Annotated in this window: 62 protein-coding genes (2 of these 62 cut by a window edge); 26 read left to right on the plus strand and 36 right to left on the minus strand. The window is 41.3% G+C overall.

The window, feature by feature from the left end; translation table 11 throughout:
- Positions 1-651, plus strand: the 3' portion of a protein-coding gene (cysM, locus tag ACFSJE_RS02580) for a cysteine synthase CysM (protein WP_379829416.1). The gene continues 234 nt to the left of window position 1, outside the view; only the last 651 of its 885 coding nucleotides appear in the window; its start codon lies beyond the left edge, outside the window; the stop codon is at positions 649-651.
- Positions 652-801: 150 nt separating this feature from the next.
- Entirely contained in the window at positions 802-1284 is a 483-nt protein-coding gene (locus ACFSJE_RS02585) for a hypothetical protein (protein ID WP_379829417.1), read from the plus strand.
- A 2-nt stretch (positions 1285-1286) separates the two neighbouring features.
- Here the strand turns inward: ACFSJE_RS02585 and ACFSJE_RS02590 are convergent, their stop codons facing one another.
- From ACFSJE_RS02590 to ACFSJE_RS02700, 23 genes are all read right to left on the minus strand, one after another.
- Entirely contained in the window at positions 1287-2756 is a 1470-nt protein-coding gene (locus ACFSJE_RS02590) for a MoxR family ATPase (protein WP_379829418.1), read from the minus strand.
- 7 nt (positions 2757-2763) lie between these two features.
- A complete protein-coding gene (locus ACFSJE_RS02595) occupies positions 2764-3927 on the minus strand; it encodes a vWA domain-containing protein (RefSeq protein ID WP_379829419.1) in 1164 nt (387 codons plus the stop codon).
- Positions 3928-3990: 63 nt separating this feature from the next.
- Positions 3991-4587 carry a bifunctional phosphoribosyl-AMP cyclohydrolase/phosphoribosyl-ATP diphosphatase HisIE gene (hisIE, locus tag ACFSJE_RS02600; RefSeq protein ID WP_379829420.1) on the minus strand — a complete coding sequence of 199 codons (597 nt, stop codon included), beginning with the start codon at positions 4585-4587 and terminating at the stop codon, positions 3991-3993.
- A 3-nt stretch (positions 4588-4590) separates the two neighbouring features.
- A complete protein-coding gene (gene hisF / locus ACFSJE_RS02605) occupies positions 4591-5346 on the minus strand; it encodes an imidazole glycerol phosphate synthase subunit HisF (RefSeq protein ID WP_379829421.1) in 756 nt (251 codons plus the stop codon).
- 22 nt (positions 5347-5368) lie between these two features.
- Entirely contained in the window at positions 5369-5884 is a 516-nt protein-coding gene (locus ACFSJE_RS02610) for a DinB family protein (RefSeq protein ID WP_379829422.1), read from the minus strand.
- Positions 5877-6656, minus strand: coding sequence for a 1-(5-phosphoribosyl)-5-[(5-phosphoribosylamino)methylideneamino]imidazole-4-carboxamide isomerase (gene hisA / locus ACFSJE_RS02615; RefSeq protein WP_379829423.1), 780 nt, complete (start codon positions 6654-6656; stop codon positions 5877-5879). Before hisA ends, ACFSJE_RS02610 begins: the two co-directional genes overlap by 8 nt.
- 1 nt (position 6657) lies before the next feature.
- Positions 6658-7074, minus strand: coding sequence for a GNAT family N-acetyltransferase (locus ACFSJE_RS02620; RefSeq protein WP_379829424.1), 417 nt, complete (start codon positions 7072-7074; stop codon positions 6658-6660).
- A 1-nt stretch (position 7075) separates the two neighbouring features.
- The gene (hisH, locus tag ACFSJE_RS02625; protein WP_379829425.1) at positions 7076-7660 is read right to left on the minus strand and encodes an imidazole glycerol phosphate synthase subunit HisH; all 585 of its coding nucleotides are present in this window, start codon (positions 7658-7660) and stop codon (positions 7076-7078) included.
- Positions 7661-7742: 82 nt separating this feature from the next.
- Positions 7743-8879: a bifunctional histidinol-phosphatase/imidazoleglycerol-phosphate dehydratase HisB gene (gene hisB, locus ACFSJE_RS02630; protein WP_379829426.1), complete on the minus strand. Its 1137-nt coding sequence runs from the start codon at positions 8877-8879 to the stop codon at positions 7743-7745.
- The gene (gene hisC / locus ACFSJE_RS02635) at positions 8879-9928 is read right to left on the minus strand and encodes a histidinol-phosphate transaminase (RefSeq protein ID WP_379829427.1); all 1050 of its coding nucleotides are present in this window, start codon (positions 9926-9928) and stop codon (positions 8879-8881) included. The genes hisB and hisC overlap by 1 nt, the downstream gene beginning before the upstream one ends.
- 34 nt (positions 9929-9962) lie before the next feature.
- Positions 9963-11252, minus strand: a complete 1290-nt coding sequence (gene hisD / locus ACFSJE_RS02640; protein WP_379829428.1) for a histidinol dehydrogenase — start codon at positions 11250-11252, stop codon at positions 9963-9965.
- The gene (locus tag ACFSJE_RS02645) at positions 11245-11685 is read right to left on the minus strand and encodes a GNAT family N-acetyltransferase (RefSeq protein WP_379829429.1); all 441 of its coding nucleotides are present in this window, start codon (positions 11683-11685) and stop codon (positions 11245-11247) included. The genes hisD and ACFSJE_RS02645 overlap by 8 nt, the downstream gene beginning before the upstream one ends.
- A gap of 10 nt (positions 11686-11695) precedes the next feature.
- Entirely contained in the window at positions 11696-12553 is an 858-nt protein-coding gene (gene hisG, locus ACFSJE_RS02650; protein WP_379829430.1) for an ATP phosphoribosyltransferase, read from the minus strand.
- 206 nt (positions 12554-12759) lie between these two features.
- Positions 12760-13575 (minus strand): prohibitin family protein, encoded by an 816-nt coding sequence (locus ACFSJE_RS02655; protein ID WP_379829431.1) that lies wholly within the window; start codon positions 13573-13575, stop codon positions 12760-12762.
- A gap of 9 nt (positions 13576-13584) precedes the next feature.
- Positions 13585-15618: a vWA domain-containing protein gene (locus ACFSJE_RS02660; protein WP_379829432.1), complete on the minus strand. Its 2034-nt coding sequence runs from the start codon at positions 15616-15618 to the stop codon at positions 13585-13587.
- A gap of 6 nt (positions 15619-15624) precedes the next feature.
- A complete protein-coding gene (fabG, locus tag ACFSJE_RS02665; protein ID WP_379829433.1) occupies positions 15625-16374 on the minus strand; it encodes a 3-oxoacyl-[acyl-carrier-protein] reductase in 750 nt (249 codons plus the stop codon).
- 105 nt (positions 16375-16479) lie between these two features.
- Entirely contained in the window at positions 16480-17352 is an 873-nt protein-coding gene (sucD, locus tag ACFSJE_RS02670) for a succinate--CoA ligase subunit alpha (protein ID WP_379829434.1), read from the minus strand.
- A gap of 59 nt (positions 17353-17411) precedes the next feature.
- Positions 17412-18347: a UDP-3-O-(3-hydroxymyristoyl)glucosamine N-acyltransferase gene (locus tag ACFSJE_RS02675; RefSeq protein ID WP_379829435.1), complete on the minus strand. Its 936-nt coding sequence runs from the start codon at positions 18345-18347 to the stop codon at positions 17412-17414.
- A 6-nt stretch (positions 18348-18353) separates the two neighbouring features.
- Positions 18354-18920 (minus strand): elongation factor P, encoded by a 567-nt coding sequence (efp, locus tag ACFSJE_RS02680; RefSeq protein ID WP_379829436.1) that lies wholly within the window; start codon positions 18918-18920, stop codon positions 18354-18356.
- Positions 18921-18924: 4 nt separating this feature from the next.
- The gene (gene lpxA / locus ACFSJE_RS02685) at positions 18925-19710 is read right to left on the minus strand and encodes an acyl-ACP--UDP-N-acetylglucosamine O-acyltransferase (protein WP_379829437.1); all 786 of its coding nucleotides are present in this window, start codon (positions 19708-19710) and stop codon (positions 18925-18927) included.
- Positions 19711-21123, minus strand: coding sequence for a bifunctional UDP-3-O-[3-hydroxymyristoyl] N-acetylglucosamine deacetylase/3-hydroxyacyl-ACP dehydratase (locus ACFSJE_RS02690; RefSeq protein ID WP_379829438.1), 1413 nt, complete (start codon positions 21121-21123; stop codon positions 19711-19713).
- Complete coding sequence (lpxD, locus tag ACFSJE_RS02695; RefSeq protein ID WP_379829439.1) at positions 21110-22141, minus strand: UDP-3-O-(3-hydroxymyristoyl)glucosamine N-acyltransferase; 1032 nt, start codon at positions 22139-22141, stop codon at positions 21110-21112. Before lpxD ends, ACFSJE_RS02690 begins: the two co-directional genes overlap by 14 nt.
- Positions 22142-22164: 23 nt before the next feature.
- A complete protein-coding gene (locus tag ACFSJE_RS02700) occupies positions 22165-23391 on the minus strand; it encodes an HD domain-containing protein (RefSeq protein WP_379829440.1) in 1227 nt (408 codons plus the stop codon).
- Between the two features lie 36 nt (positions 23392-23427).
- On the opposite strand from ACFSJE_RS02700, the gene porX reads away from it, so the two are divergent.
- The 6 genes from porX (at position 23428) to ACFSJE_RS02730 (ending at position 27955) form a co-directional block, all read left to right on the plus strand.
- The gene (gene porX / locus ACFSJE_RS02705; RefSeq protein WP_379829441.1) at positions 23428-24972 is read left to right on the plus strand and encodes a T9SS response regulator signal transducer PorX; all 1545 of its coding nucleotides are present in this window, start codon (positions 23428-23430) and stop codon (positions 24970-24972) included.
- A 6-nt stretch (positions 24973-24978) separates the two neighbouring features.
- Positions 24979-25395 (plus strand): tRNA (adenosine(37)-N6)-threonylcarbamoyltransferase complex ATPase subunit type 1 TsaE, encoded by a 417-nt coding sequence (gene tsaE / locus ACFSJE_RS02710; protein WP_379829442.1) that lies wholly within the window; start codon positions 24979-24981, stop codon positions 25393-25395.
- 175 nt (positions 25396-25570) lie between these two features.
- Positions 25571-25705 carry a hypothetical protein gene (locus ACFSJE_RS02715; RefSeq protein ID WP_379829443.1) on the plus strand — a complete coding sequence of 45 codons (135 nt, stop codon included), beginning with the start codon at positions 25571-25573 and terminating at the stop codon, positions 25703-25705.
- An 83-nt stretch (positions 25706-25788) separates the two neighbouring features.
- Entirely contained in the window at positions 25789-26331 is a 543-nt protein-coding gene (locus tag ACFSJE_RS02720; protein WP_379829444.1) for a hypothetical protein, read from the plus strand.
- A 47-nt stretch (positions 26332-26378) separates the two neighbouring features.
- The gene (locus ACFSJE_RS02725) at positions 26379-27578 is read left to right on the plus strand and encodes an alanine dehydrogenase (RefSeq protein WP_379829445.1); all 1200 of its coding nucleotides are present in this window, start codon (positions 26379-26381) and stop codon (positions 27576-27578) included.
- A 77-nt stretch (positions 27579-27655) separates the two neighbouring features.
- The gene (locus tag ACFSJE_RS02730; RefSeq protein ID WP_379829446.1) at positions 27656-27955 is read left to right on the plus strand and encodes a DUF4258 domain-containing protein; all 300 of its coding nucleotides are present in this window, start codon (positions 27656-27658) and stop codon (positions 27953-27955) included.
- Here the strand turns inward: ACFSJE_RS02730 and ACFSJE_RS02735 are convergent.
- Positions 27952-29124 carry a proline dehydrogenase family protein gene (locus ACFSJE_RS02735; protein WP_379829447.1) on the minus strand — a complete coding sequence of 391 codons (1173 nt, stop codon included), beginning with the start codon at positions 29122-29124 and terminating at the stop codon, positions 27952-27954. The two genes, ACFSJE_RS02730 and ACFSJE_RS02735, sit on opposite strands and share 4 nt — an antisense overlap.
- A 91-nt stretch (positions 29125-29215) precedes the next feature.
- Here ACFSJE_RS02735 and aroB point away from each other — a divergent pair, with 91 nt between their 5' ends.
- Together aroB and ACFSJE_RS02745 are read left to right on the plus strand one after the other, a co-directional pair.
- The gene (gene aroB, locus ACFSJE_RS02740) at positions 29216-30277 is read left to right on the plus strand and encodes a 3-dehydroquinate synthase (protein WP_379829448.1); all 1062 of its coding nucleotides are present in this window, start codon (positions 29216-29218) and stop codon (positions 30275-30277) included.
- 92 nt (positions 30278-30369) lie between these two features.
- Entirely contained in the window at positions 30370-30714 is a 345-nt protein-coding gene (locus tag ACFSJE_RS02745) for a hypothetical protein (protein WP_379829449.1), read from the plus strand.
- Between the two features lie 8 nt (positions 30715-30722).
- Here the strand turns inward: ACFSJE_RS02745 and ACFSJE_RS02750 are convergent, their stop codons facing one another.
- The 3 genes from ACFSJE_RS02750 to ACFSJE_RS02760 form a co-directional block, all read right to left on the minus strand.
- On the minus strand, positions 30723-31238 hold the full coding sequence (locus ACFSJE_RS02750) for a DinB family protein (RefSeq protein WP_379829450.1): 516 nt from the start codon (positions 31236-31238) through the stop codon (positions 30723-30725).
- A gap of 19 nt (positions 31239-31257) precedes the next feature.
- On the minus strand, positions 31258-31737 hold the full coding sequence (locus tag ACFSJE_RS02755) for an Lrp/AsnC family transcriptional regulator (RefSeq protein ID WP_036384670.1): 480 nt from the start codon (positions 31735-31737) through the stop codon (positions 31258-31260).
- 100 nt (positions 31738-31837) lie between these two features.
- Positions 31838-32944, minus strand: a complete 1107-nt coding sequence (locus tag ACFSJE_RS02760; protein WP_379829451.1) for a M14 family metallopeptidase — start codon at positions 32942-32944, stop codon at positions 31838-31840.
- Between the two features lie 285 nt (positions 32945-33229).
- Between ACFSJE_RS02760 and ACFSJE_RS02765 the strand changes: the two genes are divergently transcribed.
- From ACFSJE_RS02765 to ACFSJE_RS02775, 3 genes are read left to right on the plus strand one after another with little or no spacing between them, the layout of a single operon-like run.
- Complete coding sequence (locus ACFSJE_RS02765; protein ID WP_379829452.1) at positions 33230-33637, plus strand: helix-turn-helix domain-containing protein; 408 nt, start codon at positions 33230-33232, stop codon at positions 33635-33637.
- Positions 33638-33669: 32 nt separating this feature from the next.
- Positions 33670-34047 (plus strand): DNA topoisomerase IV, encoded by a 378-nt coding sequence (locus ACFSJE_RS02770; protein WP_379829453.1) that lies wholly within the window; start codon positions 33670-33672, stop codon positions 34045-34047.
- A 2-nt stretch (positions 34048-34049) separates the two neighbouring features.
- Entirely contained in the window at positions 34050-34868 is an 819-nt protein-coding gene (locus tag ACFSJE_RS02775; protein WP_379829454.1) for a TerC family protein, read from the plus strand.
- A 7-nt stretch (positions 34869-34875) separates the two neighbouring features.
- On the opposite strand, the gene ACFSJE_RS02780 is transcribed toward ACFSJE_RS02775, so the two are convergent.
- From ACFSJE_RS02780 to ACFSJE_RS02805, 6 genes are all read right to left on the minus strand, one after another.
- Positions 34876-35832, minus strand: coding sequence for a sterol desaturase family protein (locus tag ACFSJE_RS02780; RefSeq protein ID WP_379829455.1), 957 nt, complete (start codon positions 35830-35832; stop codon positions 34876-34878).
- A 69-nt stretch (positions 35833-35901) separates the two neighbouring features.
- Positions 35902-38529 (minus strand): DNA gyrase/topoisomerase IV subunit A, encoded by a 2628-nt coding sequence (locus tag ACFSJE_RS02785; RefSeq protein WP_379829456.1) that lies wholly within the window; start codon positions 38527-38529, stop codon positions 35902-35904.
- Between the two features lie 25 nt (positions 38530-38554).
- A complete protein-coding gene (locus ACFSJE_RS02790) occupies positions 38555-40414 on the minus strand; it encodes a DNA topoisomerase IV subunit B (protein WP_379829457.1) in 1860 nt (619 codons plus the stop codon).
- Between the two features lie 103 nt (positions 40415-40517).
- The gene (locus ACFSJE_RS02795; protein ID WP_379829458.1) at positions 40518-41420 is read right to left on the minus strand and encodes a DMT family transporter; all 903 of its coding nucleotides are present in this window, start codon (positions 41418-41420) and stop codon (positions 40518-40520) included.
- A 67-nt stretch (positions 41421-41487) separates the two neighbouring features.
- On the minus strand, positions 41488-42582 hold the full coding sequence (ychF, locus tag ACFSJE_RS02800; protein WP_379829459.1) for a redox-regulated ATPase YchF: 1095 nt from the start codon (positions 42580-42582) through the stop codon (positions 41488-41490).
- A gap of 252 nt (positions 42583-42834) precedes the next feature.
- A complete protein-coding gene (locus ACFSJE_RS02805) occupies positions 42835-43188 on the minus strand; it encodes a 4Fe-4S dicluster domain-containing protein (RefSeq protein WP_379829460.1) in 354 nt (117 codons plus the stop codon).
- A gap of 88 nt (positions 43189-43276) precedes the next feature.
- Between ACFSJE_RS02805 and ACFSJE_RS02810 the strand changes: the two genes are divergently transcribed.
- The 9 genes from ACFSJE_RS02810 to ACFSJE_RS02850 all read left to right on the plus strand — a co-directional run bounded on the left by ACFSJE_RS02810 (position 43277) and on the right by ACFSJE_RS02850 (position 51260).
- A complete protein-coding gene (locus ACFSJE_RS02810; RefSeq protein ID WP_379830034.1) occupies positions 43277-44320 on the plus strand; it encodes an acyl-CoA reductase in 1044 nt (347 codons plus the stop codon).
- A gap of 73 nt (positions 44321-44393) precedes the next feature.
- On the plus strand, positions 44394-45458 hold the full coding sequence (gene serC, locus ACFSJE_RS02815) for a 3-phosphoserine/phosphohydroxythreonine transaminase (protein WP_379829461.1): 1065 nt from the start codon (positions 44394-44396) through the stop codon (positions 45456-45458).
- A 29-nt stretch (positions 45459-45487) separates the two neighbouring features.
- Entirely contained in the window at positions 45488-45823 is a 336-nt protein-coding gene (locus ACFSJE_RS02820) for a four helix bundle protein (protein WP_379829462.1), read from the plus strand.
- A gap of 25 nt (positions 45824-45848) precedes the next feature.
- A complete protein-coding gene (locus ACFSJE_RS02825; RefSeq protein ID WP_379829463.1) occupies positions 45849-46799 on the plus strand; it encodes a D-2-hydroxyacid dehydrogenase in 951 nt (316 codons plus the stop codon).
- Between the two features lie 66 nt (positions 46800-46865).
- A complete protein-coding gene (locus tag ACFSJE_RS02830; RefSeq protein WP_379829464.1) occupies positions 46866-47507 on the plus strand; it encodes a DUF937 domain-containing protein in 642 nt (213 codons plus the stop codon).
- Between the two features lie 74 nt (positions 47508-47581).
- Complete coding sequence (locus ACFSJE_RS02835) at positions 47582-48028, plus strand: DUF6146 family protein (protein WP_379829465.1); 447 nt, start codon at positions 47582-47584, stop codon at positions 48026-48028.
- A 32-nt stretch (positions 48029-48060) separates the two neighbouring features.
- Positions 48061-48576: a DUF6787 family protein gene (locus ACFSJE_RS02840; protein ID WP_379829466.1), complete on the plus strand. Its 516-nt coding sequence runs from the start codon at positions 48061-48063 to the stop codon at positions 48574-48576.
- A gap of 132 nt (positions 48577-48708) precedes the next feature.
- Positions 48709-48969, plus strand: a complete 261-nt coding sequence (locus ACFSJE_RS02845; RefSeq protein ID WP_379829467.1) for a hypothetical protein — start codon at positions 48709-48711, stop codon at positions 48967-48969.
- Between the two features lie 41 nt (positions 48970-49010).
- Positions 49011-51260 (plus strand): TonB-dependent receptor, encoded by a 2250-nt coding sequence (locus tag ACFSJE_RS02850; protein WP_379829468.1) that lies wholly within the window; start codon positions 49011-49013, stop codon positions 51258-51260.
- A gap of 78 nt (positions 51261-51338) precedes the next feature.
- Here the strand turns inward: ACFSJE_RS02850 and ACFSJE_RS02855 are convergent, their stop codons facing one another.
- From ACFSJE_RS02855 to msrA, 3 genes are read right to left on the minus strand one after another with little or no spacing between them, the layout of a single operon-like run.
- Positions 51339-51635 (minus strand): hypothetical protein, encoded by a 297-nt coding sequence (locus ACFSJE_RS02855; RefSeq protein WP_379829469.1) that lies wholly within the window; start codon positions 51633-51635, stop codon positions 51339-51341.
- Between the two features lie 39 nt (positions 51636-51674).
- Entirely contained in the window at positions 51675-52274 is a 600-nt protein-coding gene (gene folE / locus ACFSJE_RS02860; RefSeq protein WP_379829470.1) for a GTP cyclohydrolase I FolE, read from the minus strand.
- A gap of 2 nt (positions 52275-52276) precedes the next feature.
- Positions 52277-52837 carry a peptide-methionine (S)-S-oxide reductase MsrA gene (msrA, locus tag ACFSJE_RS02865; RefSeq protein WP_379829471.1) on the minus strand — a complete coding sequence of 187 codons (561 nt, stop codon included), beginning with the start codon at positions 52835-52837 and terminating at the stop codon, positions 52277-52279.
- A gap of 155 nt (positions 52838-52992) precedes the next feature.
- On the opposite strand from msrA, the gene ACFSJE_RS02870 reads away from it, so the two are divergent.
- From ACFSJE_RS02870 to ACFSJE_RS02885, 4 genes are all read left to right on the plus strand, one after another.
- Positions 52993-53655 carry an ABC transporter ATP-binding protein gene (locus ACFSJE_RS02870; protein ID WP_379830035.1) on the plus strand — a complete coding sequence of 221 codons (663 nt, stop codon included), beginning with the start codon at positions 52993-52995 and terminating at the stop codon, positions 53653-53655.
- Between the two features lie 5 nt (positions 53656-53660).
- On the plus strand, positions 53661-54425 hold the full coding sequence (locus tag ACFSJE_RS02875) for a TIGR02757 family protein (RefSeq protein ID WP_379829472.1): 765 nt from the start codon (positions 53661-53663) through the stop codon (positions 54423-54425).
- Between the two features lie 123 nt (positions 54426-54548).
- Entirely contained in the window at positions 54549-56348 is a 1800-nt protein-coding gene (locus tag ACFSJE_RS02880) for a serine hydrolase (protein WP_379829473.1), read from the plus strand.
- A gap of 64 nt (positions 56349-56412) precedes the next feature.
- Positions 56413-56559 carry the start of a LytR/AlgR family response regulator transcription factor gene (locus ACFSJE_RS02885; protein ID WP_379829474.1) on the plus strand. Its footprint extends 669 nt past the window's final position, so the window shows 147 of its 816 coding nt (coding positions 1-147); the start codon lies at positions 56413-56415; its stop codon lies off the right edge, out of view.

The raw sequence follows: 56559 nt of genomic DNA on the forward strand, positions 1-56559 counted from the left end.
ATGATTGCTGGGCTCTACGGGCTCGATATTGAATTGGTCATGCCGGAAAACTCCACAAAGGAACGTGTGCAGACCATGCGTGCTTATGGAGCCAAAGTGACCCTGACTCCTTCTGATGTGGGAATCGAGGGAGCACGGGACTATGCCGAGGCCAAAGTGAGGGATGAAGGTTATATTATGCTCAACCAATTTGCCAATGACGACAATTGGATGGCCCATTACAAAAGCACTGGACCTGAAATTTGGAACGATACGGCTGGAGAAGTCACCCATTTTGTCTCAAGCATGGGAACCACAGGAACCATTATGGGGACATCAACCTATTTGAAGGAACAGAATTCTTCCGTGCAAATTGTGGGGGTACAACCAACAGATGAGTCCAAAATTCCCGGGATTCGAAAATGGCCGCAAGAATATCTACCAAAGATTTTCGACCCTAAAAAAGTGGATACGGTCATGGAGGTCAGTCAAGAAGATGCTGAGGATATGGCCCGAAAATTAGCAAAGGAAGAGGGTGTTTTTGCTGGAGTTAGCAGTGGCGGAGCAGCCACGGTGGCCCTTCGCTTGGCAGAATCGCTGGAAAGCGGAACCATTGTATCCATTGTTTGTGACCGTGGTGACCGCTACTTGTCCTCGGACCTATTCGATTAAAACCCCTTTTTCTTGGAGGAATTAGTGCCCGTAACATCAGATTTTTCTGATGACCGTGCTTTACCCACGCTTTATCGATTTGTTTAATTCAAACAAAACAAAATCACGTCCTTTATATTGAATTTTGATCGTCCTAAATCTAAATTTAATATGAATGCACTCACAAAAATCTTCAATTGGAAGAGAACCATCGTAGCCAGTTTAGTGGTTCTACTTATTTTGATTGTTTCGAATTTTTACGGTATTTACACCAATAAATTCTATTTTCTAAAGCCAAGCAATTACATATTCCCGCTATTGACTAGCATACATTTTCTTTATCTATATGTGGTTTGGTTTAAAATCAGTGAAGATGAACTACCTGACCCAAAAATGAGAAATGTGGAGCTTGCACTGTATGGGCTTATAGCCATCTACGCCTTCAAAATATATGGAACAGCAATGATGTTAACCTCCATTTCGGAATATACGGAACATGTTATTCCAGCATCATTCAAGCCCTTTGTCATTTCAACCTTAGTATTGTACAGTGTACTGCCACTTATGACACTTTATCTTTTTTGGTTGAGAAAACGTCTTGTGGGACCCTACAATTTTGAAAACTACAACAATAATTTGAATATTTGGCAATAGCCCTATAACCCTCGGATATAGCTTCCGTACAAATCTTTAAATTGAAAGCCTTTAACAAAACGGTGCTTGCTCAACTTTTTATGGACAACCAATCCCCAAAGTAAAAGTTCTTTCATGAAATAGGAATCTTCTTTGGAAACAGAGGGCTGATATTCCTTGATGAGATTGTTCAGTGGTGGCACGGAATCCAATTTTGTTTTGTAGTCCGCATCGGAATCGTCATCAAGGAGGTCAAACCCTTCTCCTTCAAAAAACCAGTGGACCAATTCATCGTATTCAGTTTCAGCTTCTTTGCGCTGAAGCTTATCTATTTTAGGGAAATAACTGGGAAAAAGAGATTTGATAGCATCCTCAATCAAAGTTTCAGCCACAAAACCGGCGCCCTCCTGTTCTCCTTCATAAACCAATTCAATTTTTCCAGTGATGGAGGGAATAACCCCCATAAAATCACTTAAACGTACCGACGTTTTTTTGTCTCCCGAATGAACTGCTCTGCGCTCTGCGGTACTCAAAAGATTTTCAAAGGCGGTGATGCTCATACGGGCGCTCACGCCACTTTTGGCATCCACATATTCGCTGTTACGGGCCTCAAAACTGATTTGCTCCAAAACATCCATGGCAATTTCTGGCACATATACATTATCAGACTGCCTTTGGTCCAGTTGCGCTTCTTGCTTGGTGATTTTTTTGGCAATTTCAATACTTTCTGGGTAGTGGGTCAAAATTTGGGAACCGATTCTATCCTTTAATGGTGTTACAATGCTTCCTCGATTGGTATAATCCTCAGGGTTGGCTGTAAATACAAATTGAAGGTCCAACGGAAGCCTTAATTTAAACCCACGGATTTGGATATCTCCTTCCTGAAGAATGTTGAACAAGGCCACTTGAATACGAGCTTGAAGGTCGGGCAACTCATTGATGACAAAAATACAACGGTTCGCTCTTGGAATCATCCCAAAGTGAATCACTCGGTCATCCGCATACGATAGTTTCAGATTAGCAGCTTTGATAGGGTCAACGTCTCCAATCAAATCGGCAACCGTAACATCTGGTGTGGCTAATTTTTCATAAAACCGTTCGCTCCTGTGAATCCAGTCTATGGGCGTTTTATCGCCTTTTTCTTTAATAAGTTCCGTTGCAAATCGAGAAATCGGTTTCATTGGGTCATCATGCACTTCGGAACCTTCCACAATAGGCATCCATTCGTCCAATAGTTGCACCATCAATCGCGCTAAACGGGTCTTGGCTTGCCCTCGAAGACCTAGAAGATTGATGTTATGCCGGGAGAGAATTGCCCGTTCCAACTCAGGAATCACTGAGTTTTCATAACCCCAAACCCCCTCAAATACTTCCTCTCCTTTTGAGATTTTGCTCAAAAGATTTTCGCGTAGCTCATCTTTAATGCTTTTGGTTTGAAATCCGGCAGCTTTTAGCTCCCCCAATGTTTTTATTTTGGTATGATCCAATTTCATAAAATTGTTATCCTTTAATTCTTCTTTTTCTGTTTTGCTCGTAATCTTCAAAAATCATTTCACCCAGTCCTTTAAGTCCTGTATAAAAAGCCTTGCCTTTGTTGGCTTGGGTAAATTCACGCACAAACTGCATCAAATAGGGGTCTTGGGCGATCATAAAAGTGGTGATGGGAATATGAAGTTTCCGCGCTTGTTGGGCCATAGCGTAGCATTTTTCTACGATGTACTCATCCAAGCCCACACTGTTTTTGTAATAATCGCCGTTGGGCAATCGCAGACAAGAAGGTTTTCCATCGGTAATCATGAAGATTTGCTTGTTGGTGTTTCGTTTTCTGCGTAGCATATCCATAGCCAATTGTAATCCAGCCACTGTGTTCGTATGGTACGGGCCTACTTTCAAATACGGTAAATCTTTTATGGGAATGGGCCATGCATCGTTTCCGAACACCAAAATTTCCAACGTATCTTTTGGGTAGCGCGTGGTGATTAATTCCGCCAATGCCATAGCCACCTTTTTCGCAGGAGTGATTCGGTCTTCGCCGTACAGAATCATACTGTGACTGATATCAATCATTAGCACCGTACTCATCTGAGCCTTGTAATGGGTATCTTCAACCACCAAATCGTCTTCGTTCAAGGAAAAACTGTCCAGACCATGATTGACTTGGGCATTACGCAAACTTTCGGTCATAGAAATGCTTTCCAAGGAATCGCCAAAACGGTATTCCCTAAAATCCCCGGTATGCTCATCTCCCCTACCGGATTTCCCAGTCCGGTGGTTACCAGCGCCACTTCGTTTTAATTTTCCAAAGATTTGGTCCAAAGCACGTTGCCGGAGCATGCGTTCCAGTTTAGCGGTAATGGAGAGATTTCCCGGACCGCTCCCTTCTTCGCCCTCTTCACCTTCACCAGCTTCACGATCATCCATATCAAATTCTTCGCGGATGTAGCCTTTAGCTTTAAGGTCTTCTATAAAATCATCGATAGTGTAATCCTCATCGGTGAGTTCGTATTCCTTGTCCAGCTCACGGAGCCAATCCAAAGCTTCCTCAACATCGCCAGAGGTGTGTGTGATCAATTCTTGAAAAATCTCAAAGAGTTTTTCAAACGGGGTTTGTTCCGGGGCTTCGTAAGTAGTAAAACGAAACCCTTTTCTTGTATTCATAGCCATTACATAAAATTACGGTATTTCCGTGTAACGACTAGGGCTTTAAAAAAAACTTAACGCTCTTGTTCAATGGCGTTTTTGGAGCACCTGGGCAATGTCATTCAATTTGTAACCCTTGGCCTGTAGCAGAATAAGGTAGTGAAAGAGTAAATCGGCACTTTCATTTAAGAAGAGTTCCTCGTTATCATCTTTGGCCTCAATAACAGTCTCAACGGCTTCTTCCCCTACTTTTTGCGCAATTTTGTTAATGCCTTTTCGGAACAGCGAAGCGACATAACTACCTGGATTTTCAGGATCATTTTTTCTGGAAGTGATGATGTCCTCTAAATCGGAAAGAAAGCCATAGACTTGAACATTTTCCTCAGCCCAGCAGGTATCGGTTCCTTTGTGGCAGGTGGGTCCAACAGGGTTTACGGTAACTAAAAGCGTATCGTTGTCGCAATCTACTTTGATATCAACCAAGTTCAAAAAATTACCGCTTTCCTCCCCTTTGGTCCATAAGCGTTCTTTGGTCCGACTGTAAAACGTGACTTTTTGGGTCTTTTGGGTCACCTCCAACGCCTCTTGGTTCATATAGCCCAGCATCAAAACATTTTTGGTATTGGCATCTTGAATGATAGCCGGCACCAATCCGTCTGGGTTTTTGTTGAAATCTATTTCCATATCCTAAATTCTAACAGGAATTCCTTTTTCCTTCAGTTCGTTCTTTAAATCCTTTATTTCAATCTCCTTAAAATGAAAAACGCTGGCCGCAAGAGCGGCATCCGCTTTTCCATTTTTAAATGTATCGGTAAAATGCGAAATAGTCCCGGCCCCACCTGATGCAATCACGGGAATGTTCACTAATTCGGATAATTCTGCCAAGGCCTCATCCGCAAAGCCGTTTTTGGTGCCGTCATGGTCCATGGAAGTGAACAAAATCTCACCTGCTCCCCGTTCTTCCACTTCTTTGGCCCATTGAAACAACTCAACTTCGGTTAGAACCTTACCGCCTACCAAGTGTACCTTCCAAATACCGTCGACCTGTTTGGCATCAATGGCCACCACAATACATTGGGAACCAAATTTAGCCACCAATTCGTTGATGAGTTCGGGTCGCTTTACCGCGGAAGAATTGATGGAAACTTTATCCGCTCCATTTTTTAGGAGGATATCCACATCTTCCACTGAGGATATGCCACCACCGACCGTAAATGGAATATTAATGGTTTCCGCTACATGATAGACCAATTCTGCCAAGGTCTTTCGCTTTTCTTCGGTGGCCGAAATATCAAGAAACACAAGCTCGTCCGCTCCTTCCTGTGCATAAATAGCGGCAAGTTCCACAGGGTCACCCGCATCTCTCAGGTCAACAAAGTTCACTCCTTTTACGGTTCTTCCGTCTTTGATGTCCAAACAAGGTATGATTCGTTTTGTAAGCATGGTTTACTCTCTCTGACGTGGTTTATTCGTTCTTTACATTCAAATCAAAACCATCATAAAAGCCTAGGTCTTGATTGTTCAATAGTTTTGTCCACAGTGCAATCTGACCTGTGTGATACGACAGGTGTTCGGTAACATGAATCATATTCCCAACCCCCGAAAAATTAAACCCTTGTACATTTCTCTTGCGAAGTAGTTCCGCCAATGGTGCTTCATAGAATGCTCTTTTGGCCTCATCAATCGTATCGCTGAGTTTTTGAATCAATTCTTCTTTGGAATATCCAGAGGTGGTAGAGAATTCCTCATCGCGCTTTCGATTGTCCTCCAAGTTTTGAATGGAAGCAATTCCATATTGAGTGATGTTGCCACACAAGTGCAATATCAAATTCCCAATACTGTTCGCTGATTCATTGGGCTTTTGCCAGATGGCTTTCTCAGGGAGCTGTTCCAAGCAGATTTTTATCATGCGGAGACTTTCGTTCATACGATAACCTGCATTCCAAACCAGTTCTTCCTGTAGTTCTTTTTCTTTATCCATTTGCTAGGATGTATTGTTCCAATTGTTTTAAACTGATTCTGTTTTCATAAATGGCCTTGCCAATTATGGTGCCTTCACAACCTATTTCAGCGAGCTTGGGGAGCTCATCAAAAGTAGAAATCCCTCCACTAGCAATCAAATTAATACCAATGCTCTCAACATCCTCCACCCCACTACCCGTGACCAAAGTTTCATGCTTCATGGTTTTGGAAAGGATTTTTTTATAAAGTTCAAACGAAGGCCCTTCCAACATACCATCTTTGCTGATATCGGTGCAAATTACATATTGGATTCCTTTCTTTTGGTAGGATTGAATGAAAGGAACCAGTTCTTGATTTGATTCTTCCTGCCAACCCGATACGGCCACTTTTTCATTTTGTGCATCGGCACCCAGAATGATTTTATCGGAACCATAGGTTTCCAACCATCCCAAAAAGGTTTCCTTTTCCTTCACCGCTATACTTCCTCCGGTTATCTGGTTGGCACCACTTTCAAAAGCAATATGCAGGTCTTCGTCCGATTTTAATCCTCCGCCAAAGTCTATTTTTAAGCTGGTCTGGGATGCAATAGTTTCCAAAACTTTATGATTGACAATGTGTTTGGATTTGGCGCCATCTAAATCCACAACATGCAAATATTGGATACCATGCGCTTCAAATTCCTTGGCGACCTCCAACGGGTTTTCATTATATATCTTTTTGGTACCATAATCCCCTTTGGAAAGTCGAACGCATTTCCCTTCAATAATATCTATGGCTGGAATCAATCTCATTTTAATCGTATTTAGCTTTATCCATGGCCATCCACATATCAGAATTCCCAACTTTTGAAAAACCTAATGGGGCATACAGTCCATGGGCATCTTTGGTTTTCAGGGCAACCGTAAAGACGTTTTTAATATCTGGATGTTCCAAAATGTGTTTTACCAGTGTTTTCCCCAATCCTTTACCTTTAAAATGTTCAAAAATCAATACATCCATGAGGTAAGCAAATACAACCTTATCCGTTAAAACCCTAGCGAAACCAATCTGCTCATCTTCTTGGGTATACAATCCAAAGCACAAACAACTTTCAATGGTTGTCGTGGTCAATTCCAAAGTACGATATCCACCCCAATAGGTACTCTTCACCTGCTGATGGATTTTAGGGATGTCCAATTTATCCTTATCGGTTGAAATGTAATATTCCATATTAACTAAGACTTAGAAAGTTCTTCAAAATCTCACTGCCAACATCGCTGCTTTTTTCAGGATGAAACTGCACTCCGTAGAAATTATCCTTTTGTAAAGCGGCACTGTAGGACAATCCATACTCTGATGTTGCAATTGTCTCAGCATCCAACGGAGCATAGAAACTGTGCACCAAATAAATATAGGATTTGTCTGGGATTCCTTTGAATAAATCGGTTTTTAGGTCGGTGATTTGGTTCCATCCTATTTGGGGTACTTTCACCGTTTTTGGAAACTTTACCACATCCAAATCAAAAATGCTCAAACCTTTTGTATTTCCTTCTTCTGACGATTTACACATTAATTGCATCCCCAAACAAATACCTAAAACCGGCTGTTTTAACTGGGGAATAATGTTGTCCAAACCACTGGCCCGTAATTTGGCCATGGCCGAACTCGCTTCTCCAACCCCTGGGAAAATAACCTTATCGGCATTTTGGATTTCCGCTACATCATGACTCAAAACAGCCTCATAGCCCAACCGTTTGATGGCAAACTTGATGCTTTGGATATTTCCGGCGCCGTAATCTATAATGACTAATTTCATTTTCTTCTAATTCGATTGTCTTTTCGAGCAAAGCGAGAAATCTAGATTTCTTAGTCACAAGCTCCTTCGAAATGACTTTATCTTATAACATACCCTTAGTAGATGGAAGAACCATTTTATCCGCATCCCGTTTTACCGCCATTTTAATGGATTTTGCAAAGGCTTTGAATATAGCCTCGATTTTATGGTGTTCATTGGAGCCTTCGGCTTTAATGTTCAAATTGGCTTTGGCACCATCGGTAAAGGACTTGAAGAAATGCAAAAACATCTCCGTAGGCATCTCCCCTATTTTTTCACGTTTAAAATCGGCATCCCAAACAAGCCAGTTCCTCCCACCAAAATCAATGGCTACTTGGGCCAAACAATCGTCCATGGGCAAGCAAAAACCGTAGCGCTCAATTCCAAGCTTGTTTCCTAACACTTTTGAGAAAACTTCACCCAAAGCTATCGCCGTATCCTCAATGGTGTGGTGTTCATCCACTTCCAAATCGCCATCCACTTTTATGGTTAAATCCATTTGACCATGACGTGCCAATTGGTCCAACATGTGATCAAAGAAAGCCAGACCAGTTTGTATGTTGCTTTTCCCGGTTCCATCCAAATTCAACTTGATTTGGATATCCGTCTCATTGGTCTTTCTGGAAATTTCAGCGATTCGATTCTCAAGCTTCAGAAACTCATAAATTTTTTCCCAGTCGTTGCTCTCCAAAGCGATGTATGCGTCCAACTCTTCTCGTTTTACTGTAATTTCCCCGGTGCCCAAGTGAGTTTCATCATTGATGAAAATGCCTTTTGCACCTAAATTTTTTGCCAATTCCACATCCGTAAGACGGTCGCCGATTACAAAGGAATTTTTCAAATCATATTCCTCCGAAAAATAAGAAGTAAGCATTCCTGTACCCGGTTTTCGGGTATTGGCATTGTCCTTCGCAAAAGTTTTGTCAATAAAAACTTGGTCAAATACAACCCCTTCATTTTCAAAGGATTTCAAGATGAAGTTATGTACAGGCCAAAAGGTTTCCTCTGGAAAAATGTCGGTCCCCAAACCATCTTGATTGGTAATCATCACCAACTCATAATCCAATTCTTTCGCGATTTTACCCAAATAGGTAAATGCTTTTGGATAGAAAATCATTTTCTCAAACGAATCTATCTGCTCATCTACTGTTTCCTTGATGATGGTGCCATCGCGGTCAATAAAAAGTACTTTTTTGCCCATTATCCCAATTGTTTTAAAATGGCTATCAATTTTTTGTTTTCTTCTGGAGTTCCCACCGTGAACCGAAGGGTGTTTTCACACAGTGGTTGTGTACTTCGGTTTCGAACCACAACGTGTTGCTCCAATAATTGTTGGTATCTTTTGTTGGCATCATCCACTTTGGCCAAAACAAAATTGGCATCGGTGGGATAAATTTCTTGTACAAATCCTACTTTCTCTAATGCATCAATCAAGTCATCCCGTTCCTGTAAAATCTGTTTTACTTCGTTATCAACGGCATCTTGGTTAATGACCCGTTTCAAGGCCTGTTGTTGCGTAAGCTGATTCACATTGTAGGGAGGCTTTATTTTATTCAGGATGGTAATTATTTCTTCGGACGTATAACAAATTCCCAATCGGATTCCCGCCATTCCATAAGCTTTGGACAAGGTTTGGGTTACTATCAGATTCGGATATTTCTTCAAACCAGAAAGCCAACTTTCTTGTTCCGAAAAATCAATATAAGCCTCATCAATGACCACCAATCCGTTGAAACTCTCCAATAATGCTTGCACCTTTTCCCTAGAAAAAGCATTCCCGGTGGGATTATTGGGGGAACAAATGAAAAGCAACTTGGTATTTTCATCAACGGTGTTCAAAATTTCTGGAACATTTGGCTCAAAATCTGAGGTCAACAATACTTCCTTGTTTTCCACCGCATTGATTCCAGATAAAACCTTGTACATGCCATAGGTAGGCGGTAGCGTAATGATGTTGTCTTGATTGGGTTCACAGAACGCCCTAAAAATAAGGTCAAGGACTTCATCACTCCCATTGCCGAGGAGCATATTCACTTCGGAAACGCCTTTTTGTTCAGCCAAAACTGATTTTAAACTCCTTTGATACGGGTCTGGATAGCGGTTGACCCCATTCTCAAACGGGTTTTCATTGGCATCCAAAAAAATCATTTCAGAACCATCTGAAACGTATTCATCACGTGCGGAGGAATACGGACTCAATTTTTTGACACTTTCCCTTGTTAAGGTTTCTATGTTGAAAATCTTATTCATTTTTTGAGGTCTCGACTGCGCTCGACCTGACATTTTAATTCTGTTCTAAATAGTTTAATCGAAGGGTTACCGCATTTTTGTGTGCCTGCAATCCTTCGGCCTCAGCCATTAATTCAATGGCGTTTCCAATTTTTTTCATTCCCGATTCGGAAATCTTCTGAAAAGTCATGCTCTTCATAAAACTATCCAAATTCACTCCACTGTACTGCTTAGCATAGCCGTTTGTTGGCAAGGTGTGGTTGGTTCCGGAAGCATAATCACCGGCACTTTCTGGGGTATAATTTCCAATAAACACCGACCCCGCATTTTGGATTTTATCGAGATAGAAATTCTCATTCGCCACACAAACAATAAAATGTTCTGGGCCATATTCATTGATTAGGTCAATGGCTGTTTCATCATCCTCCACCAATATCAATTTGCTATTGGCGATGGATTTCTCCGCGATTTCCTTTCGAGGCAAAACTTTAAGTTGGGATTCAATTTGATTTTCAACAGCATTTATCAAATTTTCCGATGTGGAAACCAAAATTACCTGACTATCGGTGCCGTGCTCTGCTTGACTCAACAAATCCGAAGCCACGAAGGCAGGTTTTGCCATATCATCCGCTACTACCAATAGCTCACTGGGCCCTGCAGGCATGTCAATGGCCACATTGTGCTTGGTTGCCAATTGTTTGGCCACGGTTACATACTGATTCCCTGGGCCAAAAATTTTATATACTTGCGGAATCGACTCAGTGCCAAAGGTCATCGCTGCAATAGCCTGAATACCCCCAACCTTAAAAACTTGCGTTACGCCGCACAAGCTAGCAGCATACAAAATAGTGGGATTCACTTCTCCATCTTTGTTGGGAGGGGTACACAATACAATTTCTTGACACCCTGCAATCCTTGCGGGTACGGCCAGCATCAAAATCGTTGAAAATAGAGGGGCGGTTCCCCCAGGAATATACAATCCCACTTTTTGAATGGGTCTTTTTTCCTGCCAGCACTGCACTCCAGGCATCGTCTCCACTTCAACTCGGCTTGTTTTTTGCGCAGCATGGAATGTTTCAATATTGGCTTTCGCCAAGGCAATAGCCTGTTTCAATTCCTCGGAAACTGATTTAGATGCTTTTAGGATTTCATCTTCAGTGACCAAAAGTGAGCTCAGCTTGGCTTTATCGAATTGCTCTGTATATTGTTGAACAACAGCATCCCCACCGTGTTTAACTTCTTCAAAAATGGTATTCACGGTCTGCTCAATATCCGACACACTTTGTGTGGGCCGCTTTAGCAGCTCTTGCCAATTTTTTTTATCTGGATTTATTATTTTATTCATCTCGCAATCGTTTAATCAGGTGAATCCCCAACGGTTCGTACCCGTGGCTTTCCCAAAATTTCTTCCCTCTGGTATTCTTGGCATAACAATTTACCTCTGTCCCCACACAACCAATTTCTAAAGCGTACTTGAACAGAAAATCCATCATCAATTTTCCTATTCCTTTTCCCTGATAGTTGGGGTCAATAATCACATTGTCAGGTTCCACATGCTTTCCAGCGTAAAGCTTATTCAATGTCCAAACCCCACAAATGCCAATCAACTGCTCACCATCATACACCCCAATGCATTTGTATCCCATGGGAATCATCTCGGTCAATCGGTTTTCTAAAACCTCCATTGAAATTCGGTTTCCATTCAGCATATACGCCAAGGGAAGAATAGTTTTTAGTTTTTCAACGGGAATCCATGTTATGGTAAATTGCGTTTCCATACCGCATTGTTTACATGACCATTTTTTCGATGGGACATACCAAAATACCTTCAGCACCGGCCTGTTTCAACGCATGGATGACCTCCCAAAAGGTGTCTCGTTTAATCACGGAATGAACCGAACTCCAACCTTCCTCAGCCAACGGCAATACCGTAGGGCTTCGCATTCCAGGCAAAATGGAGATGATTTCCTCCAATTTCTCGTTCGGGGCATTCAACAAGATATATTTGTTCTGTCTGGCCTGAAGAACGGATTGTATCCTGAACTGCATTTTTTTCAGGATTTCCTTTCGTTCTTCCGAAATCAATGGAGAAACTGCCAATACGGCTTCACTCTTTAGAATGACTTCCACCTCTTTCAAATTGTTTTTAAAGAGTGTGCTTCCGCTGGAAACAATATCGCAGATGCCATCGGCCAAACCAATATTGGGGGCTATTTCCACAGAACCATTAATAATGTGCAAATCTGCCGTAACACCTTTGGATTTAAGGTATTCAATTACCGTATTGGGATACGAAGTGGCAATTTTTTTACCTTCAAAATCCTTAACGGAGCTATACTTTACGTTTTTTGGGATGGCTAAGGACACCTTACACTTTGAGAAATTCAATTTCTCCACAATGGAAATATCCTGACCTTTCTCAATCAGCACATTTTCTCCAATAATGGCAATGTCCACTACCCCATCTCTTAAATATTGAGGGATGTCGCCATTACGTAAATAGAATACTTCCAAAGGAAAGTTCATTGAAGTGGCCTTAAGTTGGTCTTTGCCATTGTCGATACTAATGCCACAATCTTGTAAAATTTTGAGCGAATCTTCGTTTAATCGCCCACTTTTTTGAACCGCAATCCGAATCTTTGTCATGCTTTTTTAAAAATTTAGTCCAGAAACCAAAACGGACTTAAAAACAAAACCCGTTTGATTTCTCAAACGGGTTAGAATATATCTTGATATACAACAATACATTTCTATCTCGCTTGAGAGCAAGTATAAAAATGGTGATGATGTACGTTTTTGTTTCTCATTTCACGCCAAAAGTAGCATATAATTTTTTATCAAAAAAGCCTTATTTAGTTATTTCCCAAAATTAATGGCAATCCGTCATCGCCCGAGCCCACAACGACGATCTTGGCATTGGGGGATTCAGATAACTTTAAGGTAGCATCAATACCCTTGTCTTGAAGAATTTTATCCGTTAGAGAGGCACTAAGAATTCGGTTGGCATCTGCCTTACCTTGCGCTTCAATCCGAACTTTTTCCGCTTCCTTCTCAGCGGTAACCAATCGGAATTCGTACTCCAACGATTCCTGCTCTTGCTTCAATTTACGTTCAATGGCATCTTTAATGGTTGGCGGCAAGGTTACATCCCTTACCAACACTTCATTCAATTGAATGTATTGGTCGTCTACAATTTTCTGGGTCTCCTCAAATATTTCCTGCTGAATCGCATCCCGCTTGCTGGAATACAATTGCTCTGGCGTGTAACGTCCAACCACACTACGTGCGGCAGACCTGATTGCAGGAAGCAACACACGTTCAATGTATTGTTCACTTTTTTCTTGGTGCAACTTTCCTAGCTCTTCATACTTGGGTTGAAACCACACTGAGGCCTCCAATTTAATGTCCAATCCGTTGGATGAGAGCACATTCATTTTTTCCAATCGTTCTTGCTGACGCACTTCATAAATGTAAACACGGTTCCAAGGAGCCACTAAATGGAACCCTTCACCTAAAGGTGGTTCGTCGGTGACCACACCTCCCCCGAAATATTTATAAAGAACGCCCGCTTCTCCTGAACCAATGGTCACAGTAGATCTAGACATAAATATGATGAGTACAATAATTCCCGCAATAGCAGGCAATGCAATTTTTGGTAATCTGTCCATATATATAGTTTATATTAATCCGTTATATTTCCTGATGAACCATTCTAGGGCCAGTGCTAATACAATCAGTCCCAATAAAATACGGAAATCTATTAAAGATACAACATTTTGACTGCTCTTTTGAACGGGAAGATACCGTTGCGATGATGATAGGTCACTTATCAGTTCATCCAACGTGTTTGGATAATAGAGTTTTCCGTTCGTGTTGTCTGCGAGACGTTGTAGCTTGTTGTAATTGGATGAAATCAATTGCAGTTCCGGATTAAAGTCTAAGATTTTGAAAGACCCTGAACGTTTTAGATTTTCACCGCCCACGGTTACCGTAAATTGATATTCCCCTGCTTCCAAATCACTCAAGTCAACTTCATAAAAATTCCCTTTGATCAACATTGGGGATTCACGGGTAAAATCGTTGTTCTTGTTTTGGACTGAGATGGTGATGTTCGCATTTGGGTCAAACTGATAACTTTCGTCAAAATACGTTGCCCGAATTTGAGCAATGCTGGCGTTGTCATAAACCAAATCAAATTCCAACTCCAATCGACTTCTTTGGTCATTGCTTCCCAAGTAGACCATTAGGTTTCCAATGAGTTCATCAAAATTGCCAAACGATTCTGTGTTACGATAGGTCTGTGCACGCCACTTCCAAACATTTTCACCAAACAGTGCCGCTTCACGTTGTTTCCCTTGGTTCAAGACGGCAAGCAAAGGTTGATTCAAATCCACTCCTTTTATCTGCTGATACAGCAATGTCTCCCCATTTTTCAGTAGGTCGATGTTTCCCAAATTCCCACGGAGTGGCGGAAAATCATCCACATTAAAATTCCCAAGACCAAAGATGCCAAAAGTAGTATTGAGAATCGGTAAAATATCTTCAGACTGATTGATATTCTCCTTCGCAAAACTTTGTTGGGTCCGATTTAAAAAATTCCAATCAGTTTTGGAGCCGGTAATCGTAAAAATGCTTTTTCCTGAATTGGCTACGTAATCGTAAACACCCCTGAAATTTCGAGTGGGTTGATACAGAATCAAAATATCGGCCTCCTCTAGGCTACTTGCCGTCGTATTCGGTTTGATAACGCTTACGGAACGTTGTTCATTGGCCTCAATGGACTTTTTTAATGCGCCAATATCAGGGTGGAGAATATCTGAAACAATAACCACATTGGTTTTTTCGTCAATCACTTCAATGGCGGTTTCCTTGCTATTATTGACACGATTTTTCTCGTTTTCCAATGGTTCCACCTCAATTTTTAAGGTCTTTACCCCCACACTTTTGGCTTCGATAAGTGTATTTAGTGTTTGGCTGTTTTTGGATGCATCAAAATTTAGGCGTTGCTGAAACACCCGAGTGCCATCCAAAGAAATGGAAACTGTTTTGGAAACAGGACGTGAACCCCGATACAAAATGGTGGCTTCAACCGGAAATTGATTTCTCAGAAAAGCATAGGTGTTCGTGTTGACCAATCCCACTGAAATATCTTCATACGCTGTGGTATCGCCAACCACCACTGGATTCACAGATAAGTTGGAGCCTAGGTTGATGTACTCATAATCCCGGCCCAATGTCTGATTTCCATCAGAAAATAAGACAACGGTATTGGTTCCGTTTACAAAAATCTCATTAACGGTGGAAAGTGCGCTGGAAATATCGGTGTTTCGCTGGTCAAAATGAAGTGAATCTGCCACCTGTAAATTGGTTCCGAACGCATATTGATGAATGGAAAATCGCTCATTCAATCCTTCATTGGAAGTAAGCTGATTAACCAACTGAGGAACTGGAGTTTCTGCTTGGGCATCTTGCATGGAAGATGAATCATCTACCAAAACAACAAGATTGGCTTTTTCCAGATAATAATCGCGATTGATGAATTTTGGATTTATCAACAACAAAAGCACACAAAACAAAGTGATGAACCGCAAAGCAGCCAACACTATTTTCAGTGAACCTTTTCTTGGATTTCTATAGAAATATTGATAAAAAACAACGGTAAGCGCGGTAATCGCTGCAAGGAAAATAAGGAGTACCGTGCGAAATTCCATCCACTACTATGTTAACATGCCACCGTCCACGTTGAGCACCTGCCCGGTAACATAATCAGATAGGTCCGAAGCCAAATACAAACACGCATTGGCCACATCTTCGGGACTTCCACCTCTTTTCAATGGAATGGCATCTCGCCAACCTTGAACCGTTTTCTCATCCAATTTATCGGTCATTTCAGTTTCAATGAAACCAGGTGCAATGGCATTGCAGCGGATGTTTCGTGATCCCAATTCCAATGCTACTGATTTGGTGAAACCAATCATTCCGGCTTTGGAAGCGGCATAGTTGGTCTGTCCAGCGTTTCCTTTTACACCAACAACACTACTCATATTGATGATGGAACCTTTTCGCTGTTTCAACATGGTACGTTGTACCGCTTTGGTCATATTAAAAACGGATTTCAGGTTGATTTCGATAACCGTATCGAAATCCTCTTCTCCCATTCGCATCAACAAATTATCCTTGGTGATTCCGGCATTGTTGATCAATACATCTATTCTTCCGTCAAAATCTTCTAATACCTGGGCAATCAACTTTTCAGCTTCCTCGTAACTTGCCGCATTACTTTTATAGGCTTTGGCGGTAACTCCCATTTGGGACAATTCCTTTTCCAATTCCAAAGCTGGAGTTTCACTAGAGCTATAGGTAAATGCCACATTGGCGCCATGTTTTGCGAAAACTTCGGCTATTCCTTTTCCAATTCCCCTACTTGCCCCTGTTATGATTACGTTTTTGCCTTCCAAAAGTTTCATAGATGATGTGTTTGAATGGTTATCAACCAAATATAGTTGTTGTTTTATGTTTTTAAAGAAAAAAATCCCGCATAAAACGGGATTTAGAATAGTTTTAACGGTTGGTTATCCAACCACTTCTTTCACTTTTACGCCGATTTCAGCGGGTGAATCCACTACGTGGATACCGCATTCGCGCATGATTCGTTTTTTAGCTTGGGCCGTATCATCGCTACCGCCAACAATGGCTCCAGCGTGACCCATGGTACGTCCTGCAGGTGCAGTTTCACCAGCAATAAAACCTACGATAGGCTTTTTGCTACCACTTTCTTTATACCATTTTGCGGCATCTGCCTCTAATTGACCACCAATCTCTCCAATCATCACCACGCATTCTGTCTCTGGGTCATTGATCAACAATTGAACGGCTTGTTTGGTTGTAGTTCCGATGATAGGGTCCCCACCAATACCAATAGCAGTGGTGATACCCAATCCCTGACGAACAACCTGGTCAGCAGCTTCGTAGGTCAATGTTCCTGATTTGGATACGATACCCACATGTCCTTTTTTGAAGACAAAGCCGGGCATGATTCCTACTTTAGCTTCACCGGGAGTAATAACACCTGGGCAGTTTGGTCCTACCAGTGTACAATCTTTTCCTTTAATATAGTCATTGGCCTTTACCATATCAGCCACAGGGATTCCTTCGGTAATGGTAATGATGACTTTGATTCCAGCATCTGCGGCCTCCATAATGGCGTCTGCAGCAAAAGCGGGTGGGACAAAAATAATGGTGGTGTCGGCACCAACTTCCTTAACCGCTTCTTCAACGGTGTTGAAAACTGGTTTTCCAAGGTGTTCTTGTCCTCCTTTACCTGGAGTAACTCCACCAACCACATTGGTTCCATATTCAATCATTTGTTCGGCATGAAATGTTCCTTCGCTACCGGTGAAACCTTGTACAATTATTTTTGAATCTTTGTTTACTAAGACGCTCATATATTAAACTTAATTAGGTGCAAAAATACGCTTTGCAAGGGGTTTTGTCTATTGATTTTTTAATTCTTTTTCAATTTTTCGAGGATTTCAGGAATCTTCTTCACATGTGCCATTTGTTTGAGCTTTTCCCTAGCTTCCTCAGCAGGGCTTCCAAAGTAGGTGGTATGGCCTTCCAACGATTTAGCGACTCCAGATTGGGCGAGAATTACAGCCTTTGTTCCGATAGTGGCACCACTGGTGATTCCAACTTGTCCCCAAAGAGTAACTTCGTCCTCAATAACCACACAACCCGCAATTCCAACATGGGAAGCAATCAAACATTTTTTTCCGATTACGGTGTCATGTCCAACTTGAATCTGATTATCGAGCTTAGAACCTTCCTTTATGGTAGTGTCACCTGTTACACCACGGTCAATGGTGCACGAAGCGCCAATATCCACATGGTCTTCAATGACAACCCGGCCTCCGGAAAGCAGTTTGTCGAATCCTTCAGGTCGTTTCTTGTAATAAAATGCATCAGCTCCTAAGACGGTTCCGGCATGGATAGTGACATTGTTGCCAATGATGCAATTGTCATAAATAGTGACATTGGGATGAATCAAACAGTTTTTCCCGATTTTCACATGGTTACCGATAAAAACGTTCGGTTGAATGATGGTCCCCTCACCTATTTCAGCAGTGTCCGAAACAGAAGCTCCAGCCGTTTGGAAAGGTTTAAAGTGACGGGTCAATCTATTGAAATCCCGAAAAGGATCATCTGAAATCAAAAGTGCTTTTCCTTCAGGGCACTCCACCTTTTTATTGATGAGCACCACAGAGGCCTTGGATTGAAGGGCTTTGTCATAATATTTGGGATGATCCACAAATACAATGTCCCCTTCTTCCACTACGTGTATTTCATTCATACCAAATACAGGAAAAACATCGTCCCCGACAAACTCGGACCCGATGATTTCTGCAATTTCCTTTAAGGTATGGGCTTTAGGGAATTTCATTCCGTACTATTCTTTAGCACGTTCCATGTATGCTCCTTTTTCCGTATCAATCTTAATTTTGTCCCCTTCATTGATGAATAAGGGAACATTGATTCGGGCACCAGTTTCCACAGTGGCGGGCTTAGTGGCATTGGTTGCCGTATTACCTTTCACTCCGGGTTCGGTGTGGGTCACTTCCAAGATAACACTTGCGGGCATTTCAACCGAAAGCGGCATATTGTCCTCTGCGTTGAAAATGATGGTCACCACTTCACCTTCTTTCAATAAATCAGGAGCATCCAACGAATCTTTTGGCAAGGCAATTTGGTTGTAATCCTCCGTATTCATAAAATGAAAAGTGTCCCCTTCTGGATATAAATATTGGTATGAACGGGTTTCAACACGAACATCCTCAATTTTATGACCGGCAGAGAAGGTATTGTCGATAACCTTACCCGTGGTTACACTTTTTAATTTGGTGCGGACAAAGGCTGGGCCTTTTCCTGGTTTCACGTGAAGAAACTCGATAATTTTAAAAATGTCATGGTTGTATCGAATGCACAACCCTTTTCTAATATCAGACGTACTTGCCATATATTTAATTTGAACTAAAATAACCTTTCATGATTCCTCGTTGCGAATCGCGGATAAACTGTAGAATCTCATCGCGTTCTGGAGTAGCTTCCATTTCAGCTTCTATAATGGATGCCGCTTGGGAATTGTTATAATTTTGTTGATAGAGGATTCGATAAATATTTTGAATCTCCCTGATTTTTTCTGCTTCAAATCCCCTTCTTCGCAAACCAATGGAATTGATTCCAACATAAGAAAGCGGTTCACGAGCTGCCTTTACAAACGGTGGAACATCTTTCCGAACCAAAGAACCTCCGGTAACAAAGGCATGATTTCCAATGGAAACAAATTGATGTACCGCTACCATTCCTGCCAAAACAACATTTTGGCCAATGGTGACGTGTCCAGCTAAGGTAGAGTTATTACTGAAAATACAGCCGTCTCCCACAACACAATCGTGGGCAACGTGGCAGTAGGCCATAATCAAGCAGTTATTGCCAATCACGGTTTTCATCCGGTCTGAAGTACCTTTATTTATGGTGGCACACTCCCGAATGGTCGTGTTATCCCCAATTTGAACAGTGGTATCCTCACCTTGATATTTTAAATCTTGTGGCATGGCCGAAATAATGGCGCCAGGGAAAATATTGCAGTTTTTTCCGATGCGCGCACCTTCCATGATAGTGACGTTGGACCCAATCCAAGTACCCTCACCAATAGTCACGTTGTTGTGAATGGTGGTAAAGGGCTCAATCACCACATTTTTGGCGATTTTGGCTCCGGGATGTACATATGCTAGGGGCTGGTTCATCTAAGAATCTGTGTTTTTTGTTTTCACGATCTGCGCCATCAATTCCGCTTCGGATACCAATCTGCCATTGGCATAAGCGTAGGCTTGCATATGGCAAATCCCTCGGCGGATAGGTGAAATCAAATCGCATTTAAAAATTAAGGTATCCCCTGGCACTACTTGCTGCTTGAACTTCACATTGTCAATCTTCATAAAGAAGGTCAAGTAGTTTTCTGGGTCTGGAACGGTGCTCAATACCAAAATTCCTCCGGTCTGAGCCATTGCCTCAACTTGTAGTACTCCGGGCATTACAGGTGCTCCGGGGAAGTGTCCCACAAAAAAAGGTTCGTTCATGGTCACATTCTTTACACCAACCACATGGGTATCGGAAAGTTCCAAAATCTTATCTACCAATAAAAATGGCGAACGGTGCGGCAACATGTTCATGATCTGGGTAACATCCATTAAAGGTGTTTGATGCAAATCATAGGTAGGAACCTTGTTGCGTTTCTCTATTTTTATGATTTTGGATAATTTTTTGGCAAACTGCGTATTTACAAAGTGCCCTGGCTTGTTGGCGATGACCTTACCTCGGATTCGTGTACCGGCCAAGGCCAAGTCTCCTACAACATCCAATAATTTGTGCCTTGCAGCTTCATTGGGGTAATGAAGGGTAAGGTTGTCCAATATGCCATTGGGTTTTACGGAAAGCTTCTTCTTGTTGAAGGCTTTTTCCAATTTTTTCATGGTAGATTCCGAAATCTCTTTATCCACATAAACAATGGCATTGTTCAGGTCACCTCCTTTGATTAAACCATGCTCTAAAAGCATTTCAAGTTCATGAAGGAAGCTAAACGTGCGGGCATCGGCTATTTCCTTTTTGAAATCTGACATTTGTTCCAAAGTGGCATTTTGTGTGCCCAAAACTTTGGTGCCAAAGTCAACCATGGTGGTTACTTGGTAATGATCCGATGGAATTACCGTGATTTCACTGCCCGTGGTTTCATCTTTATAAGAAATAACATCTTTCACCACATATTCCTCACGTTCTTGGTCTTGCTCCACGATTCCGGCCTCTTCCAAAGCTTTTACGAAAAATTTGGACGACCCATCCATAATGGGCGGTTCCGGAGAATCCAGTTCTATGAGGACGTTATCAATATCCAGCCCTACCAAAGCAGCCAAAACATGCTCTGATGTTTGAATTTTGACTCCGTTTTTTTCCAAGTTGGTACCACGTTGTGTGTTGACCACGTAGTTGGCATCAGCCTCAATAATGGGCTCGCCTTCCAAGTCTACCCGTTTAAAGGCAAAACCATGGTTTTCCTTTGCGGGCAAGAAACTCATGGTTACGTTCTCGCCTGTATGCAACCCTACTCCTTGTAGTGTTACTTTCTTTTCTATGGTGCGTTGCTTGTTGCTAATTTTGCTCACCTTCAACCTTTTTTGCTATGTTGGAGATTTGATTTACCAGTTTTGGTAAATTTTTAAAGTGTACATAAGATTTATTGAAGTCGCCGTAGTTCAGTGCTGGAGATCCTTGGAGTACTTCATCGTCCTTGACGTTTCTGCCAATCCCAGATTGTGCCTGAATCTTTACCCGGTCCCCAATGGTAATATGGCCCACAATACCCACTTGCCCGCCAATAAGGCAGTTTTTTCCAATTTTGGTGGAGCCAGCAATTCCTGTTTGTGCAGCGATTGCAGTATGTTCACCAATTTCTACGTTGTGGGCAATCTGGATTTGATTGTCCAGCTTTACCCCTTTTCTAAGTATTGTGGATCCCAGGGTGGCACGGTCAATTGTGGTTCCTGCACCAACGTCTACATTATCTTCAAGAATTACATTTCCGGTTTGGGGTACTTTGCTGTATTCGCCGTTGGCATTTGGAGTGAATCCAAAACCGTCGGCGCCAATAATTACACCACTATGTATGGTGCAACTTTTCCCAATAATCGATTCTGAGTATATTTTGGCCCCAGCAAAAATCATTACATCATCACCAATAGTGACGTTGTCTCCGATATATACATTGGGATATACCTTAACATTGTTTCCTAACTTCACGTTTTCACCCAGATACGAAAAAGCACCTAAATAAAACCCTTCTCCGTACCGAGCACTTTCCGAAATAAAGGACGGGCTCTCAATGCCCACTTTATTGTTCTTCACTTGGTTGTAGTACTCCAATAATTTGGAAAAAGATTTATAGGCATCTTCTACCTTGATCAATGTTGTGGACAAAGACTGTTCTGGAATAAAGTCCTTATTCACAATGGTGATGGATGCCTTGGTGGAGTATATATAAGAGGTATATTTTGGATTGGCCAAAAAGGTCAATGAGCCTTTTTCACCTTCCTCGATCTTGGATAATTTATGAACAGCGATTTGAGGATTTCCCTCAACTTCCCCCTCTAGGATTCCGGCAATTTGGGTGGCTGTGAATTTCATTTGTGCAAAAGTAACAAAATTTGTCAAACAGCTTCCTTAGGGTAGCAGCTATAATATTTGGTCACGGTTGTAGACAATGCTTTTAGACTGAGTTGGTCAGATTCTTTGAGCACATCGGTTATTCTACCATTCTTTTTAAGAATGTTAATGGCCTGTTGTTCTTCACTATAGGCCTTGTTCGAGATTTCGCCCTGAAACACAAAATTGGAGGCGTCCTCTGCTGAAAGGTCGTACATTTGGATGATTTCCTGCAATTTTTTCTCCATTTTTTGTGGGTCGATGGGTCGCTTTTTTATTTTGATATGGAGCAGTTTTCGGTCCAACAACATTTTGCACATTTTGGAGAGTACCACATCCTCATGAAACTGCCAAGATTTGACGGCGCCTAAAATATCCACATCGTCCAATTGCGCGAAAATAGACAGTATTTCAGCATCAAAATGAACGCTATCATTCTGTTTTAGAAAAAATAAAAGCGGCGTACTCCCTTCTAATTGGTTTCCTTCGGACAAAATCTTGCGGGCGCGTTGCATGATTCTAATCAGCAATTGCTCCGCTACCAACCCTGTTTTGTGAAGGTACACTTGCCAATACATGAAACGCCGTGCCATGAGGAACTTTTCAACAGCATAAATACCTTTTTCCTCAACCACAAGGTTTCCATCAGCTACGTTGAGCATATAGATGAGTCGCTCCGAATTAATGTTCCCCTCTGTAACCCCAGCATAAAAACTATCCCGCTTTAGATAATCCATTCGGTCCATATCTAGCTGACTCGACACCAACTGATTCATAAAAGGCTTGGGGTAATCCCCCTTGAAAATGGAAATGGCAGTATCCAACTGGCCATTAAATTCCTTGTTGAGCTCCATCATAAATTTCAAGGAAATGGACTCGTGACTTAAATCCTTCACCACAAAGCCCTCCAAAGCATGGGAAAATGGGCCGTGGCCAATATCGTGCAACAAAATAGCACAGAGTAAGCCTGTCTCCTCCTCCTCAGTTATAGCTACCCCTTTCAATTTTAAAACATGAATGGCCCTTTCCATTAAATGCATGCTTCCCAATGCGTGATGAAAGCGGGTGTGGTGTGCTCCGGGATATACCAGATACGACATTCCCATTTGAGAAATTCGGCGCAGCCGCTGAAAGTGCGGATGACCTATCAGTTTAAAAATAAGTTCATTTGGAGTTCCAATAAAACCGTAAATTGGATCGTTAAAAAAGTTAAGCTTATTGGTTTTTACCAAGGAAGTTTGTTTTTATGCCACAAAGATAACTACTATATGAACAAGATTACAATTCTTTGGGTTGATGATGAAATTGACCTCTTAAAACCCCACATTCTTTTTCTAGAGAGCAAAAATTATAACGTAGTTACCAGCCAAAGTGGGCAAGATGCGTTGGAGGAGTTGAGGAATTCTTTTTTTGATATTGTTTTTTTGGATGAAAATATGCCGGGTATATCCGGTTTGGAAACCCTAAATGAAATTAAAAAGCTTGATGCCTCTATTCCCGTGGTGATGATCACCAAGAGTGAAGAGGAGTATATCATGGATGAAGCCATTGGTTCCAAGATTGCCGATTATTTGATAAAGCCTGTAAATCCCAATCAGATATTGTTGTCCTTGAAAAAAAGTCTGGACAATTCCCGATTGGTTTCGGAAAAGACCACCTCTAGCTATCAACAGGAATTTCGAAAGATTGCTATGGACCTATCCATGGTGAACAGCTGTGAAGAATGGGCGGAACTCTACAAAAAACTTATCTACTGGGAGCTTCAATTGGAAGAAATTGAAGATTCTGGAATGTTCGAAATTTTGGAATCCCAAAAAGTGGAGGCCAATTCGCAATTCAGCAAATTTGTGGACAAGAACTATGGAAGCTGGTTTAAAAATGGAGAGGCTCCCATTATGTCGCATACCTTGTTCAGAAATAAGGTTCAGCCAGAATTGGATGGAAACAAGACCTTATTGGTCGTCATCGATAACCTGCGTTATGACCAATGGTTGGCCTTTGAGGAAACCCTTTCCGTTTATTATAAAAAGAAACAGGAAAGTGCCTATTTCAGTATCCTTCCAACGGCCACACAATATGCTAGAAATGCCATTTTCTCTGGATTGATGCCCTTGGATATGGAAAAACAATACCCCGATTGGTGGAAAAACGACACCGATGATGGAGGAAAAAATTTGTTCGAAGCTGAATTTTTAGGAGCACAATTGAAGCGTTTAGGACTTAACTTAAAATGGGAATACCACAAAATAAGCAACCTAAAACAAGGTAAGCAGCTGGCCCAGAATTTCAGGTCACAAAAAGACAATGACCTGACCGTTGTGGTGTATAATTTTGTGGACATGCTCTCCCACTCCAAAACTGAAATGGAGGTGGTAAAAGAATTGGCATCCAACGATAAGGCCTATCGGTCACTTACATTGAGTTGGTTCAAGAATTCGCCTTTGCTGGAAATCGTTCAACAAGCACAGAGCTTGGGCATGAAGCTCATCCTTACCACAGATCACGGAACCATTAACGTAAAACAACCTTCCAAGGTGATTGGAGACCGTGAGACCAGCCTCAATCTTAGATACAAAACAGGCAGAAGCCTTACCTATGAGGACAAGGATGTGCTGGCATCAAAAAATCCGCAGGAAATCCATTTGCCAAACATCAATTTGAGCAGCAGTTATATTTTCGCCAAGAACGACCTTTTCTTTGCCTACCCCAACAATTACAACCACTATGTGAGCTATTACAGAAATACATATCAACATGGTGGAGTTTCTTTGGAAGAAATGATTGTTCCTTTCGTAGTTTTGGAGGCAAAATAAATTGACTTGAAAAAAACGTTCCAACTAGACGATATTCAAACCGTGGCCAAGGCCGTCATTGAAGCTGTTCCGGGCAAACAACTTTGTTTTTATGGTGAAATGGGCGCCGGAAAGACCACTTTTATCAAAGCACTGGTAAAACAATTGGGTGCGGTGGACAGTGGTAGCAGCCCTACATTTGGCTTGGTGAACGAATATCATGACTCCAATGGTGAGTTATTGGCGTATCATTTTGATTTTTATCGCTTGAATGATGAAATGGAAGCCTTGGATATGGGGTTGGAAGACTACTTAAATTCCGATGCATGGTTGTTTATGGAGTGGCCAGAAAAAATAAAGTCACTCCTCCCTGAAGATGTTGTACCCATTTTCTTGCAGTTTATCGACGAAAACACGCGTTCAGTCGAGTTAAATATTCGTTAAAGAGCATTCCTCCTATCTTCATCTCATTCCTTCTGAAATATTGTATCGAATCGACAAAATGTACTTTTTTAAGGTTTAAATGCCATTTTTATCGATTAACAGTATGGTAAGTTGAAATATTTTCCTACATTTGTGATGTAGATGAATTCATTTATTAACCAAAAACTCTTTTACGATGAACACTAAAAAAGTTTTTTTTGGATTGCTTGCTGTTTCTTTTTTGGCAATGACTGCGGTTTCAACTAGTATGGTTGACATTAACAAAGACCAAGTCGTTAGCGTTAAGAAAAAAGACATTCCAAAGCAATAGGAAACAAAAAGTTATTCTTTTTAAACCCCTCTCAGCAGGGGTTTTTTTATACAATAAAAGCTCGTATCTGTAGTTATACATGTATGCGCAGCAAGAAAAAAGTAAGAAAACGATTTATCATTGAGGGGCTTATTACTTTGCTTATAGCACTTTCGCCCGTCATGTTCTATTCCTATAAGTACATGCCCAATGATACGGAGTCATTGGATTTTATTCTGTTTACGGTAAAAGCAAATGAGTTTGCCGATGCCAGGACAGCCATGTGGTTCTATCTCATAAAACTCATTCCTTTAATGTTGTTGATCATCTGGTTCGTGACCAACAAGCAATGGTGGTACCATGCCATCCTCATACCCATATCCATGTTCAGCTTTCAGTTGTACAGTCAAATCTTTGAGCGAACTGCCGAGGTGGATGAAAACGAAGTCTTTTACGTTATTGCAGTGACCATGGTGGTAGTCCCCATTGTATATTTTATCCGACTCAAGCTGGTGGACAAACACGTGCATGGGATTGACCTGGATGCCATGGACACCGAATTGCAGATTTTAAAGGAGAAAGAAGAGCTTCGAAAAGAGCGCGAGAAACTGGAAGAACGCCAAAAGACCCTTTCAAAAAAAGTGTAAATTTGTTTCCTTACCTTGATGTGGTATTGTGAACTGATTTACTACGTATGAACCAACCCTCATCCCCTTTTAGCAAGCAACAGCTTTTGCCCCAAGAAGAAACCTTGGAGGTCCTTAAACAAAAGGGTGAACTCTTTATAGGAATTCCTAAGGAAAATCAATATCAGGAAAAGCGTGTTTGCCTAACTCCAGACGCTGTCAATGCAATTACGGCAAATGGACATAGGGTGTTGATGGAATCCGGCGCAGGTGCCGGAGCCAATTTTTCCGATATAGATTACACCAATGCCGGCGCAGAAATCACCCGCGATACGAAGAAGGTATTTTCCTGCCCCATTATTCTTAAGGTAGAACCTCCTTCCCAGTCAGAAATTGATTTGCTTAATCCGCAGACCATCGTTATTTCTGCCCTTCAAATTAAAACCCAGAACAAGGAATACTTTGAAACCATGGCCAAAAAACGACTTACGGCCATTGCTTTTGAATATATCCGTGATGAAGATGGCAATTATCCTGCCGTCCGTTCCTTGAGTGAAATAGCGGGAACGTCCGCTATACTTATTGCCTCGGAACTTATGGCCACGACCAGTAAAGGAAATGGATTGATGTTCGGAAATATCAGTGGTGTACCTCCAGTGGAAGTGGTAATCATCGGTGCAGGAACGGTCGGGGAATTTGCAGCGCGCTCAGCGATTGGTTTAGGTGCAAATATTAAGGTTTTTGATAATTCCATCAGCAAACTACGGAATTTGCAGGCCAATTTGCATCGTACTATTTACACATCAACGATTCAACCCAAGAATCTGATTAAGGCTTTAAAACGTTGCGATGTGGCCATCGGAGCCACCAGAGGTAAAGACCGCTCGCCCGTAGTCGTGTCCAGTACCATGGTGGAAAATATGAAGAAGGGAGCTGTAATCATTGATGTAAGTATTGATATGGGAGGCTGTTTTGAGACATCAGAAGTCACCAGTCATAACAAGCCGACCATTGATAAATTTGGGGTGATTCATTACGGAGTGCCTAACATTCCCTCCCGTTATCCGAGAACATCCTCTATTTCCATCAGCAATATTTTTACACCCTATCTTTTAAAGATTGGCGAAGAAGGTGGTCTTGAGCATTCCCTTCGTTTTGATAAAGGCTTACGAAACGGGTTGTATATGTATCATGGTATATTGACTAATAAATCCGTGGGTGACTGGTTTGGATTGAATTACAACGATATTAATTTTCTTATTTTTTAAGGTAAATGGCTTTTTTACAGCGTTTAGGATGGTATTTAGTAGGGCTGTCCATTGGCATAATTTTCCTAGTTTTCTTTTTGAAGAAAAAATCTGGTGAAGAAGGGATTGATTTCTGCTACTTTCCAAATTGCAGGGTGCTTAAAGATATGCGCTCCAAGCCACTGACCTTTGGAGATGCATTACCTGAAGAATACAGGGATACTACTTTAATCCAGTCGTTTTTAACCGATGGCGATGTTGATTTTGGTAAAAGTGACACCAAGGCGGAGCCCTGTAAAACCTATTTTATTTCCATTCCAAAAGATGAAGAGGTTTTGGTACTAAAAGCAAAAAATTGCAATGATGAAATTGTTGCAGAGTCAATTGAACTGAACTAGGAGTCCAGTTTTCTGCGCTTCCGCTCTTTTTGCAACAAGGCCAATTCCCTTGAAGTCTGCCCGGCAACAGAGGTGTTCTCCTCTGCCCTTCTGATCAAATACGGCATTACATCTCGCACAGGCCCGTAAGGCACATATTTCACAGCATTATATCCCTGCGCCGCCAAATTGAATGTAATATGGTCACTCATTCCAAAAAGTTGCCCAAACCAGACATGCGCATCTGAGGTATCTAGATTTCTATCCTGCATGTGGGCAATCAATTTTAAGGTGCTGTCCTCATTATGGGTTCCTGCAAAAATGGCTATTTCATCCAAGTGGTCCATGATATAGGCAATCGCGGCATTGAAATTTTCGTCGGTTTCTTGCTTGTTTCGACAAATAGGGCTTTTATATCCCTTTTCTTGGGCCCTTTCATTTTCTTTTTCCATATAAGCACCACGAACAACTTTAGCTCCAATTTTAAAGTTTTCCTCACTGGCAATATTATGGAGTTTCTTCAGGTAGTCCATGCGGTCCCAACGGTACATTTGGAACGTGTTGTAGACAATGGCTTTGTCCTTATTATATTTGCGCATCATTTCCAAGGCCAAATCATCGGCGGCTTGCTGCATCCAGCTTTCCTCTGCATCAATAAGCAGGCCCACCTCTAAATCATGGGCCTTTTTACAGACCTTTTCATATCTATTTTTGATACGCCCCCATTCTGCCGTTTCAGTATCGGTCAATTTCGCTCCTGCACTGATTTTTTCATAGACTTTAAATCGTCCAAAACCTGAAGGTTTAAACACCGCAAAAGGAATAGCGTCCTTCTCTTTTACAAAATCCAAGATTTCCAAGGTTTTCTCCATGGCAAAATCAAACTGATTATCCACCTCCTTACCCTCAGCAGAATAATCCAAAATGGAACACACTCCTTTTTCAAACATGTTCTCAATGACCGAAAGACAATCTTTCTCACTGACTCCTCCACAGAAATGGTCAAAAACCGTAGCCCTAATCAACCCCTCCACCGGAAGGTGTGCTTTAATGGCGAAATTGGTAACCGCAGTACCAATTTTAACCAAGGGTTCGTTGGCAATCATTTTAAACAAAAAATAAGCTCGTTCTAACTGGGAGTCGGTTTTTAACTCAAATGCTATTGCAGTATTCTCAAAATTTGGTTGCATTCCTTGAAATCAATTAAAGAACCAAAGATAAGTACGTATTCCATATCCATTTCTATAAAAATAATCTTTATTTAGCAGTGTAATTTGAATTATGGAGTCTATAATATCACAATCCTACGAGGTTCATTTTGGCGAGTTGGCGAAAGCTGCTCTAAAACAGCATATTGCAAAAAGCAATTATTCCAAAGTCTTTGTTTTGGTGGATGAAAACACCAAAAAAAATTGTTTGCCTTTTTTTAGAAATGAAATCCTGGATTACCCCGTTGATTCGATTTTTGAGATTGAATCCGGAGAAAATAACAAAAATATAGGCACTTGTGTGAAAGTTTGGGAGCTGCTTTCCAACCAAGATGGGGACCGAAAAAGCCTTCTCATCAACTTGGGAGGTGGTGTTCTAACTGATTTGGGCGGATTTGTGGCATCAACCTTCAAAAGGGGAATTGATTTCATTAACATCCCCACTACCCTACTTTCCATTGTGGATGCATCCGTGGGCGGTAAAACGGGAGTGGATTTAGGCGTGCTTAAAAATCAAATTGGGGTCATTAACCAACCCGTGATGGTTTTGGTCTTCACGGAATTTTTGAAGACACTTGAGCCAAGACAATTGGTAAGCGGTTATGCTGAAATGTTGAAGCACGGGCTTATTTCGGATAAAGCCTATTGGGACCGACTCAAAGAAGTCAATAGGTTTACTGATGCTGAGGAGATTCAAAAATCCATAGCGATAAAAAATGAGGTGGTTCTCCAAGACCCAACAGAGAAGGGCCTTCGGAAGATATTGAACTTCGGCCATACGTTAGGTCATGCCATCGAATCTTATTGCTTGGACAATCCGGAGAAAAAAACTTTACTCCATGGCGAAGCTATTGCAGTGGGAATGATTTTGGAGGGATATCTTTCGCATGAGTTGAAAGGGCTTTCCAGATTATCTCTGGAAGAAATAAAGACTACCTTTTTAGAGTATTTCGAATTTGTGGATTTCACGGAGAATGATGTGGACGCAATTCTAAAACTACTCAAGTTTGATAAGAAAAACACGCACGGCGATGTCAATTTTGTTTTATTGCAGTCCATTGGAGAAGCGGTTTCCGATGTCAAGGTTCCCGATGAATTGTTCCAAAAAGCCTTTGCATACTACAAGGAACAATAGCTTCGTATACTATTTTTTTACGTTTACAACTCTTTGAATATTACATAATTAAAATGTAATAGCTTCAGGATAGGAATTTAAACCTATTCATTATGAAACGAATTTTGATAGACTACAAAAAGCTGGACCACAGTGTTGCAGCAGTTTTGATTGATTCCTACCCTTATGGGTATGGCGATGATGACATCATCACCCTAAAAAAACCGAATGGAGAAATCATTGAAGCGGTTGAAGTTAAAACGGAAGACACTATTTATCTAGTAAAAATCAGTCAGAGTCTTTCCAATTTTATCGCCAATTTTGAGGAAACCATTGAGCGAGAGCTGGAAAAAGGCTTAGAAAAGGAAGCTGTATTGGATGAAGATGAGCCTTCATACAACGACTCAGATTTTGAACCAGAACATGATTCTGAATTAGAAAACGATAGCCTATACTAAACTTTACGCTACAAGTACTTCTTATGGATAATTTTTAAATGGTGCGCCTGGTGACCGGATATGATAAATCCCATCGCCCGGACACTCATTCGCGAACCACTGGCCACTCCTACCCGCTTCAATATCTCATCATCAAAGGAATTGAAGAGGCATAGGGACGATTCCCGGATTGCCTTGTATTCTTTAAGTAAATCATCCTTGGTTCTGGCCGAGGCATTGGATTGCGGAACATACTCGTCTTGATCAAAACCAGGAAATGGTGTTTGGTCATTGCGCGCAAAGCACAAAGCCCGATATTGGAAAACACGTTCTGCATCCATAATATGCAATAACACTTCGGCCAAAGTCCATTTTCCTTCGCCATAGGCAAAACTCAATCTGTCTTCCGGAATTTCTTCCAAAAGTGCTACGAGTTCATCCCTTCCCCTAATTAATTCTTGGACGAGGTCTACGTCGCCCAAAGCCAATAAATAGGTCTGATAGAAGGGATTGTATTCAGAAGATGGTAATTCTGAACGCAACATGTCCTATTGAAAATAAAGGTTAAAGCTCGTTGAAAATGGTATGCATCAATCGTTTCTTGTCGTTGATGCTTTCTTCCAATGAAATCATAGTCTCGGTCCTACTGATACCGTCAATATCATCTATCTTAAAAATGATGTTTTTGGCATGCGTGGTATCCCGTGCACGAATCTTACAGAAAATATTGAATTTTCCGGTGGTGATATGGGCAACCGTTACGTATGGAATTTGATTAAGGCGCTCAAGTACAAACTTGGTCTGGTGTGTTTTTTCCAAGAATATACCAACATAAGCAATGAAAGAATACCCAAGCTTTACATAATCCAAGGTCAATGAGGAACCTTTGATTATCCCTGATTCTTCCATTTTTTTAACCCTAACATGAACCGTACCGGCGGAAATCAACAGTTTCTTGGCGATGTCGGTGAATGGTGTGCGGGTATTATCAATCAACATATCCAATATCTGGTGGTCGATTTCGTCTAGTTTTACTTTGTTCATTACATTGAAATTTTCAGCAAAATTAGTTAAATAAAGAAATTTACGTAATAAAAATGGGTCTTTTTTAAATAAAACGCAAGACCTAACTAAAAATAGTTGATTATTCTTCAGCTTGGAGCACTAAATCCAGTAGTTCTCTGTTGGATTTTAGCCGTTCAATATCCTTGGAATCAGTACATTCAAAAACATCATGTCCAAAAAATCCCGTTAAATTTCCAATATCGATGATTTCAGGCTTTAATCGGATGGTGTTATTTTCCAAAATTTCCTTGAAGCGTATGCCTATACTATCCCCTTCATTTAAATGGGTGTTTATATGGTGTGCATTTTTTACCAGTATGTCGTAAAACAGCTTTCCGTTGGCCGGAATATTGAAATAATCCCCAGTGCTAAAATTATCCAAGGAGCCTTCCGCTACTGTTTTTAGTCCTTCAATCAGTGATAAAAAGATATATTCCCTAGTGCGTTCCCTTTCATAATCATTGGGGAAATGGCCTGCTTCAAACAATACAGTAGGAATCCCTTGCATTTGAAAGCTGTCCCCAACACAATTTTCATTAAAACCATCATCATACCGACCCACCTGGCCAGGAATCAATTTTTGCAACATAGCATTCATGGCTGCAATAAGTTTCATGGCCTTTATTCGCGTGGGTGTTATCTCTCGCTCTGCGTTGCTGGATGGGGAGAGGAACGAAACCGTTGCAGGCTTTTCCACTTGACCGGCACTAAAAAGCGTTCGTTGACCATGAAGGTTAAAACAATAATGGGGTTTAAAACCATCGAACAATTTACGTAGCGCAATGCTTTCTGGTTGTGTAAGCTGCTTGGCATCCCTATTTAAATCAACCTCATTGGCATTTACTCGGGTGTATGCTTTAGCACCATCTGGGTTAAGCATGGGAACCACCATTATGGTGCAATTGCCCAAAATGGTTTCAGCCAGGGAATCCCCAGAACGAAGAAAGTTTGCCATATCCCAAACCGCCTTGGTAGTGGTCGACTCATTACCGTGCATTTGGGACCACATTAATATACGTTTATCTCCACGGCCCAGAACAAAAGAACGAATTGGGACATGATGCACCGATAGGCCAATTTCTGATACAATATTTGAAGGAAGGGCAGCAAAACACCCATCTATCATAGCATTGGTAATATATCTGTTTTTAATGGATGGCTCCTTAAAGGTTGAATGATGTATCATTGATGAATACGCTTTTGCGACCACAAAAGTAAACTTTGATTTGGTTACAATTGTACCTGACTTTTGTTACAAATGTGATGCTGTTGTAAACAAAATTTCAGTGTACTGATCGGTTATTGTTACATTTGTGTATGCGAGTTAATTGAATTTATATAATTTAATATATAACAGTGTATTAAGTTTGAACAACTCGACGATAAGTTCAAGTTTCGCTATATTTATTCTCTCTTGAAACATTATTTTGATAATAAAGATACAGGTTTTAGTAATCAATAATTTACAATTGTGAACGACGATATTGCATTTAGAATTAAGACCATTATTGACCACTACGGTTTAAGCGTTTCCGCTTTTGCTGATGTCATCGGCGTACAACGTTCCAGTATCTCTCACTTGCTGAATGGACGAAATAAACCCAGTTTAGATTTTGTGATGAAGTTGGTAGATGCCTATCCCGAGGTTGATTTGTATTGGCTGCTTCAAGGAAAAGGTGAGTTTCCTTCAGAAGAATTGAACACTATGGAAACCTCTCCTGCTCCAAAAGCTGAAGGTGCCCAAGAGAAAGTTCCAACACCAAAAGAGTTACAAATTAAGGCCGGTCCAAAACAAGATTTAAGAACGGACCAACCTGAAAGAATTGTCTTCTTTTATCCGGATGGCACTTTTACCACATTCAAGTCAAAAAATGATTGACCCTTTTGGCTACTTTCCGTTACTTTGCCCATATGGGAAAACATTTTCTTTTGGCAGGTATTTTGGCACTACTTGCATCGTGCAAACAACCTCCACAGCGTAACTGTAGCGATTTTAAAACCGGAGAGTTCTCCTTCACCACAAGCATTGATGGAGAAGAAAAAGAGACTACTTTTCACCGTACATTGGATATGGAGGTGGATTATTTTGAGGGGAAGCGTGATACATCATCCATTCGCTGGATCAATGATTGCGAATATGTGCTAAAAAACATTAATCCCAAAAATAAGTCTGAGGAAAAATCTATCCATATAAAAATTTTGACTACTACAGATTCTTCATATACATTTGAATACAATGCCATTGGCGACAAACGAAAATTTAAAGGAACCGCTTATAAAATAGATTGACCATGTTCGAAATCTTTACCAGTCCTGATGCCTGGATGGCATTGTTGACCCTGACATTTTTAGAAATTGTCTTGGGAATCGACAACATTATATTTATTTCCATCGCTGCCGGCAAGCTTGAAAAGAAAAGCCGCAAAAAGGCCACCAATATTGGATTGATACTGGCCATGGTCATGCGGATTATATTGCTCTTCGGGATTACATGGCTCACCAAAATGAAAAAACCTTTCTGGGTGTTGCATGAGTCATGGATTACAGGCGGTATAAGTTGGCAAGCAATTATTCTTTTCTTGGGCGGATTGTTCCTTTTGTATAAGAGTACCAAGGAAATCCATGAAAAAGTGGAAGATCGCGGACACGATGAGCGTGAATTGAAAAAATCGCGTTCGTCTTCCTTGACCAATGCCATTGTTCAAATTACGGTCATCAATATTGTTTTTTCTTTTGATTCCATTTTAACAGCCATTGGAATGACCAACGGAATCTCCCCCAACCCCAATGACGCCTTAATTTTAATGATTACAGCAGTAGTGATTTCCGTGGTGATCATGATGCTCTTTGCCAATCCTGTGGGTGAATTTGTGAACAGACACCCTTCCATTCAAGTGTTGGGTCTCTCATTTCTTATCCTAATTGGGTTTATGCTGATTGCCGAAGCAGCGCATTTATCCCATTTAGTAGTATTCGGAAATGAAGTGGGCTCCATCCCAAAAGGCTATTTGTATTTCGCCATTGCCTTCTCCCTGATGGTTGAATTCTTGGACTTGAGAATGAAAAAGAATCAACAAAAAGGAACAGAAGAAGTTTTGGAAGAAAACTGACCTTCGGTCAATTTGGTCGTTGATAGATCAGTTCTGGGTGAGATTCTTTGTATTCTTTAAAAACTCGCTGCTGTTGTTTTACGGTCATGGTGCTTCCATCATGACTCCATCCTGGAGGGCCGAAAATATACATGAGCTTATGTGAAAGTTTGTCTGCCTTCTTGACATCGTTCCAAATATCCTTGAATTCGTGGGTAAGAATTACCACGGGATTAAAGGAATTCGGTGAGTGTATCACCCCGTATTTCACATCAATGTCATCATCCAATTCTTTCCAGGTACCGAACATCTTGTCAAAAATATTTAGAAATCCACCGTGGTTTTTATCCAAATACTCCACATTTTGGGCATGATGTACCTGGTGCATGGTGTGTGTATTGAAAATCTTTTCCAAGAATCCCAGCTTTGGAACGTATTGGGAATGCAACTGGAATTGCCATAAGGCTTCAATACCCAAACAGACCACTACCATCTCCGGAGGGAAACCAATGGCGACCATCCATGCGTAAAAGAAGGGTTTGTATAAAATGGTAAACCATCCATTACGAATAGCTGTTCCCAAATTAAAATTATCGGAAGAGTGGTGTACGATATGCGCAGCCCATAATAAACGGATTTCATGGTTGGCCCTGTGAAACCAGTAATAGGTAAAATCATCCGCCAATTGGCACAGCAGCCAAATATACCAAGCATACCCAAAAGACTCATAGCCCAGAAAATTCTGTCTGACACCATCAACCAATGGATTACAGAGTTCGTAAACGGCCTCAAAAAAAATAATGGCAAAAGCAACCTTGAACAGTGGGCCTAAAATGGCTGACCCAATTCCCATGAAACCGCTAGCGGCTAAGTCCTTCCATTCATACAAGTGATCATCTCCATGTGCTTTGCTATATGTCAGCTCAAATAATATGAAGGCAATAAATACTGGTACGCCATAGACCAGCGGGTTCGTAAAATCCATAAAAAAGTATTAAGCTATGTGGTTTTTGGTGTGTGTAACTCGTTTGCGACAAAATAGGCAGAAAAAGCATTAAAACAAAGAGGTTTGATCAGAACCTTTATCTTTTGCTTCGATATCAGTATCGGGAACATCTATACTCTCCTCATCAATGACCTCCATTTCTTCCGCTGATTGTTCCTCTGGTTCTTCAAACGGCAAGGACTCCAATACGTTGATGCTTTTCACTTTTTCCGCAGTCAATTGATTTCCAATGGCTTTGATTCCCTTCACACTGATAAATTCTTCAACATCTACCTGCTGATTAGGTTTAGCATCTTTTCCTCTAGGTTTGATGAATTCAATTTCTATTACGGGTCGCCAATCCGTTGATACCAACTCCAAAAACGACTTTGGATGTTCCGAAATCACCAATTCTTCCTTATTTGGATTTTCAACTAAGAAGCGTTTTAGATAGTAACGCTCCTTTTCGCCTTCGTAATGCACGACAGAGATAGGTTTGTTGGGATTCCATTTTTCCAGCACAATCATATCCTCATTGAAGCGAGTCAATAAATCTGGAGCGATGGTCTTTACCATACCTTTCTGGTCGATTACCAAAAGAAGGTCATCTCCTTTGAATTCCCCGAGCAATTCCCCTCTTCCATCTACATTAAGCCGGCTTACTACATCATCAAACCAGATTTTTCTTGGCTTCAGCGTGGAAACTCCCTTTTCTTTCAGTTCGATGCGTTTTATGGCATATTTGGTGACCAGATTTCCTTTGGATGCCCTTCCTTTAATTAGGACGTCGGCAAAATCCATGTCCCATTTTAATTTCTTAATGCTTCCGGATTGACGAAGCAACACAGTGATAACTTCAGCCTCGCCATTGGGATTGGCTGAGAAATAAAGGACTTCTGCGGAAGCCTTGTCCCCTGCCAATGGGTAAATTTTATCTCGGGTGATACTGGTGACGTTAAATCGTTTGATGTAACTGGGACCGCCTTTACCTTCCTTATAAATCATATTATAAACGGTACGCTTGTCCTTTTTCTTGAATACAGCAACGTGAATAATACCTTTTCCGACAAATACTTTGGAATCCACCTTGGTCACCATCATCTCCCCTTTCTGGGTAAATACGATGATGTCGTCAATATCACTACAATCCGTTACGTATTCATCTCGTTTTAGAGAAGTTCCAATGAAACCTTCCTCGCGATTTACATAAAGTTTGGTATTACGGATGACCACTTTGGTAGCCTCGATATCGTCAAAAATGCGAATTTCAGATTGACGCTCGCGCCCTGCTCCGTATTTCTTTTTGAGCTCTTTGAAATAGTCGATGGCAAACTCCACCAAATGTTCCAAATGATGTTTGGTTTGCGCAATCCGTTCATCCAAACTCTCAATGAGTTGCTGGGCCTTTTCTAAATCAAACTTTGAAATTCGTTTGATGCGGATTTCGGTCAAACGAACGATATCTTCTTCGGTTACGGCTCGCTTTAAATTGGTGGTGAAAGGTTTTAATCCCTTGTCAATGGCCGCGATGACGCCTTCCCAAGTTTCCTCTTCTTCAATATCGCGGTAGATTCGGTTCTCGATGAAAATACGCTCTAACGAAGCAAAGTGCCATTGTTCTTCCAATTCGCTCAACTGAATTTCCAATTCAGCTTTCAACAATTCTACCGTATTGTCGGTGGACCGTTCCAGCATTTCTGTCACACCAATGAATAACGGTTTGTTGTCTTCAATGATACAACCCAATGGAGATATCGATGATTCGCATGCGGTAAAAGCGTACAATGCATCAATAGTCTTATCAGGGGAGATGCCAGCGGGCAGATGCACCAAAATCTCAACTTCAGCCGCCGTATTGTCCTCTATTTTCTTGATTTTAATCTTGCCTTTATCATTGGCTTTAAGAATGGAATCAATTAAAGAAGAAGTGTTGGTTCCGTATGGTATCTCATTGATTACTAATGTGTTCTTATCTAAAGTTGAAATCTTTGCTCTAACTCGAATCTTACCACCACGCATGCCATCATTGTAGTTGGTGACATCAATGATTCCTGCAGTGGGGAAATCGGGATACAGCTTAAAGCGTTGTCCTTTTAAATGCTTGATGGAAGCATCAATCAGCTCAATAAAGTTATGCGGCAATATTTTGGTGGACAGTCCTACGGCGATACCTTCAGCGCCTTGGGCCAATAACAATGGAAATTTTACCGGTAAATTTACAGGCTCTTTTTTTCTTCCATCATAGGATAGCTGCCACTCCGTAATCTTGGGACTAAAGACCACTTCTAATCCAAACTTGGAAAGTCGAGCTTCAATATATCGAGGTGCCGCGGCACCATCACCTGTTAGAATGTTCCCCCAGTTTCCTTGGGTGTCAATGAGCAGGTCTTTCTGCCCAATCTGAACCATGGCATCAGCAATACTGGCATCACCGTGGGGGTGGTACTGCATTGTATGCCCAACTACGTTGGCCACCTTGTTGTAACGACCATCATCCAATTCCTTAAGGGCATGCATGATTCTGCGCTGCACCGGCTTGAAACCGTCTTCAATAGCGGGAACGGCCCGCTCCAAAATTACGTAGGAAGCGTAGTCTAAAAACCAATCCTTATACATCCCCGTAACCTTTACCAGGCTATCTTGGGAATTGTCTTGGTTTTCCAAACCTTCATCATTCAGTTCTTCGTTCTCTTCCATCTAGAAGGGCTTGCATTTAATAGGTTTATAGTTGGTTTTCCTCAACTAAATCAAGTTCAACTTTAAGGTTATTTATGATAAATTCTTGTCGGTCTGGGGTATTCTTGCCCATATAGAACTGCAACAGACTATCTATGCTCATGGCCTTGTCCAACATTACTGGCTCCAATCGAATATCGTCCCCAATAAAATGTTTGAACTCATCCGGAGAAATCTCACCCAATCCCTTAAAACGGGTGATTTCTGGTTTTCCGGTCAATTTTTCAATGGCGTTTCTTTTTTCTTCTTCGCTATAACAATAGATAGTTTCCTTTTTGTTACGTACCCTGAATAGTGGGGTTTGAAGAATATATAAATGGTTTTCCTTTATCAATTCTGGGAAGAATTGAAGGAAAAAGGTAATCAGCAAAAGTCGAATGTGCATTCCATCTACGTCCGCATCCGTAGCGATTACAATATTATTGTACCGCAAATCCTCCATAGATTCTTCAATGTTCAAGGCTGCCTGAAGCAAGTTGAACTCCTCATTCTCGTAAACAATCTTTTTGGACATACCGTAGGAATTCAACGGCTTACCGCGAAGACTGAAAACGGCTTGTGTATTTACGTCACGAGACTTTGTGATCGAACCCGATGCGGAATCGCCCTCAGTGATAAAGAGGGTAGTTTCCAACCTTCGGTCATTTTTCATGTCCTGCAGATGCGCTCTGCAATCCCGTAATTTTTTATTGTGAAGACTTGCTTTTTTGGCGCGTTCCCTTGCCAATTTTCGAATTCCCGAGAGCTCTTTTCGCTCTTTTTCAGCTTGAACTATTTTCCGTTGAAGTGACTCAGCTGTCTTTGGGTTTTTGTGCAGGTAATTGTCCAACTGGGTACCCACAAAATCATTGATGAAAGTACGGACCGTTGGCAGGTTTCCTCCCATATCTGTAGAGCCCAATTTGGTCTTGGTCTGACTCTCAAAAACGGGTTCCATCACTTTAATTGAGATGGCGGAAATGATTGACTTTCTTACATCTGAAGCGTCGTAGTTCTTTCCGTAGAAATCCCGAATGGTCTTTACCACAGCCTCCCTGAAAGCCGCTTGGTGCGTACCTCCCTGAGTGGTGTGCTGTCCATTCACAAAGGAATGGTACTCCTCACTATATTGGGTTTTGCTGTGGGTCATGGCGACCTCAATGTCATCACCTTTCAGATGGATGATGGGATACAGAAAATCGTCCTCGTTATTGTTGTCCTCCAACAAATCTTTCAATCCATTTTCGGAAAAGAATTTTTCACCATTGAAAACAATGGTCAATCCCGGATTGAGATAAACGTAATTTTTGAGCATGCGTTCCACATACTCATTTCGGTATTTGTATTTTTTGAAAATGGACTCGTCCGGAACGAAACTCACCTTGGTTCCGCGTCGTCTTGAAGATTCTTCCAACAATTCCTCGTTAACGAGGTTTCCGGTTTCGAATTCTGCAGATTTGGATTGCCCATCACGTGTAGACTCCACCCGAAAATAGGTAGAGAGTGCATTAACGGCTTTGGTACCTACCCCATTCAACCCCACGGACTTTTTAAAGGCACGGGTATCATACTTACCACCAGTGTTCATTTTGGAGACCACATCCACCACTTTTCCCAGCGGGATGCCACGTCCAAAATCACGTACATGAACGGTATTGTCCTTGATATTGATTTCGATGGTCTTTCCGGCGCCCATGACAAACTCATCGATACAGTTGTCAATGACTTCTTTGAGAAGAATGTAAATACCATCATCGGCAGAGGAACCATCTCCCAATTTTCCAATGTACATCCCTGGACGCATACGAATATGCTCCTTCCAATCCAGGGAACGAATGTTATCCTCGGTATACTGGGTTTCCGACATTAGTTAAGGGTTAATCATTGCAATATAAAATTTCGGAGCAAAAATAAAAGTATTGGCGGCAGAAAGTAATCAACAAAGAAAACGGCTTTATTGTTAATAGTAATCATCGCAAGGCCTTTCTTTTTCGGTTGAGCGAGAGATAGGTCACTCCAAAAATCACGATCAACATTCCCAATAATTGCCAATAGGTGAGTTTTTCGGCCAGAAAAATATAGGCCAATAAAATGGTGGATACAGGTCCCAAACTACCCAAGATGGAAAAATTGGAAGCACCCAAGCGTTCAATGGAGGCCGAAACCAAAAATGAAGGTATCAGCGTGGCGAAAATGGCCATGGCGAATCCGTACCCATAAACCGGTAGTGGATATTGGAACAAATCCCAATCCCCTGAAAATATATAATGAATCAGAATACAACAGGTGGACACAATCATAGCGTAGCAGGTGAAACGCAGCATTCCAAATTTGGGAATCAACCAGCCACTACCTACTAAATAGGAGGCATAAGTTATGGCACTCAACAAAACCAAAAATCCTCCAATAAGCGCTTCATTACCCACTAGTTCCAATTCGTTCCAAAAGGTGACCACCACCCCAATATAGGTGATGATGATAGCCGTAGTTTGCACTTTTGTGATTCTCTCCTTGAAAAACAACCATCCCAAAAACACCACAATGGTGGGGTAAACAAACAAAATGATACGCTCCAAACCCGCTTTGATGTAATTGAGACCCAAGAAATCGAAATAACTAGCCAAATAGTAGCCTACAAAACCAAAGGCGAGCAACCACAGGTAGTCCTTAGTTTTTATTTCAACCGTTGGTCTTTTTTTTCGGATGATAAAAAGAATGAGAATATAAAATGGCAGAGACAGGAACATCCGGAACATGAGCAGGTCCAAAGTTTCCACATGGTATTGGTAAGCCAGTTTTACCATGACCGCCTTGGAAGAGAATAGCACTACCCCAAGTATCCCATATAAAATTCCCAAGCCTTTTGTTGACATGCAACAAAGCTACTTCAAGGTGTATTCAAAAAAATCTAGGAAGCGTTTGGATTACAATGTCCAACGGTTAGACATTGAACCTAAAATGCATCACATCACCGTCTTTGACGATGTATTCCTTGCCTTCTACACGCATACGGCCAGCTTCTTTTACTTTGGCCTCGCTACCATATTTAATGTAGTCATCATAGGCAATGACCTCGGCACGAATAAATCCTTTTTCAAAATCGGTATGGATGACCCCTGCGGCTTGCGGTGCAGTTGCACCAACTGGAATGGTCCAAGCGCGGACTTCCTTAACCCCAGCGGTAAAATATGTTTCCAAGTCCAACAATTTGTAGGCACCACGAATCAATTTGGCAGAACCAGGTTCTGAAAGTCCCAAATCTTCCAAGAACATTTGTCGTTCTTCGTAAGTTTCGAGCTCGGTGATATCGGCTTCGGTACCCACAGCCAAAAAGATAACCTCTGCATTTTCGTTGGCCACGGCTTCTTTTACCTTTTCAACATAAGCATTTCCTGAAGTGGCGGCTCCCTCATCCACGTTGCAAACATACATCACAGGTTTGTCCGTAATGAGTTGCATGGGTTTTACGAACTCTTCCCTTGCGTCTTCAGCAATTTGGATGGCCCGCACGGATGTTCCGGCTTCCAATCCTTCTTTTAAAGCATTGAGCACGGCCTCTTCTTTTTGGGCTTCTTTGTTTCCAGTTTTGGCAGCGCGTTTTACCTTTTCGAGTTTCTTCTCAACGCTTTCCAAGTCCTTCAACTGCAATTCCATATCGATGGTTTCCTTATCGCGAATCGGATTTACGGAACCATCAACGTGTACAATATTGTCATTATCAAAACAGCGTAAAACGTGCAGGATGGCATCCGTTTCGCGAATATTTCCTAAAAACTGATTGCCAAGCCCCTCTCCTTTGCTGGCTCCTTTTACCAATCCGGCGATATCCACAATTTCAACCGTAGCTGGAACCACACGCTCAGGATTGACCAATTCTTCCAATTTTTCCAAACGGGTATCGGGTACGTTGACCACACCGATATTGGGTTCAATGGTACAAAAAGGGAAATTGGCACTCTGTGCCTTTGCGTTGGACAAGCAGTTGAACAAGGTCGATTTTCCTACGTTGGGCAATCCTACAATACCGGCTTTCATTGAATAGATTTTAGACTTCAGATGTCAGACATCTGATTTAAGGCTGCAAATATAGGTTGAAGTTTTGTTTTGGAAGGCTAAAATCCTTTAATCAGAAGATAGAGCCCAAGAATGAAAATGGCCGCAATGGCCAGAATGGCAAGAAGAGAAAGGATACAGCCCAGCTGTTTCCAAAATCCGTTATATGCTTTTTCTTTTTTCATAAAAAAACCCCGAAACATGTTCGGGGCTAAATTACCTAAATATTATTGCTTATCCCTCGGGGTGCATAAAACGTTGTTTGCCCAAAAGGACTTCTTCGCTCTCTTCGTGATCTTCGTCTGGAACACAACAATCCACGGGACAAACCGCAGCACATTGGGGTTCTTCATGGAAGCCCTTGCATTCCGTACATTTATCGGGAGAAATATAGTAGATTTCGTCGCTAATGGGCTCCTGAGCCTCATCGGCATTTACGGCCTTCCCACTGGGCAATACCACATCACCCACCAAAGAAGTACCATCACTATATCTCCATTCATCCGCTCCTTCATAAATTGCAGTGTTGGGGCATTCTGGCTCACAAGCACCACAGTTTATACATTCATCAGTTATGATAATCGCCATAATTTTCTTTTTCTATTGTGCCGAATTATATCAGCATGCTTAATTTTGGCAAAAATAAACCCTACCAAATTAGTATACAAATATAATGATGGCACATCTCCCAATATTGGAAGCTTTTGTTAAACTTGGAAAATATCTAACGGAATTTTGTGAATATTCTTATGAAAATCCTTCGGACAAGCATTCCAATTTTGAGCGAGTGATTATCCAGGCCCAACACCAGAATGGATGGTTTAGTCGGGAAAACATTATGTACGCTCTAAAGCAGTGGGGAGATTTATTGACCGATGAAAATTTGAAGCGGTGGTTAAATACTTATACTATTGATACTCAAAAATCTCCCAAGACGGTTGGAATAGTTATGGCGGGAAACATCCCCATGGTTGGATTCCATGATTTTCTATGCGTTTTATGTTCAGGAAACAAAGTTCTGGCGAAACTTTCGTCCAATGATAAAGTATTGCTTCCCTTTCTTGCACAATATCTTATGGAGCAAGAGCCTTTGTTGACCGAACGCATTGAATTTACGGAGGGGAAACTGGAGGGTTTTGATGCTGTCATCGCCACGGGAAGCAACAATACCAGTCGCTATTTTGAATATTATTTTGGAAAGAAGCACAACATCATCCGAAAAAATAGAAACTCCGTAGCCGTTCTTGCTGGGAACGAAACCCACGAAGAACTCCAAGCGCTTGGAGAGGACATTTTCAGATATTATGGATTGGGGTGCCGGAATGTCTCCAAAATCTTTGTGCCAACGGACTATGATTTTGAACCGTTCTTCAATGCTGTGTTTAAGTATGGTGACATCATAAATCAGCACAAGTACGCCAACAATTATGATTACAACAAGGCCGTGTATTTGATGAGTGATTTTCAAATACTGGACAACGGTTTTTTGATATTGAAGGAAGATGAAGGCTTTGCCTCCCCTATTTCAGCGCTTTTTTACTCCAGATATGAATCCGAAAATGAATTGCGTAAACACCTTTCCGAAAGTGAGGAGCACATTCAATGTGTGGTTTCAAATCGGAAAAACACCGATGACGTTCCTTTTGGAGATACCCAAAAACCAAAACTCCAAGACTACGCCGATGGCGTGGACACTATGGAATTTCTGCTTCAACTTTAGCAGAAAAACGATTGGTTTGAATGGTTTTTAGATCCAAGTTTTTTTAAGACCTTTATCCACTCAAACCTAGCAAATGAAAAAGCACAATTTTAGCGCAGGCCCCTGCATTTTACCCAAAGAGGTAATGCAAAAGGCCTCTGAAGCCGTTCTGGATTTGGACGGTATTGGTTTATCACTCATAGAAATATCACACCGAAGCAAGGAATTTGTGGCCATTATGGAAAAAGCCCGCTCCCTTGCCCTTGAGCTTTTGGGACTGGAAGGAAAAGGATATCAGGCAGTATTTCTTCAAGGCGGTGCCAGCATGCAGTTTTTAATGACTGCCTACAATCTTTTGGAGAAAAAAGCTGGATATGTCAACACGGGGACGTGGAGCCAAAAAGCCATTAAGGAAGCGCGTTTGTTCGGTGAAATTGTGGAGGTGGCATCTTCGCAAGAACAAAACTTCAACCATATTCCAAAAGGCTATAAAGTGCCCTCAGATTTGGACTACTTACACCTTACCTCTAACAACACCATTTTTGGAACGCAGATAAAAGAGTTTCCCAAGACGGATGTTCCTTTGGTGTGTGACATGAGCTCTGATATTTTCTCCAGACAACTCGATTTTTCCAAGTTTGATTTGATTTACGCTGGGGCACAAAAGAATATGGGTCCTGCTGGCACTACGTTGGTCGTGGTGAAGGAAGATATTTTGGGAAAGGTTACCCGAAAAATTCCATCTATGTTGGATTACTCCGTTCACATAAGCAAGGACAGTATGTTCAACACACCTGCAGTTTTTCCTGTATATGTTTCCATGTTGACCATGCAGTGGCTAAAGGATTTGGGTGGAATTGCCGCCATTGAGGAAATCAACGAACGTAAAGCAAACCTTATTTACTCGGAAATTGAACTGAATCCGGTTTTCTCAGGTTATGCAGCCAAAGAAGACCGCTCTACAATGAATGCCACCTTTAATATTACTGATGACGCACTCAAAGACATGTTCGACGCTATGTGCAAAGAAGCTGGTATTAGTGGTATCAATGGACATAGGTCTGTTGGCGGATATCGGGCTTCAATGTACAATGCCCTGCCCATAGAAAGTGTTGGCGTCTTGGTAGATATTATGAGCGAACTGGAAAAGAAAGGCTAACCTCAATTTTAAATTCTAAGTTTTAAGTATTGATTGAAGATAGAAGTTTCGAGTTTTCATTAAAAATCATCAAGTTGGTCAAAAACTTGAAAGAAAACAACGAATATATCTTCGCTGATCAACTATTGCGTTCTTCCACAAGTATTGGTGCTAATGTTGCAGAGGCTGGTGCAGGACAATCAAGAAAAGATTTCATTTCTAAAATGGCCATTGCTTCAAAGGAAGCAAGGGAAACTCGGTATTGGTTGCGACTTATTGATAAAGCCAATCTAACCGACCTTTGTATGCAAGAATATCTTGATGAAGTGGACCAAATTGTCAAAATACTGACTAAAATAGTGAAGACGAGTCAAGAAAAAATTTAAAAATAATAACTCACAACTTAAACCTATGAGCAAGGTACTTGCTAATGACGGAATTGCCCAATCGGGAATTGATGCTTTAGAAAAAGCGGGTTTTGAAGTAGTCACAACCCGAGTGGCACAAGAACAACTGGCGAATTTCATCAATACAAATGATATCGATGTATTGTTAGTACGAAGTGCCACTGAAGTCAAAAAATCCCTGATTAATGCCTGTCCGAAACTCAAATTGATAGGCCGTGGAGGAATTGGTATGGATAATATTGATGTGGATTATGCCAAAACAAAGGGAATACATGTCATCAATACCCCAACCGCATCAGGAGAATCCGTAGCTGAATTGGTTTTTGCGCATTTATTGTCGGGGGTGCGGTTTTTGCACAATGCCAACAGAGATATGCCCTTGGAAGGTGATAGTCAGTTCAAGCAATTGAAAAAAAGTTATGCCAACGGAAGGGAACTTCGTGGAAAAACGCTGGGCATCATCGGTTTTGGAACCATTGGACAAGCCACGGCAAAAATGGCCTTGTCCCTCGGAATGAAGGTTTTGTTCAATGACCATCACGTTAAAAAAGAAACATTGACCTTTTACTTTTTTGACGGTCAGTCAATTCAATTTGAGATAGCCAACAGTGATTTAAAAACTGTGCTTCAAAACTCTGACTTTGTCAGCATTCATGTTCCCGCCCAAAAAGGTCATGTTATTGGCAAAAAAGAGCTAGGGTTGATGAAACCGGGTGCTGGAATCATAAACACCTCCCGCGGCGGTGTACTGGATGAAGTGGCCTTAGTGGATGCCTTGGAAGACCATCTTTCATTTGCTGGATTGGATGTGTTCGAATCTGAACCAACACCCGAAATCAAAATATTGATGCATCCCAAAATATCGTTGTCGCCCCATATCGGTGGTTCAACTGTGGAAGCTCAAGAAAGAATCGGAATGGAATTGGCCAATCAGGTTATTAAACTGCTAAAATAGCCACCCGTAAGATGAATAAGGGCTTCTTTTTTGTACATTGTCCTTCTAACCTTAACACTAAAGAAAATGTCTGGATTATTGGATTTACTCAATAGCCCCATGGGCAAGCAATTGATCAGTGGGGTTTCCAATCAAACAGGAGAGCCCGAAAACAAAACTGCCGAAGTTTTGAGTATGGCCATGCCCCTTTTAATGGGAGCTATGAAGAAAAACACCTCCACTCCCGGGGGAGCACAAGGATTGATGAACGCACTCTCATCCAAACATGATGGTAGCATCTTGAATGACCTCGGAGGTCTTTTTGGAGGTGGCGTGGACCAGTCTGTAATGGAAGATGGTGCTGGAATTTTGGGCCATGTTTTTGGTTCCAAGCAGCCACAAGTGGAAAATGCACTTAGCGCAAAATCAGGAATTGATGCCGGGACCATTTCCCAGATTCTTAAGATTGCAGCCCCCATTATCTTGGGGTATTTGGGGAAACAAACCCGTCAACAAAATGTGAGCAGCCCTGATGGACTCAACGGTTTACTGGGCGGACTCATGGGAGGCGGAAGAACGGCCAACAAGCAGCAATCTTTAATAGAAACCTTCTTGGATTCTGATGGTGATGGAAGCGTCATTGATGATTTGGCCGGTATGGTATTGAATGGCGGTGGACGTAAAAAAAGTGGCCTCGGTGGTATGCTAGGCGGACTTTTTGGAAAATAATCACTTCATTCACCTTAACGTTATTTAACAAGGCCATTTGATTTTTCAAGTGGCTTTTTTCGTATCTTAAGTTTATGAAAAAGAGAATTTTACCCTTACTGATAATCTTTGCGTTGTTGCTCTCATGCACGGCGCAAAAAGAAGCCTTGGGCATCTCCAATGAAGAGCAGGCTGTTTTTAATTCCAATGATGAACATGAAGTTGAAATCAAGGATGATGAGACCGAATACGAAATCATCATCATAGAACCCGGTTTTTATACATGGCTCAATAGCATTGCCAGACCGGAAGGTTATTACTCCCAAAGTTTTTTGGAAGATAGAAATGCCATCATGGTCACCAATTGGAACCAAAGGGTGTTGCAACCGCTTCAGTTCAACCCCAATCTGTATGAGATGCAAATCAATTACGATCAAAATATAGATTATGGGTATGAGGTGAACTACAAACTCTACAATTACTTCATTTATTTTCAACGAAAGTATAATCAGCGCTTAGGACCCTTTATCCCTAGGATTTAATAGCTTAATTTTGCATCGGAACAATTAATCCGATGGAGAAACTAAAAAAGCGCTGGGAAATTTCCAAAAACTGGCAACTACTACACCCAATTCTCGGTGCCCTATTGGTGATGCTTACCTCTTATACCATTACACGACGGTTTTTGCATCTATTGGGTCTGAACAATACCATTTGGGAATGGATTTTCACCTCCGTTGTGAGCCTAGGTCTTTATCTGGTAATGGTTCGTTTCTTTCTTTGGTGCTTCAAAAAGTTGGAAAACAAGTGGAAGGTCACCTATAAATGGGAGATGATTGCCATCTTTATTGTATTTGCCATTACCGGAAGTTTAGCCGGAAAACTGGCCGGTCCTTTAACTGAATGGATTGGTCTGGGCCGGGATGACGTCCATGACTTTTTATATTGGACTGCTCGTATTCTTCTGATTTTCCCCATCTACCAAGTTATTCTAATTGTTGTAGGCTGGTTATTCGGTCAGTATAAATTCTTCTGGGAATTTGAAAAAAAGATGCTCAGCCGAATGGGACTGGGCTTTCTTTTCAGGTAGTTTATGGTTTTCTTAACACAAGAAGTCTTGTGACCTGACCTATCTTTGGGGCACATGACCTCGTTCCTCCATAAACGTATCGCAATTTATGTGTCCCTCGTATTAACGATCGGGATACTGACCCCTTCTGCGATGAAACTCCACCATGCGCTATTTGGGCATGCCAAGGAGAAGCGTTGCGTTTCGCAAGGCACCAAGCATTTCCATGATGCTGATATTCATTGTGAGTTTCATGATTTCACGCTGGCATCCAAGGTGTTCTTTGGAACTTCATTTGTCTACACACCTGTGCAAACCCCTGAATTTGGGCAGCCACAGACCTTTTTTGTTTATCATTTTAAATCCCACAAAGAGGAATATCAGGCCCTAAGAGGTCCTCCACAAGTTTCATAATAGATATCAGGTTAATACAGTAATAACTTATTATTTATCAAATGAAACACTATTATATTTCAATGCTTTTGGCATTGATACCTCTATTTATACATGCACAGAACACCGTAAGCGGAACCATAACCGATTCAGAAAACAGTCAAACCCTAGAGCAAGTTTCCGTATATATCCCACAGTTGGAAAAAGGTACGGTCACAGACGCCAACGGTACGTATTTGCTCAAAGACCTTCCCGAAGGCACCTATAAATTGGTCGTATCCTATTTGGGATACGAGACCTATTCCATTTCATTGGACATCAATTCTGGAGCCAACACTTTTAATTATGCCATGGCACCTTCTGCCATTGAGATTGATGAAGTGGTCCTCTCTACCCCATTTCACAAATTACAGCGTGAAAATGTAATGAAGGTGGAACAGAAATCCATCGCAGAACTCAAAAGTAACGGCGCGATCACCTTAGCCGATGGAATTTCCAATATCGCCGGGGTTTCAACCGTATCCACAGGCGTGGGTATCGGAAAACCCGTGATTCGTGGGCTAAGTTTTAACCGCGTGTTGGTTTATACGCAGGGTATCCGTTTGGAGAACCAACAATTTGGTGGAGAACACGGTCTTGGAATCAATGATGCTGGAATTTCCAGTGTGGAAGTCATCAAAGGGCCCGCTTCGCTACTATATGGTTCCGATGCTTTGGGAGGTGTTCTCTATCTAAATCCGGAAAGCTTTGCATTATCCGGGGAAACCTCTGGAGATGTGAATTTGAATTATTTCACCAACACTTTGGGTTATGGAGCCAATGCCGGAGTGAAAACTTCTGGAGAAAAACTGAAGTTTTTGGCGAGAGGGGCCTATGCTTCCAATGCTGATTACGAAACAGGCGATCGCACAGGCGTTACCAATTCCCGTTTTAATGAGGCTGATTTTAAAACTGGATTGGCATATCAGGTCAGTCGATTTAAAACCGAACTGCGCTACAATTACAACTTTTCTAAACTGGGTATTCCGGAAGAAATTGGGGTTCAGGACAACCAACGGGAGCCATTGCTGCCCAATCAAGAGATTGCGACCCATATTTTGAGTTCTAAAACCAATCTTTTCTTCAAGAAATCGAGTTTGGAAGCCACTTTTGGATACATTTCCAATGGTAGAAAGGAGTTCGAAGAGCACCATCATGAGGAAGAAGGTGAAGAAGAGGAACATGAAGAAGAAGGGCCTTCTTTGGATATGGACTTGAGCACGTTCAGCTATAACCTTCAATATAATCCGCAATGGGGCAGTATGACCACCATTTTTGGGGTTCAAGGAATGCATCAAAAGAATGAGAATTTTGGAGAAGAAGTATTGATTCCCAATGCGATTACCAACGATTTTGGAGTTTTAGCCACCTCGCACGTCCATTTCAATAAAGGTGACCTTCAGTTTGGGTTGCGATATGATTTAAGGTCCATCAACGGTGAATCAAGTGGAATCGAAGGTGATGAAGAATACATTCCAGCCTTAGACAAAAACTTCAACAGTTTTAATGCTGCGGTTGGGTATCGAGCCGATTTGACCAACAACATCTTGTTCCGATTGAACTTGGCTACCGGATTTAGAGCACCGAATCTATCGGAACTTACTTCCAACGGTCACCATAGTGGGGCCAATCGTGTTGAAATTGGAAACCAAGATTTGGACAGTGAGCGAAACTATCAGGTGGATTTGGCCCTTGAATACGAGAACCAACACATTGAAGTATATGCAAATGCATTCTACAATAATGTGAGCGATTACATCTATCTCCAGCCCACTGGAGAGTTTAGAGACGATGACCCCATCTATATTTTTGATCAACAAGATGCCAAATTGTATGGGGGGGAATTTGGATTCCATTTACACCCTCACCCATTGGATTGGCTGCATGTTGAAAGTAGTTTTGATATGGTCTTCGGTGAGTTGGATGACAACACCGACCTTCCTTTGATTCCTGCCAATAGATGGAACAACACCCTACGGGTGGAATGGAATACCACCAAAGGTGCTAAAGCCAAAAGCTATGCTTTTGCAACCCTTCAATCGTATTTTGACCAAAATAAAGTGGCCACTTTTGAGACCTCAACTCCGGGATACAACTTATTTAATATGGGGATTGGTGGTGAAATCAAAATTTTTGAACAAAGTGTAGGCTTTAAAATTAGCGGAAACAACCTCTTTGATAAAACCTATATTTCGCATTTATCGCGTTTAAAAACCGATGGTATCGCAAATATTGGAAGAAACGTTGCTTTTAACTTGAGCATAGGGTTATAAAAGAAAAAAGCGCGGTCGAAAATTCATTTATTTAAAAATAAGGAGGTTTCGACTGCGCTCAACCTGAAATGGACGGTTTTACTCCTTTGCAGGGAGACTTTTCTTTTTGCTCAATAAATAGGTATAAATCCAAGTGAGGGTAAATGTTGGAATAACGTCCAACCCAGGGATTAATTCTTCGGTAAAAGCAATCACACCAGCCGCTTGGCCAACTCTGCCTTTGTAAAGGCGTGTCATCAACCATCCAGCGATTGGCGCCCAAATAACATCCGAGAACTCCCCTATTCCAGGAATCATAAAGGATAGCATTCCAATGCCATCAAACAATAATCCCAAAAAGAGATTACGATACTTTGGGTCTTTCTCTTCTGCCATTCAGGGAAATTAGGAAATCCGACCGAGATGGGAAAATCCTTAAGACAAATCTGCGCTGATGAGTTTTAAAAATTCATTACGGGTCTCAATTTTTTCAAACTGTCCCCTAAAACCTGAAGTTGTGGTCACTGAATTCTGTTTTTGTACGCCACGCATCATCATGCACATGTGTGCGGCCTCAATCACCACAGCAACACCCTTTGGTTTTAAAGTTGAGTTGATGCATTCCAAAATATCATGTGTCAAACGTTCTTGCACTTGCAACCTTCGGGCAAAAACATCCACTACCCTTGGAATTTTACTCAATCCCACAATATGTCCATTTGGAATATAAGCGATGTGCGCTTTTCCAAAAAAAGGCAACATGTGATGTTCGCAAAGCGAGTACACCTCAATATCTTTGATAATCACCATGTCGTCATAACTTTCAGCGAACATGGCGCCTTTTAGGATTTCAGTGGCATCCTGCTTATATCCCTGTGTAAGGAAAAGCATAGCTTTGGCGGCCCGTTCTGGAGTTTTTAGAAGTCCTTCCCGGCTAACATCTTCACCAAGATCATCCATAATTTTAGCGAAGTGTTCCTTGACTTCATTGGTGATTTCAATATTGTATTCTTCAAGATTTCGGTATGGCGACATATCTAATTTGTAGTATTTAACTTCTTTGAAAAATAAGCGTTCAGCTTTTTGATTTTTGGGTCAATGATAAACTGACAATAGGGCTGCTGCCGATGGCCGTTGTAATAATTTTGATGCTCTTCTTCCGCCAAATAAAATGGTTTTTCTTCTGAAATAACAGTTACTATGGGTGAATCGAAGACTTTTTCTTTTTCCAAAAGTGCGATGAATTCTTCGGCCTGTTTTTTCTGTTCTTCGGAAGTGTAAAATACTTCACTTCGGTATTGGGTCCCTACATCATTGCCTTGACGATTCAACGTTGTCGGGTCATGGGTAGCAAAAAACACCTCCAACAATTCCATATAGGAAATTTTTGAAGGGTCGAATGTAATTTTTATGCCCTCAGCATGTCCTGTCCTACCCGTACAAATTTCACGATAGGCTGGATTCTTTATATTTCCACCTGTGTAACCCGGAAGCACTTCCACTACCCCATCAAGCCGCTGAAAAACGGCTTCGGTACACCAAAAACAACCGCCAGCAAATATGGCGGTCTCTACAACTGATTTATTTTGTTTATCCATTAAGTTTCAAAGTTAAACAAAGTATTCGATTTTCCTATCGGAATTGAATACTAATTCACTTGGAAATAGTCGTAATTCCATTGGAAAACTTATTTGAAAGACCCATCTTTGCCCACTCAGCTGGAATCCGTATTTTCACGACGAGAAGCATTTTCATGATAAAGGCCACAAATATTCAAAAAAATTACGGGGACCTTAAGGTTTTAAAAGGGGTCGACCTTGAGATTCAAAAAGGAGAAGTAGTGTCCATTGTTGGGGCATCCGGAGCCGGTAAAACGACCTTGTTACAGATTTTGGGCACACTGGATTCGCCTTCAAATACTGATGGCAGCTCGCTATTTATCAACGACACCAATGTAACGGCTCCTAATGACAAGAACCTGGCCCGCTTCCGAAATGAGCATATTGGATTTATTTTCCAATTTCATCAATTGTTACCAGAATTTACAGCTTTGGAGAATGTCTGTATTCCTGCCTTCATCAAAAAAACACCCAAGGAGGAAGCCGAAAAGCGCGCTAAGGAACTATTGGATTTCTTGGGTCTCCAAGATAGATGCCATCATAAACCGAATGCCCTGTCTGGCGGGGAACAACAGCGTGTTGCTGTAGCTCGTTCATTGATGAACAATCCATCCGTGGTTTTGGCAGATGAACCTAGCGGAAACCTGGATTCTGAAAGTGCTGACAACCTTCATAAATTGTTTTTTAAACTTCGGGACGAGTTTGGACAGACCTTTGTTCTGGTCACGCACAATCTTGAATTGGCCAACATGGCCGACCGAAAATTAACCATGGTGGATGGCTTGATTGTTTCCTAAAGCGTATGACCCAATCAGAACTTAAGGAATTTTTGGACGAAAAAGTGGAACAATACAACCATCCCCGTTTTTTGGAAGATGACCCGCTTCAAATTCCACATCGATTTTCCAAAAAAGAAGACATCGAAATCAGTGGGTTTTTAACGGCAACCATTGCCTGGGGGAATCGAAAGAGTATAATCAACAATTCCAGTAGATTGATGGAACTTTTGGATAATGCGCCTCATGATTTCGTGATAAACCATACTGAAAATGATTTGGAGAAATTGGCTCCATTTGTCCATCGCACCTTCAATGGATTGGATTTGGGTTATTTTATTGGCAGTTTAAAAAACATTTATGAAAACCATGGTGGGTTGGAGGCTGTTTTTAGAAAAAACCAAGAAAAGGATTCCATGCAATCCGCTATTTCCAAGTTCAAGGAAGTTTTTTTTGAGCTCCCTCATTTGACTCGAACCACCAAACACATCTCGGACCCCAACAAGGGTTCTGCAGCCAAACGCATCAATATGTTTTTGCGTTGGATGGTCCGCGACAACAGCACAGGGGTTGATTTTGGTATCTGGAAAGATTTACATCCATCCCAACTCTCTTGCCCATTGGATGTGCATTCCGGCAACGTTGCCCGTAAACTAAAGTTGCTCCAACGAAAACAGAATGATGCCAAAGCCCTTTTGGAGTTGGACAAAAAATTACGAAAACTCGACCCAAACGACCCAGTAAAATATGATTTTGCGCTTTTTGGGCTAGGAGTTTTTGAGCGATTTTAACATCCTTTTCTACAATTGCACAAGAAAATCCAAATTCTAGGTAACTTTCTCCTTGTTAGGATTTTAAATGTCTTATCTTAAGTAGCTTAAACAACTGATTGTTTATCTAAACACAACTAACCAATGAAACACTATCTACTTTTAGGTATACTTTCCAGTGCCATTTTTTTAGGATATGGCCAATCTGACAAGCGACTACGGAATATTGAAAAGGAATTTGTGAAAATTCTTGAAGCCACCAAGGCCCCCGGATTTGCTGTAGCCATAGTGGAAGGTGATAAAACCATCTATGCCAAGGGCTTTGGTTATCGCGATTTGGAAAACAAAATACCAATGGATGCAAATACCTTATTGGCCATTGGTTCCTGCTCCAAAGCATTTACCAGTGGTGTTTTAGGGCAGCTCAGAAGCGAGGATAAGTTATCTTTTGATGATAACCCAATTGATTATATCCCTGAGCTTCGGTTTTACAACAATGACTTGAACGCGAACATCAATATTAGGGATTTAATGAGCCATCAAACCGGAATACCAAGGCACGATGGTTCCTGGTACTTATTCCCTACGTTTGATAGGGACAGTTTAATTCAGAGAATTCAATACCAAGAACCATTTACAGGATTGCGTCAAAAATGGCACTATAATAATTTCATGTTTATGCTTCAGGGGGTGATAGCTGAGAAAATCACCGGGAAATCTTGGGAGGATAATATTAGGGAACGATTTTTTGAGCCACTTCAAATGAAGCGCTCCAATCTTTCCATAAAGGAGTTGGAAGCAGGCGAGAATGCGGCTTTGGGTTATGAATATTACAAAGACAGTATCACTCGAAAAACGGACTATTATCGGATAGCGGCAATGGCACCTGCAGGAAGTATCAACAGCAGTGTATCCGAAATGGCCAATTGGCTCAAAGTTTGGATCAACAATGGAAAGTTCAAGGATTCCACTATTCTTCCAGAAAATTATGTAATGGAAGCCATGAGCTCACAATCAGTTATTTCCTCAGGAATCCCTGGGAAGGAAAATCCAGACATATTTATGGCCAATTACGGTTATGGTTGGATGGTTAGCTCCTACCGGGGGCATTATCGTGTGGAGCATGGTGGCAATATTGATGGCTTTTCCGCGAGCACGGCTTTTTATCCTACGGATAGCATTGGTATTGTAGTATTGGCCAATCAAAATGGTTCTGCAGTTCCAACTCTAATCCGTAATACCGTATCGGACCGGATGCTTAACGCAAAGCATACAGATTGGGCAGATTATTACCGTAATGAGAAAAAAAGGGAAAAAGAAGCAAAAGCATCCGCTAAAAAAGCATCCGATTCCACCGCCATTAAGAACACTACTCCGTCTCATGACTTAAGCGCCTACACTGGAGACTATGAAAACAAAGGGTATGGTCGTTTCAGTATTTCACAACAATCTGATTCCTTATTTGCCAATTTTAAACTGAAGAAGTTTTATCTAAAACACCTTCATTATGACATATTTGAACCCATGGAAGTTACTGCTGATGGAATTGAAACTTTTGATGAATTGCCGATACGATTTAATTTCAACTCCAACGATATTGGTGAAATATCCATTTTAAAAGTAAACATTGAACCATCCTTAGATCACCCCATTGAATTTAAACGCGAACCAAAAGTCATTGACGTTGATGTAGCGGAATTAAATAAATATGAAGGGGAATATGAGCTCGCAGGTATCATTATAAAGGTTTACATTAAAGGTGAAGGACTTTACATGCTGGTTCCTGGCCAACCCGAATACAACTTGTTGGCTTCTGGGGAAGATGGCTTTATTATTAAGGGGCTTTCTGGATATAAAACAAGATTCCAAAAGCCGGAAAATGATGTGATGGAAGAGCTTGTTTTAATTCAACCCAATGGAACTTTTGTGGCTACAAGAAGGTAAGTTTTCCTAAATTTTTGGTTTTCAATTTCATCGTAGAAGCTTACTTTTATCTTAGCAATCGACCATGAAACCAAACCAAAAATCAGCATATTATCCTGACATACCACTATTTTTGGTGCTTATCCCATTCATTAGTGCCTTCAATTACTATTTGACCTACGCCAATATAAAGCTCAATTGGTGGCTCATTTTCACCTATACCCTTGACACG

This window comes from Flagellimonas iocasae, assembly GCF_042682725.1.
GTDB lineage: Bacteria > Bacteroidota > Bacteroidia > Flavobacteriales > Flavobacteriaceae > Flagellimonas > Flagellimonas iocasae.

What these genes read in the sequence shown, in the direction of transcription:
- fabG (WP_379829433.1), bottom strand. Translation starts at nt 16,374, where the DNA reads ATGAAACTTTTGGAAGGCAAAAACGTAATCATAACAGGGGCAAGTAGG.
- ychF (WP_379829459.1), bottom strand. Translation starts at nt 42,582, where the DNA reads ATGAAAGCCGGTATTGTAGGATTGCCCAACGTAGGAAAATCGACCTTG.
- hisC (WP_379829427.1), bottom strand. Translation starts at nt 9,928, where the DNA reads ATGAATAAGATTTTCAACATAGAAACCTTAACAAGGGAAAGTGTCAAA.
- ACFSJE_RS02880 (WP_379829473.1), top strand. Translation starts at nt 54,549, where the DNA reads ATGAAACACTATCTACTTTTAGGTATACTTTCCAGTGCCATTTTTTTA.
- ACFSJE_RS02655 (WP_379829431.1), bottom strand. Translation starts at nt 13,575, where the DNA reads ATGGACAGATTACCAAAAATTGCATTGCCTGCTATTGCGGGAATTATT.
- ACFSJE_RS02825 (WP_379829463.1), top strand. Translation starts at nt 45,849, where the DNA reads ATGAGCAAGGTACTTGCTAATGACGGAATTGCCCAATCGGGAATTGAT.
- ACFSJE_RS02590 (WP_379829418.1), bottom strand. Translation starts at nt 2,756, where the DNA reads ATGAAATTGGATCATACCAAAATAAAAACATTGGGGGAGCTAAAAGCT.
- ACFSJE_RS02675 (WP_379829435.1), bottom strand. Translation starts at nt 18,347, where the DNA reads ATGAAATTCCCTAAAGCCCATACCTTAAAGGAAATTGCAGAAATCATC.
- ACFSJE_RS02750 (WP_379829450.1), bottom strand. Translation starts at nt 31,238, where the DNA reads ATGTTGCGTTCAGAATTACCATCTTCTGAATACAATCCCTTCTATCAG.
- ACFSJE_RS02780 (WP_379829455.1), bottom strand. Translation starts at nt 35,832, where the DNA reads ATGGATTTTACGAACCCGCTGGTCTATGGCGTACCAGTATTTATTGCC.
- ACFSJE_RS02720 (WP_379829444.1), top strand. Translation starts at nt 25,789, where the DNA reads ATGCGCAGCAAGAAAAAAGTAAGAAAACGATTTATCATTGAGGGGCTT.
- serC (WP_379829461.1), top strand. Translation starts at nt 44,394, where the DNA reads ATGAAAAAGCACAATTTTAGCGCAGGCCCCTGCATTTTACCCAAAGAG.
- ACFSJE_RS02835 (WP_379829465.1), top strand. Translation starts at nt 47,582, where the DNA reads ATGAAAAAGAGAATTTTACCCTTACTGATAATCTTTGCGTTGTTGCTC.
- msrA (WP_379829471.1), bottom strand. Translation starts at nt 52,837, where the DNA reads ATGGATAAACAAAATAAATCAGTTGTAGAGACCGCCATATTTGCTGGC.
- hisA (WP_379829423.1), bottom strand. Translation starts at nt 6,656, where the DNA reads ATGAGATTGATTCCAGCCATAGATATTATTGAAGGGAAATGCGTTCGA.
- hisF (WP_379829421.1), bottom strand. Translation starts at nt 5,346, where the DNA reads ATGCTTACAAAACGAATCATACCTTGTTTGGACATCAAAGACGGAAGA.
- hisD (WP_379829428.1), bottom strand. Translation starts at nt 11,252, where the DNA reads ATGAATAAAATAATAAATCCAGATAAAAAAAATTGGCAAGAGCTGCTA.
- hisB (WP_379829426.1), bottom strand. Translation starts at nt 8,879, where the DNA reads ATGGGCAAAAAAGTACTTTTTATTGACCGCGATGGCACCATCATCAAG.
- ACFSJE_RS02805 (WP_379829460.1), bottom strand. Translation starts at nt 43,188, where the DNA reads ATGGCGATTATCATAACTGATGAATGTATAAACTGTGGTGCTTGTGAG.
- ACFSJE_RS02770 (WP_379829453.1), top strand. Translation starts at nt 33,670, where the DNA reads ATGGGAAAACATTTTCTTTTGGCAGGTATTTTGGCACTACTTGCATCG.
- hisIE (WP_379829420.1), bottom strand. Translation starts at nt 4,587, where the DNA reads ATGGAAATAGATTTCAACAAAAACCCAGACGGATTGGTGCCGGCTATC.
- ACFSJE_RS02585 (WP_379829417.1), top strand. Translation starts at nt 802, where the DNA reads ATGAATGCACTCACAAAAATCTTCAATTGGAAGAGAACCATCGTAGCC.
- ACFSJE_RS02645 (WP_379829429.1), bottom strand. Translation starts at nt 11,685, where the DNA reads ATGGAAACGCAATTTACCATAACATGGATTCCCGTTGAAAAACTAAAA.
- ACFSJE_RS02830 (WP_379829464.1), top strand. Translation starts at nt 46,866, where the DNA reads ATGTCTGGATTATTGGATTTACTCAATAGCCCCATGGGCAAGCAATTG.
- aroB (WP_379829448.1), top strand. Translation starts at nt 29,216, where the DNA reads ATGGAGTCTATAATATCACAATCCTACGAGGTTCATTTTGGCGAGTTG.
- folE (WP_379829470.1), bottom strand. Translation starts at nt 52,274, where the DNA reads ATGTCGCCATACCGAAATCTTGAAGAATACAATATTGAAATCACCAAT.
- ACFSJE_RS02745 (WP_379829449.1), top strand. Translation starts at nt 30,370, where the DNA reads ATGAAACGAATTTTGATAGACTACAAAAAGCTGGACCACAGTGTTGCA.
- sucD (WP_379829434.1), bottom strand. Translation starts at nt 17,352, where the DNA reads ATGAGCGTCTTAGTAAACAAAGATTCAAAAATAATTGTACAAGGTTTC.
- ACFSJE_RS02785 (WP_379829456.1), bottom strand. Translation starts at nt 38,529, where the DNA reads ATGGAAGAGAACGAAGAACTGAATGATGAAGGTTTGGAAAACCAAGAC.
- ACFSJE_RS02875 (WP_379829472.1), top strand. Translation starts at nt 53,661, where the DNA reads ATGACCCAATCAGAACTTAAGGAATTTTTGGACGAAAAAGTGGAACAA.
- ACFSJE_RS02870 (WP_379830035.1), top strand. Translation starts at nt 52,993, where the DNA reads ATGATAAAGGCCACAAATATTCAAAAAAATTACGGGGACCTTAAGGTT.
- porX (WP_379829441.1), top strand. Translation starts at nt 23,428, where the DNA reads ATGAACAAGATTACAATTCTTTGGGTTGATGATGAAATTGACCTCTTA.
- hisG (WP_379829430.1), bottom strand. Translation starts at nt 12,553, where the DNA reads ATGACAAAGATTCGGATTGCGGTTCAAAAAAGTGGGCGATTAAACGAA.
- lpxA (WP_379829437.1), bottom strand. Translation starts at nt 19,710, where the DNA reads ATGAACCAGCCCCTAGCATATGTACATCCCGGAGCCAAAATCGCCAAA.
- ACFSJE_RS02735 (WP_379829447.1), bottom strand. Translation starts at nt 29,124, where the DNA reads ATGCAACCAAATTTTGAGAATACTGCAATAGCATTTGAGTTAAAAACC.
- hisH (WP_379829425.1), bottom strand. Translation starts at nt 7,660, where the DNA reads ATGAAATTAGTCATTATAGATTACGGCGCCGGAAATATCCAAAGCATC.
- ACFSJE_RS02855 (WP_379829469.1), bottom strand. Translation starts at nt 51,635, where the DNA reads ATGGCAGAAGAGAAAGACCCAAAGTATCGTAATCTCTTTTTGGGATTA.
- ACFSJE_RS02850 (WP_379829468.1), top strand. Translation starts at nt 49,011, where the DNA reads ATGAAACACTATTATATTTCAATGCTTTTGGCATTGATACCTCTATTT.
- lpxD (WP_379829439.1), bottom strand. Translation starts at nt 22,141, where the DNA reads ATGAAATTCACAGCCACCCAAATTGCCGGAATCCTAGAGGGGGAAGTT.
- ACFSJE_RS02715 (WP_379829443.1), top strand. Translation starts at nt 25,571, where the DNA reads ATGAACACTAAAAAAGTTTTTTTTGGATTGCTTGCTGTTTCTTTTTTG.
- ACFSJE_RS02725 (WP_379829445.1), top strand. Translation starts at nt 26,379, where the DNA reads ATGAACCAACCCTCATCCCCTTTTAGCAAGCAACAGCTTTTGCCCCAA.
- ACFSJE_RS02755 (WP_036384670.1), bottom strand. Translation starts at nt 31,737, where the DNA reads ATGAACAAAGTAAAACTAGACGAAATCGACCACCAGATATTGGATATG.
- ACFSJE_RS02790 (WP_379829457.1), bottom strand. Translation starts at nt 40,414, where the DNA reads ATGTCGGAAACCCAGTATACCGAGGATAACATTCGTTCCCTGGATTGG.
- ACFSJE_RS02620 (WP_379829424.1), bottom strand. Translation starts at nt 7,074, where the DNA reads ATGGAATATTACATTTCAACCGATAAGGATAAATTGGACATCCCTAAA.
- efp (WP_379829436.1), bottom strand. Translation starts at nt 18,920, where the DNA reads ATGGCAAGTACGTCTGATATTAGAAAAGGGTTGTGCATTCGATACAAC.
- ACFSJE_RS02795 (WP_379829458.1), bottom strand. Translation starts at nt 41,420, where the DNA reads ATGTCAACAAAAGGCTTGGGAATTTTATATGGGATACTTGGGGTAGTG.
- ACFSJE_RS02660 (WP_379829432.1), bottom strand. Translation starts at nt 15,618, where the DNA reads ATGGAATTTCGCACGGTACTCCTTATTTTCCTTGCAGCGATTACCGCG.
- ACFSJE_RS02595 (WP_379829419.1), bottom strand. Translation starts at nt 3,927, where the DNA reads ATGGCTATGAATACAAGAAAAGGGTTTCGTTTTACTACTTACGAAGCC.
- ACFSJE_RS02775 (WP_379829454.1), top strand. Translation starts at nt 34,050, where the DNA reads ATGTTCGAAATCTTTACCAGTCCTGATGCCTGGATGGCATTGTTGACC.
- ACFSJE_RS02810 (WP_379830034.1), top strand. Translation starts at nt 43,277, where the DNA reads ATGGCACATCTCCCAATATTGGAAGCTTTTGTTAAACTTGGAAAATAT.
- ACFSJE_RS02840 (WP_379829466.1), top strand. Translation starts at nt 48,061, where the DNA reads ATGGAGAAACTAAAAAAGCGCTGGGAAATTTCCAAAAACTGGCAACTA.
- ACFSJE_RS02610 (WP_379829422.1), bottom strand. Translation starts at nt 5,884, where the DNA reads ATGGATAAAGAAAAAGAACTACAGGAAGAACTGGTTTGGAATGCAGGT.
- ACFSJE_RS02760 (WP_379829451.1), bottom strand. Translation starts at nt 32,944, where the DNA reads ATGATACATCATTCAACCTTTAAGGAGCCATCCATTAAAAACAGATAT.
- ACFSJE_RS02845 (WP_379829467.1), top strand. Translation starts at nt 48,709, where the DNA reads ATGAAACTCCACCATGCGCTATTTGGGCATGCCAAGGAGAAGCGTTGC.